Origin of the sequence: Natronomonas amylolytica (genome assembly GCF_037031205.1) — an archaeon.
Lineage (GTDB): Archaea > Halobacteriota > Halobacteria > Halobacteriales > Haloarculaceae > Natronomonas > Natronomonas amylolytica.
This window is the reverse complement of the sequence record NZ_JAYEZM010000006.1, coordinates 107725-162501: the sequence shown is the minus strand read 5'-3', so window position 1 is coordinate 162501 and position 54777 is coordinate 107725. Positions and strand designations below refer to the sequence as shown.

The following is a 54777-nucleotide window of genomic DNA, read 5'->3' as shown; positions in this document are numbered from 1 at the left end:
TCAACGAGGAGGCACCCACTGTCGAGGAGACATCCGTTGAAGATGAACCGTACTACCCCCTCCAGTGGGACAAGCAGGCTCTCGATATCCCGGACGCCCACGAAACGACGAAAGGTGAAGGCACCCGCGTCGCCATCATCGACACCGGGGTTGCAGCGGGTCACCCGGACCTCGAGGTGAACGAAGAACTGTCTCGAAACTTCACCGGAGACGGCTTCGGCGCCGCGAACGCGGCAGGCGGTTATCACGGAACGCACGTCGGTGGTATCGTTGCCGCACAGACTGACAATGATATGGGAGTCGCTGGAACTGCCCCCGAAACGGACCTCGTCGACTGTCGGGTGTTCTCTCCAGAATCACTCGCGTCGTTCGGCGATATTCTCGCGGCCGTGCTTTACAGCGCGGAGATAGGTGCCGACGCCGCCAACCTCTCTCTGGGCGCGTATCCGGTCGCTCGGAACGGCTACGGGGAGTTCTACGGCAAGGTACTCAACCGGACGATGACCTACGCCAACAAGGAGGGGACGTTGCTGGTCATCGCGGCAGGAAACGACAGCGCAGACCTCCAGCACGATGGCCGCGTCTGTCCCGAAGACGAGGAGGGCAACATCGAGGAGTGTTTCGCAGCGATCAGCCTCCCGAATGAGGGAGCACAGGCTCTCTCCGTGAGCGCGACCGGTCCAATCGGGTTCAGGTGGGGTGACGAAGGACTTGAGGCACCGCCCGAAAGTCCTGCGTTCTATACGAACTACGGAACGAACGCCGTCGACATCGGGGCGCCGGGCGGCGATGCGGATTTAGATGCCTCTGATAACGAAGTTCCGGGCTGGTACTATGACCTCGTCTTGAATACGATTGCCGTACCGGAGTACGAGCGAGATGATGACGATACCGTGACCGATTATCTGGGCGCTGCTTATACGTATGATTGGCTAGCAGGCACTTCGATGGCCGCCCCACAGGTCGCCGGTGCTGCGGCACTCGTCAAGAGCGTGAACCCGGACTACACCGCCAACCAAGTCGAATCCGCCCTCAAACGCGCCGCCGATGTTCCCGACGGCTACGACAAGGCGTACTACGGGTCCGGGTTCCTGAACATCGTCGACGCGCTCTGAAAGCCTTCCTGTCGGTTTTATCTTATTTTGGTGACCGTTCGATACGCTCCCGCCGCGATTAGCCCTGCCGCCACCAACCCAAGCCAGAAGACGCCGCCGAACAGCAGCGATTCGGGCTGGAACACGGCGAGCAGCAGCGCCAACAGTCCGACGACGGTCGCCGCCCGCAGCGAGAGAGCATCCAGCGCCGCCCTGAGAGCGACGAGGCCGGCGACGAGCAACAGCAGGCCACTGACGACGACGAGAACGCCGGTCGCCAGCGGCTCGTACGGCGGCACCGAGCGACCGGATAGTACGTACTCGAAGAGACCGACGACGGCGAGGGCGATGCCCACGACGACGGCGGCAACAGCGGCGAGGCGGTCGTCCATATCGACGGTCCGGCCAGCGGCCCCTAAGCGGTTGCGAACCGCGTCGGCAACCCGTCAGGCCTTTCTCCGGCCCCCGATAGGACGTAGACATGGACAGAAAGCGGGCGATGACGAGCGTCGACCTCGCCGCGCTGGTCGGCGAGTTGCGGGATTACACCGGCGCTGTCGTCGACAAGGCCTATCTCTACGGCGATGACAAGGTGCGGCTGAAGATGCGGGATTACGACCGCGGCCGCATCGAACTCATCATCGAGGTGGGCGACCCCAAGCGCGCACACGTCGCGACGTCGGAGCACGTTCCGGACGCGCCCGGGCGGCCGCCGAACTTCGCGATGATGATGCGGAACCGCATCGCCGGGGCGAACCTCGAGGGCGTCGAGCAGTACGGTTTCGACCGCATCCTCACCTTCCGCTTCGAGCGCGAGGACCAGACGACGCTCGTCGTTGCGGAACTGTTCGGCGACGGCAACGTCGCCGTGATGAACGAGGACCGCGAGGTCATCGACTGTCTCGACACGGTTCGCCTGCGTTCGCGGACCGTCGCGCCGGGTTCGCAGTACGGCTACCCCGACGAGCGGTTCAACCCGATGGAGGTCGATTACGACGCCTTCAGGGCGAAGATGGAGCAGTCAGACACCGACCTCGTGCGGACGCTAGCGACGCAGTTGAACTTCGGCGGACTCTACGGCGAGGAACTCTGTACCCGCGCGGGCGTCGAGAAGACGACGGACATCGAGGACGCAACTGAGGAACAGTACGAGGTGCTGTTCGGCGCCCTTGAGCGGCTTCGGGAGCCGATCTTGGAGGGCCGAACCGACCCCCGGCTCTACGAGGACGACGAGGGCGATGTCGTCGACGCGACGCCGCTCCCGCTCGAAGAACATCAGGCCGAGGGATTCAACGAGACGGTCTTCGAGAACTTCAACGGCGCCATCGACGAGTACTTCTACCGACTCGAACAGGAGGCCGAGGAAGTCACGGAGGAGCCCGGCAGCAATCGTCCCGATTTCGAGCAGGAAATCGAGAAGTACGAGCGCATCATCGAACAGCAGGAAGGCGCCATCGAGGAGTACGAACAGCAGGCCGAACGGGAACAACAGAAGGCCGAACTGCTCTACGGTAACTACGACCTCGTCGACGACATCTGCTCGACGGTCCAGAACGCCCGTGAGGAGGGCATCGGCTGGGAGGAGATCGAGGCGAAATTCGAGCAGGGCGCCGAGCAAGGCATCGAGGCCGCCGAAGCGGTCCGCGGGGTCAACGAAGCCGAAGGCACCGTCACCATCGAACTCGACGACACGGAGATAGAGGTCGACCCCACGATGGGCGTCGAGAAGAACGCCGACCGTCTTTATAAAGAATCGAAACGCGTTCGCGAGAAGATGGAGGGCGCCGAGGCCGCCATCGAGGACACTCGCGAAGACCTCGAGGAAGCCAAACGGCGCCGCGATGAGTGGGAAGCGAGCGACGAGGACGAAGACGAGGAAGACGAGGGCGAATGGGCCGAGAAGGATTACCTCTCGATGGGCTCGGTTCCGGTTCGCTACGACGAGAAGTGGTACGAGCGGTTCCGCTGGTTCCGCACGAGCGACGGCTTCCTCGTGTTGGGCGGCCGCAACGCCGACCAGAACGAGGAGTTGGTCAAGAAGTACATGGAGCCGTCGGACTGCTTCTTCCACGCGCAGGCCCACGGTGCGCCCGTGACGGTACTGAAGGCGACCGAACCGGACGAACCCGCCCGCGAAATCGACATTCCCGACTCCAGCAAGCAGGAAGCCGCGAAGTTCGCCGTCTCCTACTCGTCGGTCTGGAAGGACGGCAAGTTCGAGGGCGACGTCTACGAGGTCGACCCCGACCAGGTCTCGAAGACGCCCGAAAGCGGCGAGTACATCGAGAAGGGGAGTTTCGTCATCCGCGGCGACCGCGAGTACTATCGGGATGTGCCGGTCGGCGTGTCGGTCGGCATCAAATGCGAACCCGACACCCGGGTCATCGGCGGCCCGCCGTCGGCCATCGAACCGAAGGTCGAAACCTCGGTTCGTCTCGAACCGGGCCAGTACGCCCAGAACGACATCGCAAAGCGCCTCTACCGGACCTTCCGCGAGCGCTTCGAGGACACGAGTTTCGTCCGGAAAATCGCCAGTGCCGACAAGATTCAGGAGTTCTGCCCGCCCGGCGGCAGTACGATGGTCAACGAATAGGTGGGTCGGCCGACCGAATAGCAGGGCACTTACCGACCGACGCTGTGTTTCCGGTATGCGCATCGCCGACCGCCAGAGCGTCGAGGGGCGGGCCGAACGGATTACAGTCGTTCCCGAGAGCCTCGACGACCTGTGGCATCTCACCTATATACTGGAGCCCGGCGACCTCGTTTCGGGCGATACCACCCGCCGCATCCAGCGCGACGACGACAAGATGCGGGATACGGGCGGCCAGCGGGAGCCGATGTGGCTCCGCATCGAAGTTGAGAGCGTCGAGTTCGCCAAGTTCGCCAACCGCCTCCGGGTCGGCGGCGAAATCGTCGACTGCTCGCGGGAGGACCAGTTGGGCTTCCACCACACCTTCAACGTTGAGGAACACGACGAACTCGAAATCGAGAAGGTCTGGCAGGTCGACCAACTGGAGCGCCTGCAGGAGGCCGTCGAAGCCGCCGAACAGCCGGACGTTGCCATCGCCACCGTCGAGGAGGGCGAGGCCCACGTCCACACCGTCGCCCAGTACGGCGTCGAGGAACGCGCCACGGTCACCGGAACGACGGGCAAAGGCGAGTACGCCCGCGGCCGGGACGAACTCTTCGCGGAGTTGACCGAGGTGCTCAAGCGCCTCGACGCGCCCGCTATTATCCTCGCCGGTCCCGGGTTCACGAAACAGGACGCGCTGGATTACATCGAGGAAGAGACCCCAGAGGTCGCCGAGAAAATTCAGGTCGTCGACACCGCCGCCGTCGGTGACCGCGGCGTTCACGAGGTCCTCAAACGCGGTGCCGTCGACCGGATTCAGACGGAGACCCGCATCTCCGAGGAGGCCGAACTCATCGACGAACTGATGGAGCGCATCGGCGAGGGCGCCAAGGCCGCCTACGGCATCGAGGAAGTCGAGAAGGCCGCCGACTACGGCGCCGTCGAGACGCTGCTCATCCTCGACAAGCGCCTCCGTGAGGAACGCGCCGGTGAAGGCGACTGGGAGGTCGACGCCAACGACCTCATCGATACCGTCGAACGGCAGGGCGGCGACGTGACGGTCTTCTCCCACGAGTTCGACCCCGGCCAGCAACTGTCGAATCTGGGCGGCGTCGCGGCGCTATTGCGGTATCGGCTAGATTAACGACAGGCGTCATATCGTTTCAGCGGTCGATTGAGGCAGAGAGAGGCAGATATCTCATTTATACTACCGAGATCGAGTTGTTTTGATACATGTACTATAAATATATGTGAATTTAGGGGTTTCAAATATAAATATGTGTGAATAAATGCATATAGTGAAGTGTGTTGGCATAGTACAATCATCTCTAGGTGTGCAAGATGCAATCGCCTAACCCATTCGGCGAGCGAGGATCCGGTCTACGAACACGACGGCAGACACTGCGGGCGCTCAGCGGGGTGGTACTGACCTCAGGTATAATCGGAACGGCCGGAGCACGCGGCAATCCGACCGAAATCGACGAACCGGTTGTAATTGACGAACCTGGACATTACAAACTCGTTGACGATATCAACACCAGTGAGGACACAGCAATCATCAAGATCATAGCTGATGATATCACATTGGAGGGTAACGGACATAGAATCAGGTCGTATGGTCCTGGGATTAGCGCCGATAGTGTCTCTGATTTAACTATACAAAACCTGCATATCGGAGGTTTTGTTGGAATTAGGGCGACAAATACTGATTCCAGTCTGGTAGAGAACGTTGATGGTGGCGCCGACGCTCGGGGAATTTATTTCGAAGGGAATGAAAATACGTTCGTCGATATCCGTACCGGGAGCGCGCTCACTGACACGGGTTTTCTGGTTGTCGGGTCACATAACGAGGTTCGTGAGGCTGACACTTATAACACCATAGGTATTGAGGGCGACAATAATCACATACGCCGAAACACCGCTGGAGGATTCGGTATAACGGGGATCCGTGTTCAGGGCGACGGAAATCGCGTCCGAGAGAATTCGTTCAGAGGAGCGCCTGATGTCTGTATTGATCTATATGGTACCGACAACTTGGTCCAACGGAATACGGCCGAACTTGTTGCTGGAACAGGGATTGTTGTTCGCGATAATGCCAATAAAATCGTGAACAATGAAGCGCGTGGGGGCGGTTATGGCATTCGATTAAACGGGGACCACAACAAGGTCATCCGAAACGATGTCCGTGACAACAGGGAAGGCATCGAAAATAACGGTGAAAACAACCTCCTTCGTGCGAATCGCACGGATAGTCAGGGAGGGGCAAATAGACCTCCGCACGGCAATGGACGACGGTGATAAGACAGCCTGCTACGGCCAACTGCTACGACCGAGTCTACTCCGGTGAGTCTGGAACAAGTGTACTTTCTGGGCTGTATCCGTAACCCCGTTCTTCCACTGTTTTAGGCCCACCTACCTGAATAAAACCGATACCTACTGTTAATCGCGCTTCGAGAGGTCGACCGTCAGGCCATCCCGGGCCATCCGCACGTCGCCGTCGAAGTTCTCCTCGACGGCCTGAATCATCTCGTCGTGTTTGCCCTGCGTGTGGGGGTAGAGATGGGTCAGGTAGACGCGGCCGATGTCGTGGCCGGCGAGGACCTTCCCGAGTTTCGTCGGCGTGGGGTGGTTGTCGACGTCGACCTCGTCGGGGAACGAACAGTCGTGGAGCAGAACTGCCGAGTCGTCCGCGAGGTCCGCAATCGCGTCGTTGGCCTCGGTGTCAGCGGAGAAGGTGAAGACGGCGTCCTCCGTCTCGAAGCGGTAGGCGAGACAGTACATCGAGTGAATCGTCTCGGCGGCCTCGATATCGTAGCCGGCGACGGTGTGTTCGCCGGGTCCGATTTCTCGGAAGGATAGGTCGAACCGCCCCTCCATGTAGTCGTGGACCGAAAGAAGGTCCTCGACGAGTTCTTGGGTTCCCTCGGGACCGACGATTTCCAGTTCGGTTTCCCCAGCCAGCCACCGTGCCTTCAGCAGCGCCATCAGGTCCGAAACGTGGTCAAGGTGGTGGTGAGTCAGGAGGACGGTCCCGATGCCGTCGTAGCCCACGTCGGTCTCGGCGAGGTTGTGGAGGGCGCCGCTGCCGCAGTCGACGAGGAGTGGGTCGGCGGCGCCGTCTGGGTCTTCCAGCAGGAGGCCTGTCTGGACCCGGTTGCCGGTCGGCATCGCCGCACCCGTTCCGAGGAAGCTCACGCGCATGGTCGGAGTCTCACGGGCCGACGGCAAGTGCCCTGTGGTGCGTCCCGACAAAACCCACTTGCCCGTCCGGCCCAAGTGATTCGTAGATGGGGACCGAGGGAGCCGAGGCCGATTCGCGTCGGCTGTTGGAGAGCTACGACTTCGCCTACGACGCCGATGCCGTCGGTATCGACGACATCGAGGCGTTCGCCCGACTCGACCCCGCCGTCCAAGAGTGGTGGGTCGAACAGTTCGGCGCGTTCGTCCCCGACAACGGCGGCTTCTTCACGCCGCCCCAGAAGGGCGCGATTCCGCGCATCGACGACGGAACGAACACACTCGTTTGTGCGCCGACTGGCTCCGGCAAGACGCTGGCCTCCTTCACCGCGATTATCAACGACCTCTTCGACAGGGCCGAAGCCAACCAGGACGGCCTCGACAACAGCGTCTACTGCCTCTACATCTCGCCGCTCAAATCGCTGGCAAACGATATTCATCGCAACCTCGCGGAACCGCTGGACGGCATCACCGAGAAACTCGACGACCGCGGCGAATCGGTCGACATCCGCCATGCCATCCGCCACGGCGACACCAGCGATAGCGACCGCCAGAAGATGCTGCGTGAGACGCCGCACATCCTCAATACGACGCCGGAGACGCTGGCCATCCTCCTCAACAGCCCGAAATTCAAGGAGAAACTGGAGACCGTCGAATACGTCATCGTCGACGAAATCCACTCGCTGGCGGAGAACAAACGCGGCACGCACCTCTCGGTGTCGCTCGAACGGCTGGAACGGCTCTGTGAGACCTCGCCGACGCGCATCGGCTGTTCGGCGACGGTCGAACCGCTCGAGACGATGGGCGAGTTCCTCGTCGGCGGTACCTACGACGAGGAATCGGGCGAGTGGACGCCGCGGGAGTACGACATCGTCGACGCGCGGTTCGTCCGGGATTTCGATATCGAGTTGAGTTGCCCGACGGACGACCTCATCAATACGCCCCGAGACGTCGTCTCCGAACGGTTCTACGCGCAACTGGACGACCTCGTTTCGGAGCATACCAACACGCTCGTCTTCACGAACACGCGGTCGGGCGCCGAGCGCGTCCTCACCAACCTCCGGGAGCGCGGCGACTACGACGAATCCGACTCCGGGTGTCACCACGGGTCGATGTCGAAGGACGAACGCAAGCGCATCGAGGAGGGCCTCAAAAGCGGCGAGTTGGACGTGGTGACCACATCCACGTCACTCGAACTGGGCATCGACATGCCCCACGTCGATTTGGTGGTACAGGTCGGCTCGCCGAAATCCGTCGCCGCCATGCTCCAGCGCGTGGGGCGGGCCGGCCACCAACTCGGACAGACCGTCAAGGGCCGCGTCATCGCCCTGGACCGCGACGAACTCGTCGAGTGTGCGGTCATGCTCAAGAAGGCCGAGGAGGGCTTCGTCGACCGCGTGTTCGTCCCCGAGAACGCGCAGGACGTCGCCGCCCAGCAGGTCTACGGGATGGCCATCAACGGCCCGCTTCCGGAGGCCGAAATCCGAAGCGTCCTCCGGAGCGCCTACCCCTACCGCGCTTACGACGACGCCGAATACGAGTCGCTGTTCCGGTATCTGACGGCCGATTACGACGGCATGGCCGAGAAGAACGTCTACCCGAAGGTCTGGCGGGACGACAACGACCCGCCGGGCGGGGAGTACCACTACGACGAGTTCGCCCCCGGCACGCCGCTGGTGGGCAAGCGCGGCCGCCTCGCGCGAGTCATCTACATGACCAATATCGGCACGATTCCCGACTCGTTCAGTTGCGACGTCATCGTCCGGTCGGGCGACGAGTGGGTCGGCCAACTCGACGAGGAGTACCTCGACACCTTAGAGAAAGGCGACGTGTTCGTCCTCGGCGGGTCGAACTACGAATACAGCTATCGCCGCGGGTCGAACGTCTACGTCGACCGCACGAGCGCTCGCGCGACCGTTCCCTCGTGGTTCTCCGAGCGGTTGCCCCTCTCCTATGACCTCGGTCGTGAGATTCTGACGTTCCAGCGCGACCTGCTGGACAGGCTGGCGGACGGGGGGCCGCCTGCCGTCCGGCGGTGGCTTCGAGAGTTCCCGCTGGACGAGAACACCGTCCGCGCCATCACGCGGATGTTCGAGGCACAGGTCGACTACGCCGGCATCGAGAGCGTCTCGACGGACCAGCGATTGTCCATCGAAGTCGAACTTGACCGTGAGGAATACCGGCGCAACTACTACGTCCACGCCAACTACGGCCGGCGGTTCAACGACGGCCTCTCCCGCTTGCTGGCCTATCGCTGTGCCCAGCAGGCCAACACGAACGTCAAGGTGGCCGTCGCCGACCACGGCTTCACCCTCTCGATGCCGCTGAATCGGAAGGTCGACATCGACGGCATCATCGCCGACATCGACCCCGAAGACGTGCGTTCGAACCTCCGGGCCGCCCTCGACGGAACCGACCTGCTCAAGCGCTACTTCCGCATTAACGCCACTCGCTCGCTGATGATTCTCAAGCGGTACAAGGGCCACGAGAAGTCCGCCAGCCAACAGCAGGTCTCCAGCGAGATGCTGCTCGGATTCGCCGAGGGCAAGGAGGACTTCGCGGTCATGGAGGAGACCTACCGCGAGATTCTGGAGGACAAACTCGCGGTCGGCGCCGTCGAAACCTTCGTCGCGGGCGTCGATTCGGGGAACATCGACGTGGCCATCCAGCAGGTCGATACGCCGACGCCGCGAGCGTTCGGCCTCGCGACGCTGATGGCCAGCGACGTGGTGCTCGCCGAGGACGAATCCGCCGTTCTGCAGGAGTTCCACGACCGCGTGATGGAGGAAATCGACGGGGACGCAGGCGGTGCAAGCGCCGGAACGGACTAACGAAGCAGCGTGTTCAGCGCGTCGGGCACGACCAGCACGTCGCTTCCCGGGTCGACGGCGTCCTCGACTGAACCCCGAGCGTGCATCAGACACTCCTCGACCACGTCGGGCGCCTCGCTGTTCGTCACGTAGACGTCGTGATTCCGAAGTGCTCGCGCGACGACGAAGGCGCGCTGGGCGCCCGGTTCGTAGCCCGAACGCATCTCCTCGTAGAGCGCGTCGGCGCTGTCGGCACCGGAGAGCCACTTATAAAACCGCTTCTCGCCCGTCCCTTCGCCGGCACCCTCGGGGAGTTCGGCCGGGATGACGACGCGACCGCCATCTCCGAGCGGGTTGTTCGCGCCGAGAATCACGTACGTCGCCGCGCGGGTCGCCTGATAGAGGTTGGCGTCCTTCGGCGCGCCGACGCCAGCGACGACGGCGTCGTACTCGCCGTCAATGTCGACCGACAGCGCCCCTTGAGCACTCTCGGCGAGGTCCCGAACGACGAGTCGCGGCAGGCCCGCCGCCACGTCCAGTATTCCGGCAGGGCCGTGGGTGACGTTCAAACAGAAGTCGAGTCCGCACAGGTCGCCGGTCTCGTCGATGGCCTCGCGGAACGGGTTGTCCTCGATGCGGCCGAGTCGAACGCCACCCTTCGAGAGCATGTCGGGGCCGTGCGTGTAGCGAATCAGCGGTTCGCCGCCGGCGCCGATTGCGACTGTCTTGCCGCCACCCGAAAAACCGGCGTACTGGTGTGGTTCGACCATGCCCGTCGATAGCACGCGGTCGGCCATCGCGACACGGCGATTCAGCTCGATGGGCGTTCCGTCGATCTCGCCGACTTTGACGGTATCCTCGGGGTCGTGGTTCACCGCGAGGTCGGCGTGCTCGCCGAGCATCTCGTCGAGTTCGTCGTCGGTCATCGGCCGGTGGAGGCCCAGTCCGACGATGATGGTCACCTGTTCGCGATAGACGCCGACGCGCTGGAGTTCCGACAGCAGGACGTCGACGAGCGTGTCGTCCGGCGTCGCGCGGGTGATGTCCGTGACGACGATGGCGACGGTGTCGTCGGCGTCGATGAGTTCGGCGAGTTCCGGACCGTTCGGCTCTCGGAGCGCTTCCTCGGCGGCCGCTCTGACGTCGACGGCTTCGCCGCCCGACGGTTCGGCGACGGTTACCTCACACTCCGGGAGGTCGACCGACACCGTGCCGTCTCCGAATGGGACCTCGAATTCAGCCATCGAATCAACCCTTGATATTGCAGATGGGGTAGACGCGGGCGACCTTGTCACCGATACCGAGTTCGTCGCTGACCCGGACGACCTCGTCGACGTCCTTGTAGACGCCGGGGGCCTCCTCGGCGATTGTCGCGCCGCTTTGGGCCTTGACGTAGACCTCCTGTTCGCGCAGGTCGTCCTGCACGTCGCCGCCCCAGAACTCGTTTTTCGCCTGCGTTCGGCTCATCAATCGGCCGGCACCGTGGGCCGTCGAGCCGAAGGAGAGGTCCATCGACTCCTCACCGCCGCAGAGGACGTAGGAGCCAGCGCCCATGCTTCCGGGGATGATGACCGGCTGGCCGACGTCGCGGTAGGCCTTCGGGACCTCGTGGCGGCCGGCCGGGAACGCCCGCGTCGCGCCCTTGCGGTGGACGAACAGTTCCTTCTCCTCGCCGTCGACTTCGTGGACCTCCTTTTTGGCAATGTTGTGGGAGACGTCGTACAGCAGGTCCATGCCGAGGTCATCCCAGTCCTCGCCGAAGACGTCCTCGAAGACCATCCGAGTCTGGTGGGTGATGAGTTGGCGGTTGACCCACGCGAAGTTGATGGCCGCACACATCGCGTCGTAGTAGTCCTCCGCGAGCTGGGAGCCGGCGGGCGCGGCGGCGAGTTCCTTGTCGGGAAGTTTCGACAGCAGGCCACTGTGGGCCTGTTCGATATCGCGGAGGTAGTCGTTGCAGGTCTGGTGGCCGAGGCCGCGGGAGCCACAGTGGATGAGGACGACCACCTGCTCCTTGCGGAGGCCGTAGGCCTCGGCGATGTCCTCGTCGAAGACGTCGGTCACGCGCTGGACTTCGAGGAAGTGGTTGCCCGACCCCAGCGACCCGAGTTGGTTTCGCCCACGGTCCTTGGCCTTCTTCGAGACGGCGTCGGGGTCCGAATCGTGGCGGACGCCCTCGTCCTCACAGTGGGCGAGGTCGTCGGCGACGGCGTAGCCTTCCTCCAGCGCCCAGTCCATCCCCCGGTCGAGGACGGCCTCGATGGTGTCGGAATCGCCCTCGACGACGCCACCGCCGCCGAGGCCCGACGGGATGGCATCGAACAGCGCGTCGACGAGTTCCTCCTCCTTGCCCTGCACGTCGGCGTAGGCGAGGTTAGTTTTCACCATTCTCACCCCGCAATTTATATCATACCCCACTGCTCCGGGCGAGATACAGCCGTTTTCGGCGTCGATACCCGCGACGCCGCCGACGGGGAAGCCGTAGCCCTGATGAGCGTCGGGCATCGCGAGAGCGTACTTCTGGATGCCGGGCAGGTGGGTCGTGTTCTTGAGTTGTTCGAGCGATTTGTCGTCGGCGATTTCCTCCAAGAGCGCTTCGCTGGCGAGGACGCGGGCCGGGACACGCATGTTGCCGTCGGGCGGAATCTCCCAGACGTAGTCCCGGACCTTATGAAGGGTGATGTCACCGGCTTCGAAAGTAGTCATACCCGAGGGTTCTCTCCGCGCGGTCCAATAAGTTACGACCCGACGCGGGCCGCGAATCAGACGTCGAAGACCACGTAGGCGCGCCAGCCGGTCGGGGTCTCCTCCAATTCCATCTCGGAGTAAGTGACGGCCTTGATTTCGCGGGCGGAGACGGCGTCCAGCGGGATACCGTAGGCGTGGGCTTCGAGGACCCAATCCCCGTTCCCGTCGACCGTCGCTTCGTGGTGGGCCGGCAGGACGCCGCGTACGTCCCGCTCGTAGATGAGTTCGTCCAGATAATCGAACAGGAGCGCCTCTTTGGACTCGGCCCGCAGACCGATTGAAAAGCGTTCGGCGTCGACGGCCTCGGGGTCGGGGACCGACTCACAGTGGGCGGCAGTCAGGCCGGCTGCCACGTCGGCGAACACCGCATCGAGGGAGTCGCCGCTGGCTTCGACGGCGATGTCGGCGGTGTGTTCTTTGAGTATGAAGCTCATCGCTATCCTTCGTCCGAGCGGCCGGCCGTGTCGTCGAGGTCGGTCCCCTTGACGTCGTCGATGGTGCTGACGTTGCTGAGTTGCCGGAGTTGCTCCTCGTCGAGGGCGGCCAGTTCGTCGTCGTCCTCGCCGAAGGCGACGCCGCTCGTGACGATGGACCGGATGCCCTGTTCGACGGTGAGGTCGACGTCGACGACCCGTTCCCGGGAGACGTGGATGACGAACCCGCCCATGACGGGGTTCGGGGCCATCGGCATGAACAGCGTAATCATGTCGTCGTTGCCGGTGTCCTCGGCGACCACGTCTGGCGTTTCGGCGGTTTTGAACGCGACGACGTAGGAGTCCTTGCCGGGGTATTCGACCAGTTTGACGTCCTGAAAGCTGTCGGTATCCGAATCCAGGAGGAGTTCGCTCATCTCGTTGAAACTGGTGTAGACGGAGCCGATGCCCGGAACCGAGCCCATGAACGCGTCGAACTGCGAACTCATGCGGCCGCTGCCGGAGCCGTACTCGGCGATGGCGCCGATAGCGAGGACGAGAGCGACGAACACGGTGAGCGTCAAAACCAGGATGGCCGAGTCGCTGTTGGCGCCGAAGAACGCGGTCTGCTGGAGGGCGGCGACCAGCGGGCTGAGCGCGTCGGCGATAAAGCCCAGCACGAAGGAGATGACGAGCAGGGTGATGACGAGCGGCAGGAGGATGGCCAACCCCTTGATGAACGACCGCGTGAGGACGTCCTTCGGGTCGGGCCGCTCCGAGATGACCTCCTCTGCTGCCTCGATATCGGCCGGCGCGGACGGCATGCGAAGACGAACTCATCCCGTAATTGAAAGCCTTGTGGGCTTCGGGCGGTGGAGTTATATTCGCCCGATTCTAACCTCGTGGCAGTGAGTGTCACCGTCGATACACGCGTCATCGGGACGGGGGACGACGCTCTCGTAGACGACGCGTGGGAACTCAAAGAGCGAATCCGACGCAAGGAGGGCGTCCTCAAACAGCGCCACGGCTTTTTCACCGACGCCTACCGTCGCTCCCGCGTGTACGCCCTCGTCGAACCCCAGTACGACGGCGAGCGGTTGGTCGGCTTCGCCGCGACCCGACGCGACGGCTACATCCTCTTTCTGGCTGTCGACCCCGACTACCGTGGCGAGGGCTTCGGCCGACGCCTCGTCGCCGCCGTCGCTGACGACCACAGTTCGGTCACCTGTCACGCGCGGGCGACCAACGAGGGCGCCCTCCAGTTCTACGAACACCTCGGCTTCGAGATTCAGCGCCGAATCGACGACTACTACGAGGACAACGGCGACGCCTACTACCTCCGACTCGGCGACGGCGGTCTCGCCGAGAAACTCTCGAAGTTCATGCCCGGCAAGTAGTCGGGAACCGACCAGTCGGTGGAATGGCCGGCCGCCGGTCCGTCGACGGGTGTTTTCCGCATCAAACACGTAAACCGCCGAAGAAGCGCTCTCCGTCCCGATTAAATCGTTTTAATCCGGGCAAATTCGGCGAAACTCCGTGTTACGGTTTCCCCGATTTATGTACCTCACAGCCGTCGTGCCGATTGCAATGTCAGTCTCGAAGCCACTGGTGGCAATGTTGGCGGTACTGCTCGTCGCTGGAAGCGGTGCCGCTGTGACGGGTCTCGCACAGACGGACGCCGGCGCATCGTCGGCGTCCGTCTCCGACCTGGAGATGGATGCGGCGCTGGATAACGAGACGGTCACGGTAACCGTTACCGACGACGGCGCGGCCGTCGAGAACGCCACGGTCACCGTCGAGGGCGACGAGGAGGTGACCGTCACCACCGACGCGGACGGCACCGCGACGGTCAACCGTTCGACGCTCACAGAGGATGAGGGGTCCCTCGAGGAGCTCGAAGTCGAGTACGAATCCGACGGCGCGGAGGGCGAACTGGAGTACGTCGTCGAGGACGGCTCGCTGACCCTCGTCGAAGAGGAATACGAGTACGAGGTTGAGGAAGACGACGAGGAAGACGAGGCCGATGACGACGACAGCGAGGAAGAAGACGAACGCGAAGAGGCCGAAGAAGAGGAAGACGAGGAAGACGAAGATGACGATGATGACGAAGAATCCGAGGAAGAGGACGAAGAAGCAGATGACGACGATGAAGACGACGACGAAGCCGAAGAAGACGCCTGATTCCGCTTAGGCCTCCTGCTCCGCTGACCGAAAGCGGCCCTCTCCCCGGTTCATTTTTAATAGAGGCGATTCGTGACACCCACACTGTTTGCGGTTTGCAGTAGCTATCCACGTGAAGGAACCGCACCGTATCCACGTAGGGTAACGCTTTTTCGCCCGAGTGTCGAAAGCGGGCTATGGACGGCCGCACCCGCGACTACCTGAAGGGCCGGTTCGGCGACCACTACCGCCGGGTAGCGGTCCCAACGCCGCCCGCCGCCAACGAGCGCGAGTGGGGCTACATCACGTGGAGCGACGGTGGAACGACGATGGTCCGCCACCACTCACATCTCGATTTGGTGGGCGGGGGCGGCCTCGAGGACTTCCTCGCCGGCGAGCGCCCGCGCCACGTCTACTTCTCGGCCGGCCGATACGACGACCCCGGCGCCTCCAGCATGGGACAGAAGGGCTGGCGCGGGTCAGACCTCGTCTTCGACCTCGACGCCGACCACCTGCCGGGCGTCGACCCCGAGGAAGACAGCTACGCCGAGATGCTCTCGGTCTGCAAGGACGCGCTCCTCCGTCTGCTGGACCTGCTGGAGAACGACTTCGCCTTCGACGACATGACCGTCGTCTTCTCGGGCGGCCGGGGGTATCACGTCCACGTTCGGGACCCCGGCGTGCTGGAGTTGAGCCGGGCGGCCCGGCGGGAGATCGTCGACTACGTCCTCGGCGAGGACGTCGAGTTCGAGGACATCGTCTCGACGGAAGCCGTCGCCGGGAGTGCCGGCCGGAAATCACCGGCCCAGAAGCGCTCGCTGCCGGATGGTGGCTGGGCCGGCCGCACGAGTGAGCGATTGAACGAGTTCGTCGACGAACTCCTCGCGATGGAGGAAGCCGACGCCCTGGAGCGGTTGCAGGGCTTCGACGGCATCGGCGAGGGGAAGGCCCGGGCGGCGCTGAACGCCGCCGAAAACACCCGCGAGGAAATCGCACGCGGCAACGTCGACGTTCATCCGGCGGTTCACAGCATCGCCAAGCACCTCTTTCAGTCGGTGCTGGAAGACGGCACCGCGCCCATCGACGAACCGGTCACGACCGACATCAACCGCCTCATTCGGCTGCCGGGCAGCCTCCACGGTGGGAGTGGGCTCAAGGTCACGCACATCGACCGCGACGCTGTCGAGGAGTTCGACCCGCTCGTGGACGCCGTCCCCGAGACGTTCGTCGGCGAGGAGATAACCGTCTACGTCCGCGAGGAGGTGACCGTCGAACTGCAGGGGGAAAGCTTTAGGCTCACGGAGGGAGTTGCATCCGTCCCGGAGTACGTCGGCGTGTTCGCGATGGCTCGCGGCCACGCAACAAAGGCAGGAGAATGAATCTCGACGAACTACAGTCCGTACAGGCCCGAGAGCGGCAATCCAGCGACCTCCAGCACCTGCGTTCGTCGTTCTATCGGGAGGTCGGCGAGTTCATTCAGGAGCTGACACAGGAGCGCGCCAGCGTGGTCGACCGCGCCGACGACCCCTTCTCGTCGCCCGAAGTGCGACAACTGACCAACGACATCGAGACGGCCGAACAGACCGTCGAAGCCATCTACGAACGCCGCGTCGGCAAGGTCGTCAAGAAGGCCTCCATCGCCGCGGCGGGGATGCCCGTCGACGTCGACGGCCTCACCGACGAGGAGGAATCGCTTTTCGACGACCTCGTGGTTCGCATCGAGAACAACCGCGACAACGTCCTGTCGGTGCTCGATGGCGATGCGCCTTCCGTGTCCTGCTCGGTCGATTCGGCTGAGACGGAGACGGATACCGCTGGCGTCGATGCGCCCACGGATACGTCGCCCACTCCCGACACGGAGCCGTCACCGGAGATGGATACCGGCGCCGATTCGACGCCCGACACCGAGGGCGTCAGCGCCGCGGACCTGATGGGCAGCGGGCCCGAGGAACCTGCCGAGTCGACGGGGGCCTCTCCTGCGGCCTCGGAGGCGGACGGAGGCCCCGAACAGAGCGAGACGACTACCGACGGCGCTCCTGACCCGGATGCCGACGCGCTGACCGCGACCGACGCGACTCCCGACTCGGCGCCGCCCGAAGAACCGCCCGCGCCCGACCCGGAACCGGACGCGGCTTCGCGCACAGCGGTCCAGCCCGACGACGCCCCGCCCGGGGCAGGTACCGAGGCGACGGCCGCTACCGACGAACGGACGACCCCCGACTCGTCAACGACCGACGAGTCATCCGAGGAGAGCCGTGACATCCCAGGACTCCCCCGGACGACGGTCCGCATCACCGACGACATCGGCGAGGTCGTCGGCGCCGACAACCGGGATTACGACCTCGGCTCCGAGGACGTCGTCACGCTGCCGGAACCCAACGCCGACGTCCTGGTCGACAAGGGCGCCGCCGAGCGTCTCGACTGACGCCGCTTTCGCCGTTCGTTCCTACCTGTCGACCTCGCCCATAATCGTGTCCAGACTGCCGATAGTGGCGATGAGGTCGGGGACGTACTCGCCTTCGGCCATCTCCGGGAGCGCCTGCAGGTTCGAAAAGGAGGGCCCACGAATCTTGAAGCGGGCGGGCTTTTCGGTGCCGTCGGCGCGGATGTAGATGCCGAGTTCGCCCTTTGCGGCTTCGATGGCGCGATAGATTTCGGTGTCGGGGTCTGGCTTGAGCGTCCGCGGGACGTTGGCCTGAACCGTTCGGTCCTCGGCGGGCCACGCCTCCAGCAGGTCGACACACTGGGCGACGATTTTCGCGGATTCGGCTATTTCACCGAGGCGGACGGCCACGCGGGCGAAGTTGTCACAGCCGTCGTCGGTCACGACGTCCCAGTCGAGTTCGTCGTAGTAGCCGTAGGGGTCGTCCCGCCGGAGGTCGTAATCGACGCCGGACCCGCGGGCGACGGGGCCGGTACAGCCGTAGGCCTTCGCGCGGCCGGGCGGCAACTCGCCGACGCCGACCGTCCGGACCTGAAACAGTTCGTTGCTGGTCAGGAGGTTCCGGTACTCGGTGAGTTTCTCGGGGAGGCCGTCGACGAACTCCCGAATCGTCTCGAAGAACTCCTCGCGAGGGGTCGGGAGGTCCCACGCGACGCCGCCGAGACGGAAGTAGTTGAACATCAGTCGCTGGCCGGTGAGGTCCTCGAGGATGTCCTGTGTGAGTTCGCGGTCGCGGATGGCGTACTGGAAGGCGGCGGTGAACTCCCCGAGGACGTCCAGCGCATAGGTTCCGACCGCGAGGAAATGCGAGAGGATGCGGCTGAGTTCCGCGGCCATCGTCCGGATGACCTGTGCGTACTCGGGGACCTCGATGTCGGCGAGCGACTCGGCGGTCCGGGCGTAAGCCCACTCGTTGAGGATGCCGCCACCGCCCCAGTCCCAGCGGTCTGGGTAGGGCATTATCTGGTGGCGGTAGGTCCCCTGCTGGCACATCTGCTCCTCACAGCGGTGGATGTAGCCGATGTCGGGGTCGACGTTCGCCACCGTCTCGCCGTCCAGTGTCACCGCGAGATGGAGAACGCCGTGGGTGGCCGGGTGGTGCGGGCCGACGTTGACGAGCATGGTGTCGCCTCCGGTGTGATGTTCCTGCAGGGGGTTTTCGTGACGGCGATAGGGGACGGCCTGCGGCTTCTCGGGGTCGTAATCCTTCGAGAGCGGGTGGCCCTGCCACGTCTCCGGCAGAAATATCCGCCGGAGGTCGGGATGGTCGTCGTACTCGATGCCGACGAGGTCGTAGGCTTCCCGCTCGTGCCATTCGGCGGTTCGGTAGACGTCGGCGGCCGACTGGCTTTCGCGGGCGTCGCGAGGCGTCGGCACCACGACGCTCAGTTCGTCCGTGGGGTCGTCGTACTTCCGGAGATGGTAGATGGTCTCGTAGCGGTCGTCGTAGACCTGTGCCGTCACGCAGGCACAGTGGTCGTAGTCGAGTTCGTTGCGAGCGGTCCGGAGCGCGGCGGCCACCTCGTCGGCGCGAACGACGACGGCAGGGGCGTTCAGATGCGTCTCGGTGGTGACGGCGTACTGCTGTAAGGGAGCAGGAACGTCGTCACTACCTGGGTGTTCCCTCCCAACTGTCTCCATCGACATACTTCACCGAACGGGCCGAATCGGGGCGTCAATACAGCCTAACTCGCTAGGATATTTTAATACGGAACCACATCGCCCCACCGTGAAATCCCTCCGCTGTACGCTCCGGTTCGAGGAGGCAGCGATGCATCCGGTCCATCGTCGACTGACGACTGACGACGCACTGGTTTCGGATCAGCTCTTGCACAGCCACCGCGCATCCGACGGCCCGGACACGCTGTTGTTCTACGTCGAAGGCGACCACGAGGCGTTCGTCGACGCGCTCGAAGCGACGGAGCGTATCGTCGATTATCGGGTCACGCAGCTGGGTGACGACGCCTGTTACGCCTACGTCCGCGAGGACTCGACGGAGTTCGACGCTCGACTGGAGGACGCCTTCGAACGCCCCGGACTGCTGGTCGTTCCGCCCGTGGAGTTCCGCAGCGACGGCACCGCACGGCTCACCGCCGTCGGCGAACCCGACGCGTTACAGGCCGCGCTCGAAAACGTGCCTGCGGAGGCCAAAATCGACGTCGACCGTATCGGCGACTACAACGACCCGCCGTCGACCGCCGACGCCACGCTCACTGACCGACAGCGCGAGGCCGCCGCTGCGGCCTTCGAGTTGGGGTACTACGACGTGCCGCGTGAGGGCTCGGTCCAGGAGGTTGCCGAACGATTGGACTGTGCCCCGGGAACGGCCTCGGAACACCTTCGGAAGGTCGAACAGCAGGCCGTTGCGGCACTGCTAGAGCGGGCGCCGTAACGTCGCAAAAGGACCGCTGGGTTAGAGTTCGCCTTCTTCGGCGAGTGCTTCTAGCGCCTCGCGGGCGGCGGCGACGGCCTTCTCCTTTTTCGCGGGGTAGGCTTCGACCTTCCCGCGGAACATGAGGCCGGAGCCGAGTTCGACGTCGCCGTTGAACGCGGCTTGTTTGTCCAGTTGGATGAAGAACGCGCAGTTGTCGTCGATGCGCTGGTCGAGTTCGTCCATGAGGACGTCGATGTCCTCGAACTCGGCGAGTTTCGTGAGGGCGTGCCGCATCTCGTCGGCGCGTTCGAGGCGCGCCGAGAGGACGAGAATCCGGTCGCCGTGGTGCCCCTCGCTTTCCTCGCGTTCGATGTCGACGTCGTCGGGGAGAAACGTCCGCAGCGCCGCCTCCACCCGTTTTTCGTCCTCCGTCGAGTAGCAGAACGTCCGGAGGTCGACGTAGTGGAACGGGACGGCGCTCATCTGTTCACTCGTCGTCGGCGTCTTCTTCGTCGGATTCTTCCTCTCCGGCTTCCAGCGAGTCCTCGGGGATGCCGGCTTCCTGTCCCTCCTCGAACTGGACGATGTAGGTGTTGTCGCCGAACATCGTCTCGGAGACCTGCGTGACCTCACCGGTTTCGCCGTCGAACTCGCTGTGTTCGTCGTGCAGAACGACGTTATCGCCTTTCTCGAATGCCATACCTTCGCTTTTCGCCGATGCGGAAAAAGCCCGTCGTTTCGCCGTGCGAACGCTTTTTGCCACGACGGGCCGAAGTAACTGGTATGGATATCTTACGCAACACGTCACAGGACCGCCCGCCGACTGTCCCTCCACAGGAAGGGCGATGACAGTCGTCGACGGCCTGTGGTATCTCGCCGACGAGGCCACCCAGCGCGCCGAACAGGCCTACCACCGCACCACCGATGCACACGGCGGCGGCCGCCTCGAACGCACTTACCGCAAGCGCGTCTCCCGTGGCCGATTCCGGACCCTCGCCGAACGCATCCAGCGCTGTGGCGCGCCCTACGGCGCCCACACGCTGGTCTATCGCCCCTCTGGGGAACTGCTGGTCGTCCGCCACGAGGGCGTAAACATGTGGGTGTTGCCCGGCGGCGGCGTCGACGGCTCCGAGTCCTTCCGGGAGGCCGCCGAGCGCGAACTCGCCGAGGAAGCCGGCATCGACGCCAGTTACGAGGGGCTGGCGATGCTCAACCGCGTCGAGATCAGCTGTGGCGCCCACGATACGTGGGGTGTTCTCCCCGTCTTCTGTGCGGTGGCGGAGACGACGACGCCCAGCGTCGAGGACCCCGACGACGAGATCAGCAAAGCCCGGTGGTTCGAACCGGAGGACCTTCCGGAGGACACCCGCGACCGGGAGGACCTCATCGATGCCGTCCGTGCGGTTGCCTGATACGGTTTATTGTAACAGTTTACCGGTCATCGCCGACACGGGGGCGATGACCGGTAAAAGACTACAATAATCCGTATAACCGGCGGAAACAGCTCTCTTCTCACCACTCGACGCCGTCGCGCTCGTCGGCGTCCATCCGGCGGAGCGCCGCCCGCGCGTTCGAGGCCTCGTAGCCGAACAGGACCGTCTCGGCGTACTCCTCGGCGACGTCGGCGGCGTGAATCAGGTCGTCGATGTCGACGTCGACCGCGTAGAGTTCGATGCTGAGGGGGGTGTCGAGTCGGTCGACGAAGCCGCTGGCGATGGTTTCCAGCCAGTAGGTCGTCCCGTAGTGGGTGTCGTACAGCGGGACGACGAACTCGTCGACGAGCGGTTCGATGGCCTCGAGGTCAATGCCGGCCCGCTCGTAGAGGTGGCCCTCGTAGGGGTCCGGATACAGCGTCATGTACGTCTTCCCGGGGATGCGGTCGGCGGCTTCCGCTACGAAGTCGGTGATGACCTCGGCGCGCCACTCGTAGCGGTCCTCGATGTCCGTCTCCTCGGGGGGTGGGCCCTCCCCGTCGGCGTGGCGGGACTCGACCCACTCCTCGAACCGCTCGTTACAGCGGTCACAGTAGCAGTATTCGGGGCGAGGAAAGCCCACATCGTCGAGGCGGATATCGGGGTTGACTTCGGCACAGTCCTCGATAATCTCCAGTAGACCCTCCCGATAGCCGTCGTGGGTCGGGCAGATGTAGGCCCAATCGAAGTAGGTTCGGTCCCGGTTGGCCTTCTGGCCGTCGGGATTGACGGGGACGAGTTCGGGGTTTTCCTCGCCGGCCGCGTTGTCACCGAAGCAGGATATCATGCTCACCGCTTCGTCGATGGGTTCGGCCGACCGCCCCGAGACGTCCTTGACCTCGTAGAAGGCGCGGTCGAAATCCGGCCACCGGGCCTCCTCCTCGTTTCGCGTGACGACGCCGTACATATCGGGACTCGGCGCTCGGCGTGGGTAAGTCGTTCGGAAAAGGTAGTCGGGAGGCGATACTCCGTGGGTCTCCCCACCGTGGCGTTACCGCTTTTTGACGTAGAGCAGGGCGGCCGCGGCGACGAGGACCAAAGCGAGTACTTTCTTCGACATACAGGGAGAGATTCGGCTCCCCGGAGCATAGTCTTTCCGCCGTCGCTACGCGACGCTGATGTGGGCCGCGATGGCCTCCCGGATGATGGTGTCACAGTAGGCACAGCGGACGCCCTCCTCGAGGACCTCGAAGCGGGACTCGACGGGCTCGTTTTCGGTCGTGATGCAGTTGGCGTTCGGACACGAGAGGACGCCGCTGACCTCGTCGGGCCGGGAGACGCGGTGTTTCTCGATGACGTCGAAGTCCCGGACGATGTTGATGGTCGCCGCGGGCGCGATGAGCGAGAGGACGTCGACCTCGTTTTGGCTCAGCTCGCGGCCCTCGACCTTGACGATGTCCTTGCGGCCGAGGCGGTCCGAGGGAACGTTCATCCCGACGCTTACCTCCTCGCCGGAGGAGCCGTCGATGCCGAGGATGGCGAGGACGTTGAGCGCCTGCCCGCCGGTGATGTGGTCGATGACGGTACCGTTCTCGATTTTGGAGACGCGGAGTTCGGTTTCGGTCATAGTATCTGGTCCAGAAGCGCCATGCGGACGGGAACGCCGTTGTGTGCCTGTTCGAAGTAGGTCGCGTGGTCGGTCGCATCGACGTCCGGCGCAATCTCGTCGACCCGCGGCAGTGGGTGCATCACCGTGAGGTCGTCCTTGGCGTCCTCCAGCATCTCGGCGTCGATGCGGTACTGGCCGGCGACCTGCCGATACTCGTTTTCGTCGGGGAACCGCTCGCGCTGGATGCGCGTGACGTAGAGCACGTCGAGGGCCTCCAGCACGTCCTCGATTTCCGTATGCTCGCGCACCTGTGCGCCCGATTCGTGGAGGTCGAATCGGACGCTTCGTGGAAGTCGTAGGCTCTCGGGGCTGATGAAGTGCTGGCTCACGTCGAAGTTCGTCAGCGCGTGGGCCAGCGAGTGGACCGTCCGGCCGTACTTCAGGTCGCCCATGATGCCGATGGTGAGGTCCTCGAAGCCCGCGTTTTCCCGAATCGTATAGAGGTCCAGCATGGTCTGGGTCGGATGCTGGCCGGCGCCGTCGCCGGCGTTGATGACGGGCACGTCGACGAACTCGCTGGCCAGTTTGGCCGCTCCCTCGGAGGGGTGCCGCAACACGATTCCGTCCGTGTAGCCCTCGATGACGCGGACGGTATCCGCGAGACTCTCGCCTTTCTTCACCGACGAGGACTCGACGCTGCCCATGTCGACGGTGCCGCCGCCCAGTCGCTTCATCGCGGTATCGAAGGACATCTTCGTCCGCGTGCTGGGCTCGAAGAAACACAGGCCGAGCAGCGTCCCGTCCTGCGCATCGGCGACCGCGCCGGGGTCGTCGGCGATCTCGGCGGCACGGTCCAACACCGCCTCGATATCATCACGCGATAACTGTTTCGCGCTGATGAGGTGGTCGTGACGCATTAGAGGAACACCCGGTTCGAACGCTCTTGAATCCCCCGACCATCGGCGCGTTCGGCCACGCATACCGTGTTGCAGGCTGACGTTGGCCATTAGCACGCCAAATACCCCGAAAGCTTAATCGGTTGGCTCCCGGACTGGAACCCATGAGCGAGCGGCTTCGGACCGGAATCGGCGTCCTCGACCGGAAGCTCAACGGGGGGATTCCGTCCGGAAGCATCGTCGCGCTCACCGCACAGCCCGCGAGCCAAGCGGAACTGTTCCTCTACGAACTGACCGCGACCCGCGGGACGCTCTACATCTCCTTGGACCGCAACGGCGATTCGGTCGCCAACAGCATCGACTCCTCCAAGACCCAGACCGGCGACCCGACCGTCCGAGACGTGACCGGTGACGCACCGCTCGATAACGCCGCCAAACTCGTTTCGGCGCTTCCCGAAAACTCCAACCTCATCATCGACCCCGCAGACGTCCTCGAACGACAGGAGGCGACCCGCTATCGGAACTTCCTGAACGAACTCCAGAACCACATCTACAACACCGAGAGCCTCGCCATCCTCCACTGTCTCGACGGCCACGACGTCCCGCCGCTTCGGGACACCACCGAACACATGGCCGACCTCGTCTTCCAGTTGCAGACGAGTTGGAAGGGCGACCGCATCGAGAACCACCTCGCGGTGCCCAAGTTCCGCGGTGGCGAGGCGCTGTCGGACATCATCAAACTCGAACTCGCCGACGAGGTCGACATCGACACGAGCCGGGATATCGCGTAGCCACTTTTTGCACGCTCGGGCGCCTTCGGCGCCCTCGTCCGGTGAACCGCCTCGGGGGCGACCTTCGGACGCCCCACTCGGCGGATGCTCACAGCCGACTATTTATAAGCGAAGCCGGGACCAGACCGCCCATGCTCTAAGAAATCGCCGATGACCCGACGAGGCGGGAGTACGGTGAAGGGTCATCACTGGGACGCACCGTCTGTTCGCTACTTCGCCAACGGTCAAGTACCCAGCCCACTGAACACGGGTATGGAACTCTTCGGAACCGCCGGCATCCGGGGGGACGTACGATCGTACGTGACCCCGTCGCTCGCACTCGCTGTCGGGCAGGCGGCCGCCGCGGACGGCGACGAGTTCGTGGTCGGCCGAGACGGCCGCGAGACCGGCTCGGCGCTCGTCGCCGCCGTCGAAGCCGGACTGGAAAGCGGCGGCGCCGACGTGACCCGACTCGGTCAGGTCCCGACGCCGGCGCTGGCCTACGCCTCGCAGGGGCGACGAGGCATCATGGTCACCGCCAGCCACAACCCGCCGACGGACAACGGCCTGAAACTGTTCGCCGACGGCACCGAGTACGACCTGGATGCCGAGACGGCAATCGAGTCACGGGTCGACAGCGGATCGAACCTCGCCGACTGGGACGACTGGGGGGATGCGTCACGGTCGGACGTTCTCGACGATTACCGTTCGGCAGTCGTTAGCTACGTCCGCCAAACCGTCGGCGAGGCCGAAGGCGTCAGCGTCGCCGTCGACTGCGGCAACGGCATGGCGAGCCTCGCGGCCCCGCAGGTACTCCGTGAACTCGGCGCCGACGTCGTCGCGCTCAACGCCAACGTGGATGGCCACTTCCCTGGTCGGGAGTCGAAACCCACGCCGGAGAGCCTCGAAGACCTGCGCGCGTTCGTCGCCGACGGCGATTTCGACCTCGGTATCGGCCACGACGGCGACGCCGACCGACTCGTCGTCGTCGATGCCGACGGCGAGGTCGTCCACGAGGATACGGTGCTAGCCATCGTCGCCGGCTTCTACGTCCGAGCGAGCGATGCCGACGACCCGATCGTCGTCACGACCCCGAACGCCTCCGCACGTATCGACGACCACGTCGAATCCGCCGGTGGTCGCGTCGACCGAGTCCGACTCGGTGCGCTCCACGAAGGTATCGTGGCCGCTCGCGAGGACGGAAGCGACGATACCACGGTCGTTTTCGCCGCGGAGCCGTGGAAGCACGTCCACACGCAGTTCGGCACCTGGATCGACGGCGTCGCCAGCGCCGCGCTGGTCTCGGCACTCGTGGCGAGCGATGGTCTCGATTCGCTTCGCGAGCCGATTACGGAGCGGCCCTACCGGAAGGTCAGCGTCGATTGTCCAGACCGGCAGAAATCCGGAACGATGTCGCTGCTGGAAACCCGGCTCCCCGACGCGTTCCCCGAGGCCAGCGTCGACACCGAGTACGGCGTTCGACTCACCTTCGATGACGCGTCGTGGACGCTCGTCCGGCCTAGCGGCACGGAACCGTATATCCGCGTCTATGCGGAAAGCGACGATGTGGACGCGCTCGTGGATGATGTCGTCGAGATCGTCGAAGCGGCCATCGCCGACGCGGCCGACGGCGTGTAGGGTAGGCTATTTGCTTCCGGCGGTCGACGCACCGCTATGGACGATAGGGAACTCCTAGCGACGGCTCGCGAGGCCGTCGACGACTCGTATGCGCCGTACTCGGAGTACCGGGTCGGCGCGGCTATCGAGACCGAAGACGGCACGGTGTATACCGGCTGTAACATCGAGAACGCCAACTACTCAAACAGCGTCCACGCCGAGGAACTGGCGCTCTCGAAGGCCATCGAGGCCGGCCATCGCTCGTTCGTTCGCATCGCGGTCAGCAGCAGCAAGCGGGACGGAATCACGCCCTGTGGGATGTGTCGCCAGTCGCTGCGGGAGTTCTGCGACGACGACCTGCGAGTCATCTGTGAGAACGAATCGGACCCGGAGGGCGAACCGGTCGTCTACACGCTCGGCGAACTCATCCCGAACACTATCTCCCCGGAGACGCTGGAATGACGGGCGACAGCGAGGACCCCAACGACGAGGTACAGTACCACATCGAACTGGCCGACGGCGATGTCGACGGCCCCGTCCTTCTGCCGGGAGACCCCGACCGCATCAAGGTCATCGCCGACTACTGGGACGGCTACGAGGAGCAGGCTCGCCACCGCGAATACCGGACGCTCGGGGGGAGTTACGACGGCGAGCCGGTCTCGGTCACGTCGACCGGAATCGGTTCGCCGTCGACGGCCATCGCTGTCGAGGAACTCGCTCGGGTCGGCGCCGAGACCTTCATCCGGGTTGGCTCTTGTGGCGCGATTCAGGAGGAGGTCGATATCGGCGACCTCGTCATCACGACGAGTGCCGTTCGGCAGGAGGGAACCAGCGACGAGTACGTCCGCGAGGATTACCCGGCGGCCGCCCACGACGAGGTCGTGACCGCGCTGGTGACCGCAGCCGAACGCCTCGGCTACGACTACCACCTCGGCGTCACCTGCTCGACGGATTCCTTCTATGCTGGCCAGTCCCGGCCCGGATTCGAGGAGTTCCGGGCAGCCGGCGCCGAAGACCGCATCGAGGCTTTACAGGAAGCCGGCGTACTCAACTTCGAGATGGAGGCCAGCGCCATCTTGACGCTGGCCAACATCTACGGCCTCCGCGCCGGGGCGGTCTGTACGGCCTACGCCAACCGCGTTACGGGCGAATTCCGGACGGAAGGCGAGGGGAAGGCCGCCGAAACCGCATCGCTTGCGGCGGCTATCCTCGCGAAGATGGACCGCGAGAAGGCCGAAGCCGGCGTCGACCACTGGCACGCCGGGCTGTCGATATCGGAGGAGTAGGTCAGAACTCGTATTCCCCGACGCCATCGGGGTAATCGCGGTCCTCGTTTCCTTCGCCGTCGGTCGGCCGTCGTGTTTCAGCCGCGCAGTCGGTACAGAGGCCGGTCTCGCGGTCGTAGTGGTCCTCACACACCAACCTCCCACAGCGGTCACACTGGTCCTCGATGGTTGCGGCCTCGCATATCTCACAGAGCCCCGAGACGCTCATACCGGGTCTTGGTCGGGAATCCGCATAAACCCTGAACTTACTTTCGGGGAGACCTAACGACGGGTGTGGACCAGGACCGGCTCGTCTTCGGATTGACGCTACTGTTCGCCGCCATGACAGCGCTCGTTGCCGCCCTCGGCGTGGCCCTCCGAGAGCCGGCGCTCGTCGTCGTCCTTCTTCCGATGGTCGTTCTGACCTACGTCTTCTGGTACCGGTCGTCGGGCAAACTCCGGGAGCGCATCGTTCAGGCAGGAGCCGGGTCACGACGGCGAGGAAACGCCGAAACCGGTGGGTTCGGGGCGGGGCCACGCGAGGGCTTCGAGAGCGCCCGCGGCCAGCGCGCCCGCGAGGCGTGGGAGCGACGCCAGCAGGAGCGGGCCGGTGGTAGCGCGGCCAGCGGTGGCCGTCGTCGCGGCCGTGCCGGCACGCAGCCGTCGCCGTCACTCAGCAAAGCCGAAGCGTATCGGCGCCTCGGCGTCGAACCGGGAGCAGACGAGGCCGCGGTCACACGCGCCTATCGCGAGAAGGTAAAGGAAGTTCACCCGGACCGCGGCGGCGACGAGGAGACGTTCAAGGAGGTCACCGAGGCCTACGAGACGCTGACGGAGTAGTCCCTATTCGGTCTCGTCGAGGTATTTCAGGACACCGGCGACGTCACGCTGGACGGTCGGACTCTGCCATTCCCCGTCGAGGTCGGCGACGATTGCGGCGACGTCGTCGCCGTGGTCTCGCCGTTTCTCCCGGACGAGATCGACCCATTCGGGGAGCAGCGCCTCGTATCGGTCGAGTTCGGCGACGGCGTCCTCGCCGCCCGGACCGACGTGGCCGTAGAGGTTCTTCTCGGGGTCGTAGGCCCGCAGGCGGGCGACCGTCTCGAGGTTCGCTTCGAGGTCGAAGCCCGGCGGTGGCGTGGTCGGCCGCATCTCGCCAGCGAGGTGCATTCCAGCGGCGTCGATGGAGAACATGGCTTCGGTTTTCGGGTCGAAGGTGGCGAAGTGGTGCGGAGCGTGGCCCGGCGCGTCGATGAATTCGAGTTTCCGGTCGCCGATATCGACCAACTCGCCGCCGGAGACCGAGCGACACCGCTCGTCGTCGAGGAGTTTCGGGTCGCTGTAGGCGTTCTCGGTGCCCATCGCGCGGTCGACGCTTCGCGTGAGGCGGGCGAGTTGGTCGGGGTCCGTTAGGTACGGAAGGCCGCGCTCGTGGACGTAGAACTCGGCGTTCGGGAGTTCTTCGGCGAGGTGGCCGGCCCCGCCGGCGTGGTCGAGGTGGACGTGCGTGACGAGGACGTGTTTGACCTCGTTCCGGTCGATGCCGATGCTGTCGAGGGCGTCGTATATCTTCTCGGGAGAACTCGGCGACCCGGTGTCGACGATGGTCGGTTTCGGCGCGTCGACGACGTAGAGGGTGAGCGCGCCGGGCGTCCCCATCAGATGTGGGTCGACGGTGTAGATGTCGCCAAGGGCGTGAGAGACCACCATGCCCCGCGATACGATTGGGTGGGTTTTGATACCTGCGGCGTCCCGACTGTGGGTATGCAACCGCTGGCCGCCGATATCGACGGCACGCTCACACGGTCGGACAAGTCCATCGACCCGCGGGTCTTCGACGCCATCCGCGCGTGGGAGGCGCCGGTCGTCATCGCCACCGGGAAGTCCTTCCCGTATCCGGTCGGCCTCTGTGAGTTCCTCGGCGTGCCGCTGAACGTTATCGCCGAAAACGGCGGCGCGGTCTACATCGAGGACGCCGACGAGGTGGTGTATAACGGTGACCCCGAGGGGACGAAGGCCGTCGTCGCCGAGTACGTCGAAGCGGGCCACTCGCTGGGCTGGGGCGAGGTCGATATGGTCAACCGCTGGCGGGAGACGGAGGTCGCCATCGCCCGCGACCAGCCGCTGGAGCCGCTGGAGCGCATCGCCGCCGAACACGGGATGGACGTCGTCGACACCGGCTACGCGTATCACGTCAAAGCCCCGGAGGTCGACAAGGCGACGGGGCTGGAGACCGCGGCGCGATTGCTGGACCTCTATCCGGAGGAGTTCGCCGCCGTCGGCGATTCGGAGAACGACGCCGAGATGTTCGAGGTGACGGGCCGGTCGTTCGCGGTGGCCAACGCCGACGAGACGGCGAAAGCGGCGGCCGACGAGACGACCGAAGCGAGTTTCGCCGACGGGTTTCTGGAGGCGCTGGAACGGCTCAGCCGCGAGCCATAGGACGGTACGAACGGCTGACCAGCGCCCGAGAGCGGCGGGACACTTTTGAGCCAAAAACAGCACACAGTAGCCGATATACGGCTATTTTGGCCGCTTCTACGGGGAAGGCTTTTATCGGCGTGGTTGTTACCCACACACAGAATGAGCGCCGACCGAGCCGCGCTCCGCCAAGCCCTCGAGGAGGGCGAACGGGAGGGTGGCAGCGTCGAGTTCAAAGAACGGCTCACGCGTGGCACGCACCTTTCTGACGGACGCCTCGAATCGCTCGTCGCCCAGTTGCGACACCGGGTCCTCTCGGGAGACGGCGAGGCGACATACGTCGTCGGCGTCACCGACGACGGCGGCATCGCCGGCATCTCCCCGGAGGCGTTCTCCGAGTCGATGGACGTCCTTTCGCTGCTCGCCGAGGAGGCGGGCGCACACATCGAGGACGTCGAGACGTGGGGCGTCAGTTCGGACGGGACGGCCGCCAAACGGGGTGTCGGTCCCATCGACACCGAGGACGACGAGAACGGCCTCGTCGGCGTTGCGACCCTCAAGGAGGGCGCCGTCCTCGACGTCGACGACGACCACATCGTCGTCGGGACCGCGGGCCACGTCGACCACGGCAAGTCCACCCTCGTCGGGTCGCTGGTGACCGGCGACCCCGACGACGGACAGGGCGGGACCCGGAGCTTTCTCGACGTCCAGCCCCACGAGATGGAGCGGGGCCTCTCGGCGGACCTCTCTTATGGCGTCTACGGCTTCGACGACGAGGGGGCGGTCCGGATGGACAATCCCCACCGGAAGTCCGACCGTGCGCGCGTCGTCGAGGAGGCCGACCGAATCGTCTCCTTCGTCGACACCGTCGGCCACGAGCCGTGGCTCCGGACGACGATTCGCGGCCTCGTCGGCCAGAAACTCGATTACGGCCTGCTCGTGGTGGCGGCCGACGACGGCCCGACGAAGACGACCCGCGAGCATCTCGGCATCCTGCTGGCGACCGAACTCCCGACCATCGTCGCCATCACGAAGGCCGACACGGTGAGCGACGAGCGGGTCGCGGAGGTCGAACGCGAAGTCGAGCGCCTGCTCCGGAACGCCGATAAGACGCCGCTGCCGGTCGAACGCCACGGCGTCGAGGCGGCCATCGACGAGATAAACGAACAGGTCGTCCCTGTGCTGACCACCAGTGCCGTGACGATGGAGGGCCTGCCCGTCCTCGACGAACTCTTCGAGCGCCTGCCGAAGACGAGCGCGACGGAGGGCGATTTCTCGATGTACATCGACCGCACCTACAGCGTGACCGGCGTCGGCCCCGTCGCCTCCGGGACGATTCGCTCCGGTAGCGTCGAGGCTGGCGACGAACTGCTCGTCGGACCGCTGGCCGACGGCACGTTTCAGGAGGTCGAGGTCCGCTCCATCGAGATGCACTACCACCGGGTCGACGAGGCCTCGGCGGGCCGCATCGTCGGCATCGCCTTAAAAGGCATCAACGAGGCCGACCTCGACCGCGGAATGGTGTTGCTCCCCCGCGATGCCGAACCGGACCCGGTCCGGGAGTTCGGGGCCGAGGTGATGGTGCTGAACCACCCGACGCGCATCGACGACGGCTACGAACCGGTCGTCCACCTCGAAACCATAAGCGAGACGGTCTCCATCCACCCCGAGGGCGGCCAACTCCTGCCGGGGGATTCCGGCACCGCCACGGTCCGGTTCAAGTTCCACCCATACCTCGTCGAGGAGGGCCAGCGGTTCGTCTTCCGCGAGGGCCGCTCGAAGGGCGTCGGCACGGTCACGGACGTCACCCCCGCCGAATAAAGCTCTGAAACGGCTCGATTGCTACGGTTGACCGACTCGGTTCCCTCACGGGCGCGGTTCTATTTATAAATCAGGGACGGGGTCGTCTGAGAGCAGCGTCGGGAACTCCGAGAGCGTCGAGAGGGTGTAATCCGGCTCCGGCTCGGCGGGTTCGTCGCTGTCGGGCACCCACACCGACCGGAGGCCGGCCGCGCGGGCGCCGGCGACGTCCGATTGCAGGGAGTTGCCGACGTGGAGCGTCCGGTCGGGACTCGCGGAAAGTTCCGACAGCGCCGTCTCGAAGGGCTCGGGGTTCGGCTTGGCCGGCGCGTCGTAGCCGGCGTAGACGACCGTATCGAAGGCGTCCTCAAGCCCGATGCCGGCGAGTTTCTGGGTTTGCATCTCGGGGGCGCCGTTGGTAACGACGCCGACGGGCAGGCCATCGACGGCGGACAGCGCCTCGTCGACGCCCGGCAGCGGTTCGACGTTGGCGTGGTCGCGCTCGGCCGCGAACGCCTGCGCGACGGCGCGGCCAGTCTCGGGGTCTCGGCCCTTCGACTCGGCGATGGCCGCGAAACAGCGTTCGCGGAGGTCGGTCATCGAATCGCTGTCGTCGACGAACTCGGGATACCGGCCGTGGTACTCCGAGAGGGTGATAAAGGGGTCGTGGCCGGTCCGCTCGAAGGCCGCGTCGAGGATCTCCGCGCCCGACCGGCGGTACCGACAGAGCGTATCGTCGATGTCGAAGAGGACCGCGTCGAGTTGCACACCCGGTCTGGGGACTCCACCGGCAAAACCGCTACGGGGTCGAAATCGCCTTTGTGTCGGAGCCCGAACGGTCGCCTATGAGCCACCGAACCATCACCGTCACCGACATGGCCTGTACCGGCTGTGAGGAGAACGTCACGGACGCGCTCGAAAGCATCGACGGCGTCTCGACGGTCGAGGCCGACCACGAAACCGACACCGTCGAAGTCGAGGCCGACGACGGCGTCTCCGATGACGACCTCGCGGCGGCCATCGAGGACGCCGGCTACGAGGTCGCCGGCTGAGATACGGGGTCGAGACGCCTGAGAACCCCACACAGGGGAGCGGTCCGCTTAATCCGCTGGGGTTCCAAACGGGGACAATGAGTCAGGGGCCAGCCACGAGCACGGGCATGGACGCCTTTTCGCACCTCCACCCGGACGTGCGTGCGGCCCTCTCGAAGCGTGGTTTCTCGACGCCGACCGAGCCACAGCGAAAGGCGATTCCCGCGCTGTCATCCGGCGAGCACGGGCTGGTCATCGCGCCGACCGGCTCCGGCAAGACGGAGACGGCGATGTTGCCGGTGTTTTCGGCCATCTGCGAGCGCGAACATCGCCACGGCCTGCAGGCCCTCTATGTCACGCCGCTCCGCGCGCTCAACCGCGACATGCGTGAGCGCCTCGACTGGTGGGGCGACGTGCTCGATATCGACATCGACGTTCGCCACGGCGACACGACGGACTACCAGCGGAGCAAGCAGGCCGAGAACCCGCCTGACGTGCTCGTGACGACGCCCGAGACGCTGCAGGCGATGTTCACCGGCGAGAAACTCCGACGGGCGCTGGCGGACGTCGAGCACGTCGTCGTCGACGAGGTCCACGAACTCGCCGCCTCGAAACGCGGCGCGCAGTTGACCATCGGCCTCGAACACCTCCGGGAACACGCCGGCCCGTTCCAGCGCATCGGCCTCTCGGCGACGGTCGGCGACCCCGAGGAGGTCGGCCGCTTTCTGACGGGGGACCGCGGCTGTTCCATCGTCGAGGTATCGGCGGGGTCGAACATCGACGTCGACGTCCGAGAGCCCGAAATCCGCCCCGAGGACCGGACGGCGGCAAGCGAGTTGATGACCGAGGCGTCGGTCGCCAGCCACGTCCGGGTCATCGACGAACTCGTCTCCGAGCACGACTCGACGCTCGTCTTCGTCAACACCCGGCAGACTGCGGAGGGTCTCGGCTCCCGGCTGAAGGCCTACGGGACGGACATCGGCATCCACCACGGCTCGCTGTCGAAATCAGCGCGTATCGAGGTCGAAGACCGGTTCAAGGCCGGCGAAATCGAGGCGCTGATGTGTACCTCCTCGATGGAACTCGGCATCGACGTGGGCAGCATCGACCACGTCGTCCAGTATTCGAGTCCCCGAGAGGTCCGCCGACTGCTCCAGCGGGTCGGCCGTGCCGGCCACCGCCGCGACGAGGTGTCGTCGGGGACGGTCATCACGACGCGGCCGGACGACACCTTCGAGGCGCTGGCTATCGTCGACCGCGCCGAACGCGGCGACGTCGAGGACGCGGGCATCCACCACGCCAGCCTCGACACCGTCGCCAACCAGATTCCGGGCCTGCTGATGGGCTTCGGCGAACTGTCGGCGGCGCGGGCCTACGATATCGTGACGCGGGCCTACCCGTTCCGGAACCTCCCCGAGGAGGACTTCAAGGCCGTCGTCCGCGAACTCTCGGAGAACCGCATCCTGTGGCTCGAGGAAAGCGAGGACCGACTGGAGAAATCCGGCGGGACGTGGCAGTACTTCTACGCCAATCTCTCGATGATTCCCGACGAGGCCAACTACACGGTCAAGGACATGGCCTCGGGCGACCCGGTCGGCACGTTGGCCGAGCGGTTCGTCGTCACCTTCGCCCAACCCGGCGAGACGTTCATCCAGGGCGGCGAGATGTGGCGCATCACCGAAATCGACGACGAGGAAGAGGAGGTGCTGGTGACGCCCATCGAGGACCCCACCGGTGAGGTGCCGTCGTGGGTCGGCCAGGAGATTCCGGTCCCCTACGATGTCGCCCAGCACGTCGGCCGGACGCGAGCGGAGGCCCGCCAGCGATTTGATGACGGCGCAAGCCGGGAGATGGTCGCACGAGGGTTGGCCGACCGGTTCCCCACGAACGAATACACCGCGAGTCAGGCCTTAGTGCCGGTCGAAAAACACGACGACGCGATGCCCTCGGACGACCGCATCGTCGTCGAGGGCTACGGCCGCGAAATCGTCGTCAATGCCGCATTCGGACACACCATCAACGAGACGCTCGGCCGTCTGCTCTCGGCGCTCATCGGCCAGCGAACCGGCTCGTCGGTCGCGATGGAGGCCGACCCCTACCGCATCGAACTCGAAGTCCCGGGCGGGACGACCATCGGAGACGTCGTCGAGGTCTTGGAGGACACCGACCCCGACCACGTCGGCCACCTCATCGAATTGAGCCTCAAGAACAGCGACTCGCTCAAGTTTACCTTGGCGCAGGTCGCCGCGAAGTTCGGCGCGCTGAAACGCTGGAAGGGGAAAGGCTCCAGCCAGAACCGCTTCGGCAAGGACCGCCTCTTGAAGGCGCTGGAGGACACGCCGATTTACGACGAGGCCATCCGGGTCGTCCTCCACGAGCAACTCGATGCCGACGGCGCCAGCGACGTGCTCCGGCGGCTACAGGACGGCGAACTCAGCCTCGAAACGGTCGGCAACCGGACGCCGCTGGGGCGTGCTGGCCGGTCGTCGGGTCGGGAACTGCTCTCGCCGGAGAACGCCGACGCCTCGGTCATCGAGACGGTCAAAGAGCGGATTCAGGAGGACCGCGTCCTGCTGGCGTGTCTCCACTGCAACGACTGGGACCGCCGCCAGCAGGTCCACCGCGTCGACGACCAACCCGAGTGTCCCGAGTGCGGGTCGACCCGCATCGCCGCGCTGAACCCGTGGGCCGACGAGGTGCTGGAGTCGGTCCGGAGCAAGGACAAGGACGACGAACAGCGAAAGCAGACCGAACGCGCTTATAAATCCGCGAGCCTCGTCCAGAGCCACGGCAAGGAGGCCGTCATCGCGCTGGCGGCACGGGGCGTCGGTCCGCGAAACGCCGCCTACATCATCAACAACCACCGCGAAAACGAGGAGGACTTCTACCGAGACATCCTCCAGCGGGAGCGACAGTACGCGAAGACGAAGTCCTTCTGGGACTGACGGCGCGTCGGGGTGTGGCCGTTCAGCAGATGCTGTAGGTGACGTAGAACTCGCCGTCCTCGGCTATCGAGACGAACGCGTCCCCGTAACACTTGTTCGTCCTGACAGTCGCCGATTCCTGCTGGCCGTCGCGTTCGGCAGCGATGACGAATTCCTCGACGCCATCCGGGTCGGCATCCTCGAGGTTGTAGACATCGATGTCGCTTCCGGGTGCCACGTCGTGGGTGTCTTCGTACACCGTTTCCCCGGATTCGCGGGTTACGGTGAGGGTGATAGTCTGGGTTTCGTCCGACCGGTTCTCGATACCGACGTCGAGGTCGGGGTCCGGTTCGTTTATCGCGTCCTCGTGGGACGGCGGGTCGTCGTTCGGCGTCCCCGACGGTGAGGGTGGAGCGTCGTCTGTCGGACTCTCCGTGCCGCCGGGAGTTGAGCCGTCGAGACAGCCGGCAAGCCCGGCGATGCCGGTGCCACAGACGGCGAGGAACCGTCGTCGGTTCATAGCCGAGAGGACCGCCGGGACGGATAAGTGCCTTCAGAAGGCGCAAACGAGCGTTTGACCTACTACTGCTCGCGAATGCTCTCCATCGCCGCCTCGAAGTGTTCGCGGCGAATCCTCACCTCGGCCGCTCGGTCGGCGGCTTCTGCCGGCCCGAGTTCGGCGGCGTGTTCCCGAATCGCCCGCATCGAGGCCTCCCGGACGAGCGCCTCCAGTTGGGCACCGGAGAAGCCCTCAGTCTCTGCGGCCACCGCATCGAGGTCGACGTCGTCGGCGAAGGGCTTGCCCCGGCCGTGGACCGCGAGAATCTCGCGGCGGGCTTCTCGGTCCGGGTTCGGCACCTCGACGTGGGTTTCGAGGCGGCCGGGCCGAAGGAGCGCGGGGTCCAGCACGTCCCGGCGGTTCGTCGCCGCTATCACGACGATGTTCGGGTTGTCGGTCAGGCCGTCGAGTTCGGTCAGGAGTTGGGAGACGACGCGTTCGCTGGCCTCGCTGGAGTCGCCGCGGACGCCGGCGACGGCGTCGATTTCGTCGAAGAAGACGATGGCCGGCGCGGCCTGTCGCGCCCGGTCGAAGACCTCCCGGACGGCCTTCTCGGATTCGCCGACGTACTTGTCGAGCAGTTCGGGGCCGGCGACGCTGACGAAGTTCACGTCGCTTTCGCCGGCCAGCGCCCGCGCCAGCAGGGTCTTGCCGGTGCCCGGCGGCCCGTGGAGGAGGATACCGGAGGGCGGGTCGGTGTTGGTCTCCTCGAAGAGTGCGCCGTAGGAGAGCGGCCACTCGACGGCCTCGGTGAGGACCTGTTTGGCCTCGTCAAGGCCGCCGACGTCGTCGAAGGTGGCGTGTGGGGTCTCGGCGACGTGTTCGCGCATCGCCGAGGGGTCGACGGCGGCGAGGGCGGCCTCGAAGTCCTCGCGAGTGACGACCAACTCCTCGCGGTCGTCGCGGGCCCGGAGCGCGCGCATGGCGGCTTCGGTCGCCAGCGAGTGCACGTCGGCACCGACGAAGCCGTGGGTGCGGGCGGCGAGTCTGTCGAGGTCGACGTCCTCGGCCAGCGGCATCCCGCGGACGTGGACGTCGAGGATTTCGCGACGACCCGCCTCGTCGGGCGCGCCGATTTCGATTTCGCGGTCGAAGCGGCCGCCGCGGCGGAGCGCGGGGTCGATGGCGTCGACCCGGTTGGTCGCGCCGATGACGATGACTTGCCCGCGGGATTCGAGGCCGTCCATCAGCGTCAGCAGTTGGGCGACGACTCGGTTCTCCATGTCGGCGTCCTCGTCGCGGGTGCCCGCGATGGAGTCCAGTTCGTCGATGAAGACGACCGCGGGTTCGTTCTCGACGGCCCGCTCGAAGGTCTCCCGCAACTGCTCCTCGCTTTCGCCTTTATATTTCGAGACGATTTCCGGGCCGTCGATGACCTCGAAGTGGGCGTCGACTTCGTTGGCGACGGCCTTGGCGATGAGCGTCTTGCCGGTCCCGGGCGGGCCGTAGAGCAGGACGCCGGAGGGTGGGTCGATGCCGAGTTTCCGGAACAGGTCGGGCTCCGAGAGCGGGAGTTCGATCATCTCCCGGACCTGTTCGAGTTCCTCGTCGAGGCCGCCGATGTCCTCGTAGGTGGCGTCGGTCGTCGCGTCGGAAGCGCCAGCGTCGCCGCGTTGCGGCTCGGCTGTGTCGTCCCCCTTGCCTTTCGCGGGTCGGGTTGGGCTACTCGTTCCCCCCGACGATTCACGCACGCGAACGGTCGTCCGGTCGGTGACGCGGACGGTTCCCTCGGGGCTGGTTTCGACGACGGTCGCCCTGACGCCCGGCCGTTCGAGTCGGAGGCTCTCGCCGGCCCGGAGCGGGCGGTCGCGGAGGTCGCTGGTGACCGCCTCGAGAAGGTCGTCGTCGACGCTGACCGGTAACTCGACGAGGACGCGGTCGGCGTCGTCGACCGAGACGGGCCGGACGGTGACGGTATCACCGATGTTGGCGCCGGCGTTGGCGCGGGTGTCGGCGTCGATGCGGATGGTCCCGTCGCCGCCGCTGGCCGGCCACACCTTCGCGACGGTCGGTCGGTCGCCCTCGATGACGACGGTGTCGCCGCTGAGGACGCCGAGGCTCCGGCGGGCCGACTCGGGCAGGCGCGCGACGCCGCGGCCGGCGTCCCGCTTTTCGGCACCCTTGACGGTGAGGGTGACCCGGTTTTCCATGCCGGATGTCGGGCCGCCGGCGGCTTTACGGTTCCGCCGTCACCGAACCCTGGCCGGTTCGGAGAAACGAATATACGTTCAGGCAAGAGAGTACCACGCATGGTCGCGACCACAGAGCGGGACGGAGCGACGTGGTACGAGTGTGAGAAATGCGGACTGCTCTTCGACGACCGCGAGGACGCCAAACAGCACGAGGCCAACTGCGATTCGGAGGAACCGAGCTATATTCAGTAGCAACGCCTCGAACGGCCATCTCGGAAGGGGATAGCCGCTTATAAGCGCTCGCGGTGTTCCTCGACCAGTCGCTCGGCCTCCTCTCGGTTCTGCGTTGCCTGCCAGCGGACCTGCTCGCCGTCGCCGTAGCCGAGCGCCTCTTTTAAATCGTCCCGGAGCGGGCCGTGGTCGACGGCGATGACGTTGCCGTTGCCGTCTCCGAGTTCGTAGATGCCGTAGCGGTCGGGGACCGTCCCGACGGTCGACCGGTTCAGCGGCTCCCAGCCCTTTTTAAGTGGCATCGTCAGTCCTCGCCGTCGGCGTCGTTTTCGGCGCTGTCGTCAGCCTCCTCCGGTGAAACCAGTTCGTAGGATGCCTCGGCGCGTTCGTCCTCCGAGAAGACGAACACGCGGCCGCGAGCGGTCTCGGGGTCGGCCGTAATCTCGGTGCGGTAGCCGTGGTTCTCGGCGTCGACGCCGGGGAACAGCGACGCCTCCTCGCCGCGTTCGACGATGACGCGGCCGACGCCCGTCGATTCGAGGATGTCGTCGTGGGTCCGTCGGTCGTTGACGTAGACCATCACGCCCTCCTGTTCGTCGGGCGAGGTGACGAGGACGTGGACCTCCTTGCCGGGGCCGCAGACGACCGATCCCTCCTTTTTGGTCGGTACGCCGTGATAGAAGACCGTCCGCTCGTCGAGATACTCGACCTCGATGCCCTCGGGTTCGAGCGAGATGCCGAGCGTCTCGGGGGCGATGTCGCTTCGCTGGGTCATTGGCAGCCCTAGCGCGGGCGACGGCAAAAGATGGACGGTTCGACGGTGCGAGGACAGTCACCAGTGTCGTCGGAACAGGGTCGATAAAAAAGCAGTGACAGCCGCCGTTCGACCGATGGGCGTCACCTTACACGGTTACGACCGCCTGCATCAGTCGTCGGCTTCGATGGGCCGCTGTACGTCGACGACTGGGTCCATCTCGTGGGCGAGATGCATCAGGTTCCAGACTGGCGAGCGCTTCGCGCCCTCGGCGAGGGTTTCGGCGTCTTCCTCCGAGAGGTCGTCCCCGCTGACCGCTATCTCGACGCGGATGTCTTCGAAGGTGTTCTCTGAGTTCTCGACGTCGTCGATCATGAGGACCACGCGCGGGTCGAAGTCGAGGCGGACGTTCGTTTCGAGGTCCTCCAGCTCGATATCGTTCGCCAAGGCGGTGACGCCGACGGCGACGTTCAGACAGCCGCTGAGTGCGGCCAGCGCCACCTCGATGGGCTCCATGCGGTCCGTCGGGTCGACGAAGCCGGACGCCTCCTCCATCTCCCGCCATGCGCCCATCGGGAGGGTGTACTCCCGGGTATCCCGTTCGATTTCCTCGCCACCGAGGGTGTACTCGTTGATTCTCGCGAGGCTGTGGAAGACCCGCCCCTCGTAGGGGGCGCGAGCCCCGAGTTCCATCTGTATCTCCTCGGGGTTGGCCGTCGCGTGCTCGACGAACTCGTGGAACGCCTCTATATCGAGTCCTTGCTTTACCGTCTCCGATTCGTGTGTTGCTGCCATGGGTTCCTCCTGGTCCTGTAATCCACGGCAACGCCGCTACGCGTGCAGCCGGTGCTGTCCGCTGGGTATCGTCATCCGTGGATTACCGGATATCTCCCGTTAAACATCATTAATGTTTGTTATAAATTGCTGCCTCATGCTCGTACTTGTTTGCCACATACGGCCCACACTCGGTCCGACCCCGCGTCGGCGTCGGTTCGACCCGTCGTCAGTTCTACGGCGTGGGTCGGAAGCGCCTTTGTCGGTCGGCGAGTGGAGCCACCCATGCCTGACCTCACGGCCCACCACGTCGGCCTGACCGTCTCGGAGTTGGACCGCGCCGTCGAGTTCTATCGTGACGTCCTCGGCCTCGACGTCGTCTCGCGCTTCGAGGTCGCCGGGGAGGCGTTTTCGACGGCGGTCGCCGTCGACGACGCGGCCGGACGCTTCGCACACCTCGACGCTGGGGGCGTCCGCCTCGAACTCGTCGAATACGACCCCGAAGGCGACGCCACCACGTCCACACTCAACCAGCCCGGTGCCTGCCACGTCGGGTTCGCCGTCGAGGACGTCGATGCCGTCGTCGCGGGCCTTCCCGACGACGTCGAGACGGTAAGCGAGCCACGGACCACCGCGAGCGGGACCCGGTTGGTCTTCCTCAGGGACCCCGACGGGAACCGCATCGAACTGCTCGAAGAATGACCCTCGCTTGCGCTAATCGCCACCGATTTGTAGGCGCCACGGTGAGGGTAGCCTGATGGAAGGTCGCGCAGTCGCCCCGGCGGCGGGCACCGTACTGAACGCGCTGGCGAACGGTTACGGCTCCGCGTTCGCCATCGACGCCTACACCGAGGCGACCGTCGAACTCGACGAGACGGGAACCGTGACCGGCGAGGTCGCCGAGGCGCCCGACGCCGATACCGCCCTCATCGAACGCTGTGTCGAGCGGTGCGTCGAACGCTTCGGCGACGGACAGGGCGGCCACGTCCACACCGAAAGCGAGATTCCGATGGCCGCCGGCCTCAAAAGCTCCAGCGCCGCAGCCAACGCGACCGTGCTGGCGACGCTGGAGGCACTCGGGGCGGGCGACGAACTCGACCGAGAGGAGGCCTGCCGCATCGGTGTCGAGGCCGCCCGCGACGCCGGCGTCACGATTACCGGCGCCTTCGACGATGCCTCGGCCTCGATGCTCGGTGGCGTCACCGTGACCGACAACACCGAGGACGAACTCCTCCGACGCGACGAACCCGACTGGGATGTGCTCGTCTACACGCCCGACGAACGGGCGTTTTCGGTGGACGCCGATGTCTCCCGATGCGAGCGCATCGCCCCGATGGCCGACGTGGTCTACGAGTTGGCGATGGACGGCGACTACGAGCGCGCGATGGGGGTCAACGGCTTCGCTTTCTGTGCCGCCTTGGGCTTCCCGAGCGAGCCCATCGTCGAGGCGCTTCCCGACGCGGCCGCCTCGCTTTCGGGCACCGGACCGAGCTACACCGCCGTCGGCGACCGCGAGACGCTGCAGCGACTCGAAGACATCTGGAACGAACGAGACGGACATACATGGCTGACAACGACACAAACGACCGGAGCGACGACGAAATGAGCGACAACAGCGAGTTCCGCGGCGACCCCGCGGAGATGGACCTCGACGAACTCCGCGAGGAGATACGGACCATCGACCGCGAGATCGTCGAGTTGATCGCCCAGCGAACCTACGTCGCCGACAGCATCGCCGAGGTCAAACGCCAGCAGGGGCTGCCGACGACCGACGAATCCCAGGAGGAGGCCGTCATGGAACGGGCCGGCGAGAACGCCGAGCAGTTCGACGTCGACGCGAACCTCGTGAAGGCGATTTTCCGACTTCTCATCGAGTTGAACAAAGTGGAGCAACGTGAGTCTCGGTAACATACAACATAGTTTTGTGCAGTCCTTTCTTTCACGTTAAATTGGCCTGACTAGCCGCTCGGTCGAGTCTGCGGACTAATCAATCTGTTTTCAGGTGTTTCCGTACGCATTCGTGCGTACATCTATACGCGAGACTGTGGTAACGTGACTCATGCGAGAGTTCACACTTCGAGCTGATGAGACTGGCACGCTCGAACTCGTCTGTGAGCGGAACGACAAAGAGGCCCCCGAACCCAATGTTCGCTCATTCGCTGAACGTGACGAGTTCGGATTGCTCGTTGATGATCTGACGCCAGGAGAACAGGTACTGCTGTTTGTTCCCGATACCACCTCTGAGGAGTAATGCTGAAAGATACGATCAACCCCCTGTCGGCAGGAAGGATGCACTACGTCTCCGTCACAACGCTCACTAACTGATTTACACCGACCGATCCGTAGACATCCTCCATCGACCGATTCGCATCTCTCTGTTCAGGGAAACCCGCCGTAGATTGACGACCCGTGTCCTACTTCGGTGATTTGTACGACTCTCTCGCTTCGGTCGAATCGGACGATAGCTCGATAGTCACCGACTCACAACGACGCACATGATTTCAGTCCAAAACAACGGTTTGGCGATTCTGGCGTCGCTTCGTTCCTCCCACGAGGAGCCGTATCTGCCAGCGAAACAAATTTAGTAAGACAAACGTAACACAAACGTATGTCTGGAGCAGCCACAGAAGAGAACGGCGACGACGAGATCGTCACGGTGAACTTCAAAGTCACCCAGTCGTTTCTCGACGAGATAGACGGCACGTGGCAGGGACGCGGCTTCAACAGTCGGAGCGAGTTCATCCGGTATACGCTGCGCGACGCAATCGAGTTCCCGACGTTTGACCGCGACGAACTCGTTGCCCTCCTCGAAGCGGAAGAGGATATCCGCCAGGGGCGAACCATGAGTGCCGAAGAGGCGCGCGAGCAGTTCGGCACGGACGGCGATGAGTGACGGCGACTGGACATGGGAACTGACACCGAAAGCACAGGACGACCTCGCTGCGCTCGACCCGCACGAACAAGACCGTATTCTCGACAAACTCGACGAAATCGTCGATTCGCCGTGGCGTGACCCACCCGATTACGGCGAACCACTTCAGAACAGTCCACGGAAGAAAGTGCGCGTTGGAGGATTCCGTCTCGCCGTGACGTTCCGTCAGAACGAACGACGCATCGTGGTTGCTCGAATCAAGCGCCGTGGTGGTGCATACACCGCCGACGATGACTGAGTATACTCCAAAGAAAGCGGCAATCTATACAGAATCTGTAACGTTAGTCCGAGACCTGAACAAGGTAGAGCAAATAGAGAGCCGGTAAACCGCAGGGCGCGCGGTGATGGTGGTTCTTGCAGAAAGCCATTTAAATAGGCCATAAGTCAACGAAATAGGAATCCAACAGAACCGCGTGATCAAATTCTAACCAGTTACTCAACACCGTTTCCATCCGTCTACTAGATGCTCGAATAGTACGCTATCTCCACTGCTCTTCCAACTGTTCTCAGTATTCTGCGTTTATTCTGGATGCTGTTGCAGCCAGTGTCGTCTTGGCGCTACCGCAGTCTGGACAACGAGCAAATTCGTACATGCCCCACCGATTCGCCACATCAGCGTCGAAGGAGTTCCTGCATTCGTGGCAGATAAGCGAAACGTTCACTCTTCCACACGGAGACATGTGCCACTGCGAGTTTTATTTGGCTCAATCAACGTATGTATGTTGTTAGGTATCATACCACAAGTAATTATGCTCGTCCACCGTATCTTTGAGCGGTAGAGCTGCCACGCGTTGTGAAATAGACGGTGGACGAACCACGATAATGAAGTCAGTCGAGTAGACGAAGACGGAATCATCGGGAGGAGACTGAAGCGACCACCATGTCATCGAACCATCCAAAAGCAGTCACAGAGCGGTCACCACAGGAGCGCCGACTCGACGAGAAGGAGGCACGCAGAGACCAGTCCCGGACCCAGCAAGCACGGAGCAACCACGATACGCCAGATACGGACGGAGAGACAGTTCAGCTGAAGGTATTCCGGTACGACCCGGAGGTCGAAGGGAAGAAAGACCCTCGATTCGACGACTTCCACGTCCCGTTCTCTCGGGGGATGACCGTTCTCGATGCACTGATTCACGCCCGCGACCACTACGATTCGAGTTTGACGTTCCGACACTCCTGTCGGCAGGCCATCTGTGGGAGTGATGCACTGTTCATCAATGGGCGACAGCGGCTCGGCTGTAAAACCCAGATTTCCGACCTCGATACTCCCGTTCGGGTCGAACCACTTCCGCATCAGGATGTCGTGAAAGACCTTGTGGTGGATATGGAGGACTTCTACGAGCAAATGGAGAGCGTCGAACCGTACTTCCAGCCGGACGAGCTCCCGCGCGATGACCTCGAAGAGCAGCGGCAGTCACGGGAAAACCGCGAGAAAATCAAGAAGAGTACGCGGTGTATCTGGTGTGCAAGCTGTGTCTCGTCCTGCAACATTGCTGCAGGGGATAACAAGTATCTGGGGCCAGCAGCGATCGTGAAGGGGTATCGGTTCTACATGGACGAACGAGAAGGCGAGGAAATCGCTGAACGCCGACTCAATATTTTGGAGCAAGAACACGGCGTCTGGCGGTGCCAAACCCAGTTCTCGTGTACGACCGTCTGTCCGAAGGACATCCCGATTACCGAGGAGATTCAGGCGATGAAACGGGAGGCAGTCAAAGAAAACCTGAAGTTCTGGTGACTGTGGCTCTGTCTCGCAGTCTCATCATTGGCGAGTAAATTTTTGGTTAACGTGCTTGTCAGTCGTCGTCAACCAGTTTTGTCCGGACGTAGTATGGGCCCTCCCAGTTTTGGACCCACTCTGGGGCCGCAGGGTGGGATTGCAATTGGTTCGCTTCGTAGGATTCGTCCGGAAAGACAGTCCCCTCCTCGTCGGTTCCGTCTTCCCAGGCCACTACAAACGTTACTGCGTCCCGGTTTTCAGCGGGGCTCAGTTGTTTGTCTGCCCCATCGTCTAGATGGTACGGTGCATCGACCCATGTTTGCGGATTAAACGTGACGGCGATTTCTGATTTTGTGGTTGGCATGATCGTCGTTGTTCCAGTATGTAATCTAATGTATGCGTGGAAGGCCGAAGAAGAGCGGGGTGAGTCTCACTTGTTGAGACGCGATGAGGCCCTCTGTTTCATACACGATTTCGTCTGAACGAGAGGGTTTGTCGGACCTCCTGCCAACCGTCCCATGCCGCCCACTCGACCCAGAGAGACGGTCGCCTCGCCGGGAATCTTCCCGCTTAATCTCGCTGGAGGCGATGTTCGCGCTCGATATCCTGCAGCTGTGGAATCAGTTCTGAATCTCCTGCGACGTGGATGATGTAGCGAGGAACGTTCCGTGTGGTTCGGGCCATGAACGGTTCGCCCCAGAAACTCAACAGCGCGTCCGTCTGCTCGTGTTCCGTCCCGCGGAGAATGAAGGAGACGTTGTCATCGAGATCGCGCCAAACAGGTTCTTGTACCGTTTCTGCACCCGTACACTCCTGTACTTTCGGTTTGACCTGCGTATTCCAGCGCTCCCGTTCGCTCTCGTCGAGGACGAATTGAATCGAGGTGACCTCTGGATTTTCGATCGGTGGTCGAAGCAGTGCATCGAACAGGTCCTGGGGGATGAACATGAGCAGACAGACGTTGAACCAAATCATATCCCCGCGGGCCCCCTGGCCGAACTGCGTACTTCGTGCTCTGAGTTCCCCCGGGCCGATGAGTTCGAGGTCGGGAGTATCCATACCGGCGCGAATCTCTTCGACGGTGCGTTCGGTTTGCGCAACGGACTCAGAGAGGTGCTCGGTTTCGGATTCCCGTCTGAGATGGCTGATAAACAGGAACGCCATGAGAACGAGGGTAATCTGGAGAAGTACGGCCTCGTCCACGATGTGCAGGAAATGGAGGACGAGCGCGAGAACCGCCGCTAGAATGCCCGCGACAGCCTCCCATTCGACTTGCTTGATTTGCCATCTCATATCGAATGTATCCCCGGAAGAGAATTCTGTCTATAGCCTCATTACTCTGTGCAGGCACATAGCGGAATCCGCAGTTGACTACCGTTGGTTCAAACGAGGAGTGCCAGACGACCGCTTACAAAATCACGATTACTCAACTTCGGTTAGTATTGAATTCGATTCCGCTTTCGAGCGTCAGTCCTCTGCAGGCGCTCCCTTCGAAGGGCGACCGTCGATATCGTCGACGGACGCGTCCCCGTCGGGTATATCGTCGACGGCCTCTTGAATCTCGTCCGTTCGGGGCCGGCGGTCGACGCGCTCGTTGACCGTTTCGAGTCGGTCGATAACCTCGTCGATGTCGTCGCTGAGCGTCTCCTCGACGTTCTCGGCGACTTTATCGGTCATCCATTTGGGGTCGAAGCGTGCCATCTTCCAGGCGACGTGAATCACGTAGGAGATGAGCACGCCGAGGCCGAACGCGATACCGATGTCGTTTCGGACGACGATGATGAGAAGGACGGAGACGAAGATAGTGACTCCGTAGGCGAGGTCAGTCAGGTAGTCGACGCGACGTGGTTTCATTGGTGTGTTCCGTTCATGATATGGGTTAGGGTCGCTACTCGACGAGCGAACCGCTATGGGTGCGGCGTTTCGAAAAATCGGAAATTCAGCTACCGATGCCGTGAGGCGGCGGTAGTCGGTTATGCGCGAACGACGTTCGTCGCGCGGGGGCCCTTGGGGGCGTCCTCGATTTCGAATTCGATTTCGGTGCCTTCGGTAAGGTCCTCGCCGCCAACGTCCTCCATGTGGAAGAAAACGTCCTCGTCGGAGTCCTCAGTCTCGATAAAGCCGTAACCGCCCGTGTCGTTGAAGAAATCAACAGTACCGTTTGCCATTACGAATATATAGAGGCCGACGGCACGGTTAAGGGTTTGCATATGCGTACTGAATCCCTACGATAGCGCATACGTATAACTCGAAGCGAGGTTCTCGTTGGCGAGTGACCACATTCTGTCGGTTCGATGGTGATATTGTGATGATGAGGTCGGAAGGATAGAACGAGCCTGCCGTTCCGGAAGTTTCGCATAACGGTATCGTGTCCGGCCGCGGAAACGCCGGCACGTGGGGTGTTCCGTGACTCCGTTTCAAAGATTGGAGAGGAGCACGTCGAAGTCCGCGTCGTCGAAGTCGTCGGTGAGTTCGTCGATGTCGGCTTCGACCGCCTCGATTTCCTCCAGCAGCGCCTCGTACTCGTCGTTGGACCGGAGTTCGGTGCGGGGGTGTTCGGATTCGAGGGCGGCGCGCTTGGAGACGAGGGCGAAATGTCGCTGGAAGGCGTCCTCGTACTCCGAGAGCGCGTCGAGTCGCTCGACTGCGTCGGTGAGTTCCTCCCGCGGAACCGGCTTCGAGAGGTAGGTGTCGAACGGCATATCGAGGATGTCGAACTCTGGGTCGACGGCGGTCACCATCGCCACACGGCAATCGAGGTCGCGATTCCGAATCTCGTCGAGGACCTCGTCGCCGGAGATGTCGGGCATCCGCCGGTCCAGAAGGACGATATCCGTCTCGGGACCCACCATTTCGAGGGCCTCCCGTCCGCCGTATGCGGTTTCGACGTCCCAGTCCTGCTCCAGCCACGCCGCATACAGATCCGCGAGCGCGGCCTCATCGTCGACGATGAGCACGTTCGTCCCTCTAGACATGTGTTGGTAGTTACCACGCCGGGTTCTTAGTTCTATCTCACGGATGGGGCGGGGATAGCCACGCCTCGTGGCCGACTGTCGACGGTTCGAGTTATCGGCGCGCCTCGAACCATTCGGCGGCGAAGTCGACGAGTTCGCGCTGGTCGAGGAGTTTCACGTCGCCGGCACCGACGGTCCCGACGGCGACGCCGACCTCGGACTCGAAGGCCGCGCCGGCGTCCTCGAAGTCCGCCGTCTCCGTCACGATGTCCGCGTATTCGACCACGACGCGCTCGCCGTCCTCGACGACGGGCGCCCGGTGGCAGACCCGCCCTTTCTCGAAGTCCGCGCGATACTCGGCGAGATGCAGCGACGTGTTGACGCTGTGGCCGACGCCCAAAAGAAGGACGCGGCCCGCACGGTCGTAGACCTCCGCCAGCGGCGACCCCTCGCCGAGGCCGTTATCGTAACTGTGGTCGGCGACGACCGCCTCGGCGTCGGCGCCCCACGCCGCAAAGGAGTATTCGGGGTGGCGGCTCCGGACCGCATCCGGATACGTCCGGAAGCATTCCGGGACGGCACCGACGCCCCGGGACGGCGTTGCCGCCGGTCGGAACGGCGGCATGCGCTCCGGCATCTCCTCGACCCACGCGTCGGGTACCGGCGGATTCGACCAGTTCGCCGAGTCGCTGAACTGGGGGCTGTGAGTCGGGACGACGAGCGTTCCCTTCTCGGTGACGGCCCGCTGGAGCCCCTCGACGACGGCCTGCTGTTGGCCGGCGACCCAACCCAGCGCGCTCATCGACGAATGAACGATAAGTGTCTCGCCGGGGTCGACCCCGAGGGCCCGCAGGTCGGCGGCGATGTCGTCGGCAGTCACAGGGGTTTCCACCCGTTCGATTACGGCCTGCTCGGTCATGCCTCGGGCCACGGCGGCGGGGGTTGAGTATCTTCTCCGGACGTGTTGAGGTGTGTCATAGGGGCGACTGACACGGTGTGTCTGAACGGGAGACCGACGCGACCGACGCGGACGCGTTCGGCGTCGTCGACCGGTTATTCGGAATAGGTCTCCGCGAGTCCGTCCAGCGCTTCGTGGTGTGTGGTCGAATGCGGTGCGGTCAGCGGCGAGACGCTGACCCGTCCCTCGACGACGGCCCGACGGTCGCTGCCGAGCGGGTCGGGGATGTCGCCTTCGGCCATCCGCTCCCAGATGCGGTCGTGAATCGTGACCGTCTCCCCCTCGCGTTCGGCGTCCATCTGGTAGACGTGGGAGGGCCGGGTAATCTCCATGTCGGCGCGGCCTGATTCCGACGGCAACGGCGCGTTGACGTTGAGATAGTCCGCGTCCTCGAAGACGCCGACGTCGGGAGCGTGGTCGAGCAGGTACCGGACGGCACGGGAGGCTTCCGCGAAGTCAGCGGGGTCGGCCTCGAAATCGTCGAACGAGATGTCGCCGACCGGGAAGTAGACCGAGGCGGCGATGGCGGGTATCCCGAAGAAGGCCGCCTCGACGGCCGCCGAGACGGTGCCGGACCGCCCGAGGACGTACTCGCCGAGGTTCGCGCCGGCGTTGGCGCCGGCAACGACGACGTCGGGGTCGAGTTCCAGCGCGCCGATGCCCGCGATGACGCAGTCGGTCGGCGTCCCCTCGACGGCGTAGCCGAGTTCGTGGTCGCGGAGCGCGACGTGCTTTGAGTGTTGGCGCCCGACGGCACTCTGGTCGGTCGCCGGGGCAAGCACGGTCACGTCGGCGACGGCATCGAGTTCCTCGTAGAGGGCCCGAATCCCGGGCGCGTCGATGCCGTCGTCGTTCGTGAGAAGGACGTCCATACCGTCCGTGGGGACGGCCCTCGCAAAAGTTCATCGCCCTCGTCGCTCGATGGTGTCCGTTCGACGGCCACCACCGCACGGACGGCGATTGGGGTTTTTGTTCACACGACGTGCATGTACCGTATGGTCGGTCAGATTTCTCCGCCGGGGTGGCTGACGGAGGTGGTCGCTGCGTACGAACAGGTGTTCTCGGAACTGTTCTGGTTCGTCGTGGGGTTCGCGGTCGTCTACTTCATCAGTCAGATATTCATCGTTCCGGTCGTGCTCCGGGTCATCAGGTCGCGTAATCGAAACAACCCAACGATAGAGACGGCGACGAAGACGTACCTTCGGGTGATTCTCATCGGGCTCGCGACGCTGACGGGCATCATCGCTGCCGGCTACGGCCGGATACTCTCGGAGTCGGCGGTCATCATCGCGGCCATCACGTTCGCCCTCGGTATCGCCGGCCAGCAGGTGTTCGGGTCGCTTATCAGTGGGATGTTCCTCGTCGCGGACCCCGACTTCAACGTCGGCGACTGGATAGAGTGGCCGGGCGGTGAGGGCACCATCGAAGAAGTCGATTTTCGCGTCACCCGGGTCCGAACGCCGAACAACGAAAGCATCTCGGTTCCGAACACCGAACTCACGAAGAACGCGATCAACCGTCCCTACGGTCGGGACAGATATCGGATTACGGAACAGGTGTACGTCGCTTATTACGAGGACACCGAGCGGGCCCTGATGGAACTGCAACAGGTCGCCGTCGACCACGAGGCGGTCCTGGGTGACCCCGCTCCGAACGCACGTATCGTCGACCTCGGGGAGAACGCGATTACGGTACAAGCGGAGTTCTGGATCGAGAACCCGAGAAACACGGATATCCGTATCGTTCGCTCCGATTTTCGCCGGTTGGTGAAGCGTCGGTTCGACGAGGAAGGTATCACGCTCGCTCCGCCGTCCGCGCAGTTGCTCTCGGGAGAACTCGCCGTGACGGACGACCGACCGTAGTCCCACTTCGACGGCCAGCTGAGATATCGAGAACCGGTGTCGTCCATCGTCACTAAAACTATGTAAGTGGACCCGAACCGTGTTATCAGACCGTCGCACCGGTTCGTGGGGGACACGGCGGCGATGGGTGTACTACGATTATCGATGGCTACTGGAATCGAATTCGGCGTCTTCACCGTCGCCCCGATCTGTGTACTCGGCGCCGTTATCGTCTACAGTTCGGTCGTAGCCTACGAACTCGCTGACGCGCGTCCGGTTCTCCTGGTCGCGTTGCTGTCGATGATGCTGCTCCACCAACTGACGGAAGTCGTCCAGTTCGGTTCGGGGACGTACTATCGGACCACCTCACCCTCGGCGGAGATGTTCGAATCGAGTGCGAACCTACTGGCGAGCGTCGCGTCGTATTTCGTCCTGCAGCAGATATCGACACTCCGGGCGACGAGAGCCGAACTGGAGGCATCGAACGCGGCGCTCGAAGAGCGCTCTTCGATGGTGAGCGTTCTCAACCGCGTCCTTCGGCACAACGTCCGCAACGACATCAACATCATCGCCGGCCAAGCGGCCTACATTCGACAGCAGATATCCGATGACCGGTTCGAGCAGGAACTGAAGACCATCGAGGAGACGGCATGGGGACTGGTCGGTATCTCGAACCGCACACAGCGTATCAGACAGCTATCGGTCGAAGACCCAACGAACACGACCACCTTCGAGGTGCGCGAGTGTCTGGAAACGGCGGTCGAAATCGCCGAAGGCACAGTTCCGGACGCGAACGTCACACTCACCGGCGCCGACGACGGTACCGCGACGATTACCGGGCCGTCATCGCTCCCGACAGCGATAGCCGACGTCATCGAGGAGATACTCACGGCCGGCAGCGACCCGGTCACCGTCGATATCACCGTAACGGCGGACGACACCCCGGACGAGGCGGGGCGTACGCACGTGACCATCGTCATAGACGACGACGGGGACGGACTTCCGGAGTTGGATATCCGGGCGATAGAAAACGAGGAGGAGACGCCGATGGAACACGCCGAGGGACTGTCGCTGTGGTGTCTCGAGTGGGCCGTCGAGCGGGCCGGAGGCGACCTCGACCCCGACCCCGACGACGGAACCCTCGAAATCCGGCTTCCGCAGGCCGATTGACTCCTGCCGTCTATCGGCCCGCGTTCAGGCCAGTCGGTCGACGACCGTCTCTGCGTCGACGACGAGGTTGTAGGCCTCCTCGTCGTCGTTCCACAGCACCAACACGTTCTCGAAGCGGAGCAGCGAGCCGTACGGTGCCCGCGCGAGCGATTCGTTGAGCGCCGATTTGCGGGTCAGAACGGCGTAGTGGTCGACCGCCTCGGAGCCGTCGCTGATTTTGAACAGCGGGTTGCCCTCCTCGGCGAGGTTCGGCGAGAGTTTGAGCGCGTCGAGGTCGATGCGCTCGGTGACGTGGGCCTCCATGTCGGCCATCTTCGCGACCTGCTCGGGGGCAGGCGTGTACTCGATGGCCCGCTTGCCGTCCGTCCGCAAGAGGAGATAGGCGAACTGGACGTCGGTGTTGAGGTAGGTGCCGTCGCCGCTCGCGACGAGGCCGCGCCGGTCACCGTCGGCACCGCCGTCGACGGCCGCCCGGTCGAGGCGACTCTGGAAGGCCGGCGGTTCGATGTCGGGCTCACGCCTGAAGGTCCAACCGCGGTCTTCGGGTTCCTCGTCGGGCCAGAGCCGAACCGTCGGCGCATAGACGGTGGCCTCGGGACGTCGGTCGACGAGGTCGCGTTCGATTTCACGGAGACGCGTGGCGGTCCGCTCCTCGGCCGGTGCGATGGCCACGAGCGTCCCGTCGTCGGCCAGCACGTCGAGATAGCGGTCGGCGACCGCAACCGGGTCGTCCAGTTCCGAGAGGACGTTCGCGAAGACGATGAGGTCGTATTCGGCGTCGGCGTCAGGTTCGAACGCCTCGGCGGTGGTCCGATGAATCGTCGGGCGGAAACTCGGATGGGTTTCCTCCAGCATGTGTTCGAGGACGTCCGCGGCAGCGCTCGGTTCGACGGCGTCGTAGTCGACGAGGACGCCCTCCGGGAGGAAGTCGTGCAGTCCGAGCACGGGACCACCGGTGCCGGCACCGACTTCGAGGACGCGCAGGTCGTGGTCCAGCAGGCCGTCCCGCGCGAGTTCGGCGAGGGCGTACTGGATGACGGCGTAGTAATCCGGTAGGTGGTAGATGCCGTAGGCCAGCGCGGTCTCTCGGTCGTAGTCGACGGTGCTATCCGCGAAGTAGGCCTCCTTCAGGTCGTCGATGCGCTCGCGGAGGGCGTCGCCGCTGTCGCCGTCGGGCCATCCGGGGCCGTATTCTTCGACCAACAGGTCCTCGAAGCGGCGCGCGTAGGTCTCGGGAAAGCGTTCGACGCCGCGGAAGTCGACCTCTATCGGTCCCTCCTCGATGGGGACGAACGTGCCGTCCTCGCGTTCGCGGATGCCCAACTCGAAGGCGTGTTCGCGGAGCGTCTCGCGGACGACCGCCGGGTGGGGTTGGCCCTCGACGTACTCGTATATCTCCTCGGGGTCGATGGGGCGGACCTCTCGGAGGTACCGGGCGTTGTCGATGATGGCCTCGGTGTCGGTCATCGGTCTTCTCCGGCCTCCTCGTAGCGGTCGACGAACGTTTCGCGGTCGGCGTCGGCGAGTTCGCGGGCGGCCTCGGCGACGGCCTCACGGCCCGCGAAGCGTTCCTGAATCTCGGCGTAGACCTCCGGTGTGCCGTCGACCATCTGTTCGACCAACTCCTCCAGCGGCGCCGACAGCGTCGTGTGAAACCGCGGGTCGACGTCGTCGGCCGCAAGCGCGTAGGCGAGGACGGCGGTGTGGGCCTTCGCCTGTACCGTCTCCATCGCCCGGTCGTGTTCGGCGGGCGTCGTCTCGAAGACCTCGTTGCCGGCGGCCGAGAGACTGTCCCGAATCGTCTCGATTGTCGGCCCATCGCGGTCGACGACGACGGGGACGTTCCCGGGCGCGTTCGAGGCGGAAAACAGCGGATGGAAACTCGCCCGCTCTCGGCCTTCGGCGTGGTCGGCCAGCGCGGCGACCGAATCCCGCATCTCGCCGGAGACGTCGACGACGGCCTCGGTCGCCTTCTCGGCGTGGTCGGCGATGGCCTCGGGAACCGCCGTCATGGGGACGGCGATACAGACGACCTCGAAGCGCTCGTCGGTGTCCAGCGGGACCGTCGTGGCGTCGTCGTGTTCGGCGGCCGCATTCCGGGCCACGGTGTGGTCCCTGTCCGCGAACGCGACGCTGTCGGCGCCGCTGTGGCGGGCGAACCACCGGCCCATCTCCCCGGCCCCGACGACGAGCAGTTGCATGCCAACGGGTAACCGCGGCCGACTCAAAAGGGGTTCGGGATACGCGCTCCGTCGCCGGGCCTGCGGCCGGCTATTCGGGCGTTTCGGAACGGCCAACGGGCACGACTCTGCGGCGTCGAGAGGATGGCGGCTCAGGAGTAGTCGTCGTCACAAGGGGCTCGGAGCGGGGGTAGGAGCCTCATCATAGCCGCCGGCAGACCGTAGGACGTGCCGGCTTTTGTACCTTATCAGTGCCCCGGCCGGGCGGTGCGAATCCGCTACTCGACGAGTTCGAACGCGTTCGTTCCGCAGGTACAGTTCGAGTTACCGAGAGCGCGTATCTCGCCGCCGGCCCGAATCTCGACGGGGCGAACCGTCTCACAGTCCGCGCAGACGGCGATACTACACCGGGGTTCGTCGCTGCTCGACATATGCGGATGACGGCGCCCCTCGGTCTAAGAGGTGTGTTACCAATCGACGAATGAACTGCCCAGAACATATAAAAAGCGTCGGACGGCGAAGGGGCGGTCCGCTCAGACCCGGAGCGATTTCTCGTAGTCAGTCAGGTTCTCGTAGCCGTCCTCGGTGACGACGACGAGGTCCTCGATGCGGACGCCGCCGACCTCGGGGTCGTAGAGGCCCGGCTCGATTGTGATGATGTGGCCGGCTTCGAGCTCGTTGTCCTGTTCGGAGACGCGCGGGAACTCGTGGATGTCGAGGCCGACGCCGTGGCCGGTCGTGTGGATGAAGCCCGTTTCGGTCGTCTCGTCGGCCCTGAGCGTCGGCAGGCCGGCGTCTTCGTAGACGTCACAGACCGCGCCATGGACTTCGCTGCCCGTGACGCCCGCCTCGATGGCATCGAGGGCGGCCTCCTGTGCCTCCAGCGTCAGGTCGTACCACTCCGCGATGGTCTCGGAGGGTTCGCCCACGCAGAATGTACGGGTCATATCGGCGTAGTAACCCGTCTCCTTCG

At 64.2% G+C, this 54777-nt stretch carries 61 protein-coding genes (2 of these 61 cut by a window edge); 30 read left to right on the top strand and 31 right to left on the bottom strand.

Annotation, left to right across the window (positions count from 1 at the left end; genetic code table 11):
- Positions 1 to 1115, top strand: partial view of a S8 family serine peptidase gene (locus U5914_RS10785; protein WP_336135770.1) — the 3' portion only. The gene continues 196 nt to the left of window position 1, outside the view; only the last 1115 of its 1311 coding nucleotides appear in the window; its start codon lies beyond the left edge, outside the window; its stop codon occupies positions 1113 to 1115.
- 17 nt (positions 1116 to 1132) lie between these two features.
- On the opposite strand, the gene U5914_RS10780 is transcribed toward U5914_RS10785, so the two are convergent.
- The gene (locus U5914_RS10780; protein ID WP_336135769.1) at positions 1133 to 1486 is read right to left on the bottom strand and encodes a hypothetical protein; all 354 of its coding nucleotides are present in this window, start codon (positions 1484 to 1486) and stop codon (positions 1133 to 1135) included.
- Between the two features lie 89 nt (positions 1487 to 1575).
- On the opposite strand from U5914_RS10780, the gene rqcH reads away from it, so the two are divergent.
- From rqcH to U5914_RS10765, 3 genes are all read left to right on the top strand, one after another.
- Positions 1576 to 3687: a ribosome rescue protein RqcH gene (gene rqcH, locus U5914_RS10775; protein ID WP_336135768.1), complete on the top strand. Its 2112-nt coding sequence runs from the start codon at positions 1576 to 1578 to the stop codon at positions 3685 to 3687.
- Positions 3688 to 3742: 55 nt separating this feature from the next.
- The gene (locus U5914_RS10770) at positions 3743 to 4810 is read left to right on the top strand and encodes an mRNA surveillance protein pelota (protein WP_336135767.1); all 1068 of its coding nucleotides are present in this window, start codon (positions 3743 to 3745) and stop codon (positions 4808 to 4810) included.
- 275 nt (positions 4811 to 5085) lie between these two features.
- A complete protein-coding gene (locus tag U5914_RS10765; RefSeq protein ID WP_336135766.1) occupies positions 5086 to 5964 on the top strand; it encodes a NosD domain-containing protein in 879 nt (292 codons plus the stop codon).
- Between the two features lie 141 nt (positions 5965 to 6105).
- Here U5914_RS10765 and U5914_RS10760 read toward each other — a convergent pair whose 3' ends face one another.
- Positions 6106 to 6867, bottom strand: coding sequence for an MBL fold metallo-hydrolase (locus U5914_RS10760; RefSeq protein WP_336135765.1), 762 nt, complete (start codon positions 6865 to 6867; stop codon positions 6106 to 6108).
- 86 nt (positions 6868 to 6953) lie between these two features.
- On the opposite strand from U5914_RS10760, the gene U5914_RS10755 reads away from it, so the two are divergent.
- Entirely contained in the window at positions 6954 to 9734 is a 2781-nt protein-coding gene (locus tag U5914_RS10755) for an ATP-dependent helicase (RefSeq protein ID WP_336135764.1), read from the top strand.
- Here the strand turns inward: U5914_RS10755 and U5914_RS10750 are convergent.
- From U5914_RS10750 to U5914_RS10735, 4 genes are read right to left on the bottom strand one after another with little or no spacing between them, the layout of a single operon-like run.
- Complete coding sequence (locus U5914_RS10750; RefSeq protein WP_336135763.1) at positions 9731 to 10957, bottom strand: lactate racemase domain-containing protein; 1227 nt, start codon at positions 10955 to 10957, stop codon at positions 9731 to 9733. The genes U5914_RS10755 and U5914_RS10750 overlap by 4 nt on opposite strands.
- A gap of 4 nt (positions 10958 to 10961) precedes the next feature.
- Complete coding sequence (locus tag U5914_RS10745; RefSeq protein ID WP_336135762.1) at positions 10962 to 12419, bottom strand: RtcB family protein; 1458 nt, start codon at positions 12417 to 12419, stop codon at positions 10962 to 10964.
- Positions 12420 to 12475: 56 nt separating this feature from the next.
- Positions 12476 to 12895, bottom strand: coding sequence for an archease (locus U5914_RS10740; RefSeq protein ID WP_336135761.1), 420 nt, complete (start codon positions 12893 to 12895; stop codon positions 12476 to 12478).
- A gap of 2 nt (positions 12896 to 12897) precedes the next feature.
- The gene (locus tag U5914_RS10735; protein WP_336135760.1) at positions 12898 to 13698 is read right to left on the bottom strand and encodes a DUF502 domain-containing protein; all 801 of its coding nucleotides are present in this window, start codon (positions 13696 to 13698) and stop codon (positions 12898 to 12900) included.
- Positions 13699 to 13782: 84 nt separating this feature from the next.
- On the opposite strand from U5914_RS10735, the gene U5914_RS10730 reads away from it, so the two are divergent.
- From U5914_RS10730 to U5914_RS10715, 4 genes are all read left to right on the top strand, one after another.
- Entirely contained in the window at positions 13783 to 14271 is a 489-nt protein-coding gene (locus U5914_RS10730; RefSeq protein ID WP_336135759.1) for a GNAT family N-acetyltransferase, read from the top strand.
- A gap of 190 nt (positions 14272 to 14461) precedes the next feature.
- Entirely contained in the window at positions 14462 to 15055 is a 594-nt protein-coding gene (locus U5914_RS10725) for a hypothetical protein (protein ID WP_336135758.1), read from the top strand.
- Positions 15056 to 15231: 176 nt separating this feature from the next.
- Positions 15232 to 16413, top strand: coding sequence for a DNA primase small subunit PriS (priS, locus tag U5914_RS10720; protein ID WP_336135757.1), 1182 nt, complete (start codon positions 15232 to 15234; stop codon positions 16411 to 16413).
- Complete coding sequence (locus tag U5914_RS10715; protein WP_336135756.1) at positions 16410 to 17459, top strand: DNA replication complex subunit Gins51; 1050 nt, start codon at positions 16410 to 16412, stop codon at positions 17457 to 17459. The genes priS and U5914_RS10715 overlap by 4 nt, the downstream gene beginning before the upstream one ends.
- A 21-nt stretch (positions 17460 to 17480) precedes the next feature.
- Here the strand turns inward: U5914_RS10715 and U5914_RS10710 are convergent, their stop codons facing one another.
- Entirely contained in the window at positions 17481 to 19124 is a 1644-nt protein-coding gene (locus tag U5914_RS10710) for an NADH-quinone oxidoreductase subunit D (RefSeq protein ID WP_418766761.1), read from the bottom strand.
- An 82-nt stretch (positions 19125 to 19206) separates the two neighbouring features.
- Here U5914_RS10710 and U5914_RS10705 point away from each other — a divergent pair, with 82 nt between their 5' ends.
- On the top strand, positions 19207 to 19869 hold the full coding sequence (locus U5914_RS10705) for a helix-turn-helix domain-containing protein (RefSeq protein WP_336135754.1): 663 nt from the start codon (positions 19207 to 19209) through the stop codon (positions 19867 to 19869).
- 21 nt (positions 19870 to 19890) lie between these two features.
- Here the strand turns inward: U5914_RS10705 and U5914_RS10700 are convergent, their stop codons facing one another.
- The gene (locus tag U5914_RS10700) at positions 19891 to 20334 is read right to left on the bottom strand and encodes an RNA-binding protein (protein WP_336135753.1); all 444 of its coding nucleotides are present in this window, start codon (positions 20332 to 20334) and stop codon (positions 19891 to 19893) included.
- A gap of 4 nt (positions 20335 to 20338) precedes the next feature.
- Positions 20339 to 20551, bottom strand: coding sequence for a DUF1918 domain-containing protein (locus U5914_RS10695; protein WP_336135752.1), 213 nt, complete (start codon positions 20549 to 20551; stop codon positions 20339 to 20341).
- Between the two features lie 145 nt (positions 20552 to 20696).
- Here U5914_RS10695 and U5914_RS10690 point away from each other — a divergent pair, with 145 nt between their 5' ends.
- Entirely contained in the window at positions 20697 to 21263 is a 567-nt protein-coding gene (locus U5914_RS10690) for an NUDIX domain-containing protein (protein ID WP_336135751.1), read from the top strand.
- Positions 21264 to 21363: 100 nt separating this feature from the next.
- Here the strand turns inward: U5914_RS10690 and U5914_RS10685 are convergent, their stop codons facing one another.
- The 3 genes from U5914_RS10685 to pyrB form a co-directional block, all read right to left on the bottom strand.
- On the bottom strand, positions 21364 to 22230 hold the full coding sequence (locus U5914_RS10685) for an alpha-amylase family protein (RefSeq protein ID WP_336135750.1): 867 nt from the start codon (positions 22228 to 22230) through the stop codon (positions 21364 to 21366).
- Positions 22231 to 22428: 198 nt separating this feature from the next.
- A complete protein-coding gene (gene pyrI / locus U5914_RS10680; protein ID WP_336135749.1) occupies positions 22429 to 22890 on the bottom strand; it encodes an aspartate carbamoyltransferase regulatory subunit in 462 nt (153 codons plus the stop codon).
- Positions 22887 to 23789 carry an aspartate carbamoyltransferase gene (gene pyrB / locus U5914_RS10675; RefSeq protein ID WP_336135748.1) on the bottom strand — a complete coding sequence of 301 codons (903 nt, stop codon included), beginning with the start codon at positions 23787 to 23789 and terminating at the stop codon, positions 22887 to 22889. Before pyrB ends, pyrI begins: the two co-directional genes overlap by 4 nt.
- 143 nt (positions 23790 to 23932) lie before the next feature.
- On the opposite strand from pyrB, the gene U5914_RS10670 reads away from it, so the two are divergent.
- From U5914_RS10670 to U5914_RS10655, 4 genes are all read left to right on the top strand, one after another.
- Positions 23933 to 24559, top strand: coding sequence for an RAD55 family ATPase (locus U5914_RS10670; RefSeq protein ID WP_336135747.1), 627 nt, complete (start codon positions 23933 to 23935; stop codon positions 24557 to 24559).
- Between the two features lie 252 nt (positions 24560 to 24811).
- Positions 24812 to 26176: a phosphohexomutase domain-containing protein gene (locus U5914_RS10665; RefSeq protein WP_336135746.1), complete on the top strand. Its 1365-nt coding sequence runs from the start codon at positions 24812 to 24814 to the stop codon at positions 26174 to 26176.
- A gap of 36 nt (positions 26177 to 26212) precedes the next feature.
- Positions 26213 to 26617 carry a cytidine deaminase gene (gene cdd / locus U5914_RS10660; RefSeq protein ID WP_336135745.1) on the top strand — a complete coding sequence of 135 codons (405 nt, stop codon included), beginning with the start codon at positions 26213 to 26215 and terminating at the stop codon, positions 26615 to 26617.
- Positions 26614 to 27441, top strand: a complete 828-nt coding sequence (locus U5914_RS10655; protein ID WP_336135744.1) for a nucleoside phosphorylase — start codon at positions 26614 to 26616, stop codon at positions 27439 to 27441. The genes cdd and U5914_RS10655 overlap by 4 nt, the downstream gene beginning before the upstream one ends.
- Before the next feature lies 1 nt (position 27442).
- Here the strand turns inward: U5914_RS10655 and U5914_RS10650 are convergent, their stop codons facing one another.
- Positions 27443 to 27649, bottom strand: a complete 207-nt coding sequence (locus tag U5914_RS10650; protein WP_336135743.1) for a hypothetical protein — start codon at positions 27647 to 27649, stop codon at positions 27443 to 27445.
- 65 nt (positions 27650 to 27714) lie between these two features.
- Between U5914_RS10650 and U5914_RS10645 the strand changes: the two genes are divergently transcribed.
- Positions 27715 to 28260 carry a J domain-containing protein gene (locus U5914_RS10645; protein WP_336135742.1) on the top strand — a complete coding sequence of 182 codons (546 nt, stop codon included), beginning with the start codon at positions 27715 to 27717 and terminating at the stop codon, positions 28258 to 28260.
- A gap of 3 nt (positions 28261 to 28263) precedes the next feature.
- Here U5914_RS10645 and U5914_RS10640 read toward each other — a convergent pair whose 3' ends face one another.
- A complete protein-coding gene (locus U5914_RS10640) occupies positions 28264 to 29130 on the bottom strand; it encodes an MBL fold metallo-hydrolase (RefSeq protein WP_336135741.1) in 867 nt (288 codons plus the stop codon).
- Positions 29131 to 29184: 54 nt separating this feature from the next.
- On the opposite strand from U5914_RS10640, the gene U5914_RS10635 reads away from it, so the two are divergent.
- The gene (locus U5914_RS10635) at positions 29185 to 29862 is read left to right on the top strand and encodes a phosphoglycolate phosphatase (RefSeq protein ID WP_336135740.1); all 678 of its coding nucleotides are present in this window, start codon (positions 29185 to 29187) and stop codon (positions 29860 to 29862) included.
- Between the two features lie 141 nt (positions 29863 to 30003).
- Positions 30004 to 31662 (top strand): GTPBP1 family GTP-binding protein, encoded by a 1659-nt coding sequence (locus U5914_RS10630; RefSeq protein ID WP_336135739.1) that lies wholly within the window; start codon positions 30004 to 30006, stop codon positions 31660 to 31662.
- Between the two features lie 63 nt (positions 31663 to 31725).
- Here U5914_RS10630 and U5914_RS10625 read toward each other — a convergent pair whose 3' ends face one another.
- Positions 31726 to 32409 (bottom strand): HAD family hydrolase, encoded by a 684-nt coding sequence (locus U5914_RS10625; protein WP_336135738.1) that lies wholly within the window; start codon positions 32407 to 32409, stop codon positions 31726 to 31728.
- A gap of 77 nt (positions 32410 to 32486) precedes the next feature.
- On the opposite strand from U5914_RS10625, the gene U5914_RS10620 reads away from it, so the two are divergent.
- Both U5914_RS10620 and U5914_RS10615 read left to right on the top strand, forming a co-directional pair.
- Entirely contained in the window at positions 32487 to 32693 is a 207-nt protein-coding gene (locus tag U5914_RS10620; protein WP_336135737.1) for a heavy-metal-associated domain-containing protein, read from the top strand.
- 77 nt (positions 32694 to 32770) lie between these two features.
- Entirely contained in the window at positions 32771 to 35617 is a 2847-nt protein-coding gene (locus U5914_RS10615) for a DEAD/DEAH box helicase (RefSeq protein ID WP_336135736.1), read from the top strand.
- Between the two features lie 22 nt (positions 35618 to 35639).
- On the opposite strand, the gene U5914_RS10610 is transcribed toward U5914_RS10615, so the two are convergent.
- Together U5914_RS10610 and U5914_RS10605 are read right to left on the bottom strand one after the other, a co-directional pair.
- Entirely contained in the window at positions 35640 to 36116 is a 477-nt protein-coding gene (locus U5914_RS10610; protein ID WP_336135735.1) for a hypothetical protein, read from the bottom strand.
- Between the two features lie 62 nt (positions 36117 to 36178).
- Complete coding sequence (locus U5914_RS10605) at positions 36179 to 38305, bottom strand: AAA family ATPase (RefSeq protein ID WP_336135734.1); 2127 nt, start codon at positions 38303 to 38305, stop codon at positions 36179 to 36181.
- Between the two features lie 99 nt (positions 38306 to 38404).
- Between U5914_RS10605 and U5914_RS10600 the strand changes: the two genes are divergently transcribed.
- Positions 38405 to 38539, top strand: a complete 135-nt coding sequence (locus U5914_RS10600; protein ID WP_332312157.1) for a DUF7128 family protein — start codon at positions 38405 to 38407, stop codon at positions 38537 to 38539.
- Between the two features lie 38 nt (positions 38540 to 38577).
- Here U5914_RS10600 and U5914_RS10595 read toward each other — a convergent pair whose 3' ends face one another.
- From U5914_RS10595 to U5914_RS10585, 3 genes are all read right to left on the bottom strand, one after another.
- A complete protein-coding gene (locus tag U5914_RS10595; protein ID WP_336135733.1) occupies positions 38578 to 38820 on the bottom strand; it encodes a DUF7508 domain-containing protein in 243 nt (80 codons plus the stop codon).
- A 2-nt stretch (positions 38821 to 38822) separates the two neighbouring features.
- Positions 38823 to 39293: a DUF5796 family protein gene (locus U5914_RS10590; protein ID WP_336135732.1), complete on the bottom strand. Its 471-nt coding sequence runs from the start codon at positions 39291 to 39293 to the stop codon at positions 38823 to 38825.
- A 150-nt stretch (positions 39294 to 39443) separates the two neighbouring features.
- The gene (locus tag U5914_RS10585) at positions 39444 to 40067 is read right to left on the bottom strand and encodes an OsmC family protein (RefSeq protein WP_336135731.1); all 624 of its coding nucleotides are present in this window, start codon (positions 40065 to 40067) and stop codon (positions 39444 to 39446) included.
- Between the two features lie 264 nt (positions 40068 to 40331).
- Here U5914_RS10585 and U5914_RS10580 point away from each other — a divergent pair, with 264 nt between their 5' ends.
- The 7 genes from U5914_RS10580 to U5914_RS10550 all read left to right on the top strand — a co-directional run bounded on the left by U5914_RS10580 (position 40332) and on the right by U5914_RS10550 (position 44719).
- The gene (locus tag U5914_RS10580; RefSeq protein WP_336135730.1) at positions 40332 to 40748 is read left to right on the top strand and encodes a VOC family protein; all 417 of its coding nucleotides are present in this window, start codon (positions 40332 to 40334) and stop codon (positions 40746 to 40748) included.
- 55 nt (positions 40749 to 40803) lie between these two features.
- Positions 40804 to 41652: a shikimate kinase gene (locus tag U5914_RS10575; protein ID WP_336135729.1), complete on the top strand. Its 849-nt coding sequence runs from the start codon at positions 40804 to 40806 to the stop codon at positions 41650 to 41652.
- Positions 41649 to 41954 (top strand): chorismate mutase, encoded by a 306-nt coding sequence (locus U5914_RS10570; RefSeq protein ID WP_418766760.1) that lies wholly within the window; start codon positions 41649 to 41651, stop codon positions 41952 to 41954. Before U5914_RS10575 ends, U5914_RS10570 begins: the two co-directional genes overlap by 4 nt.
- Positions 41955 to 42105: 151 nt before the next feature.
- A complete protein-coding gene (locus U5914_RS10565) occupies positions 42106 to 42297 on the top strand; it encodes a hypothetical protein (protein WP_336135728.1) in 192 nt (63 codons plus the stop codon).
- Between the two features lie 357 nt (positions 42298 to 42654).
- Entirely contained in the window at positions 42655 to 42939 is a 285-nt protein-coding gene (locus tag U5914_RS10560; RefSeq protein WP_336135727.1) for a ribbon-helix-helix domain-containing protein, read from the top strand.
- Positions 42932 to 43216: a type II toxin-antitoxin system RelE family toxin gene (locus U5914_RS10555; RefSeq protein WP_336135726.1), complete on the top strand. Its 285-nt coding sequence runs from the start codon at positions 42932 to 42934 to the stop codon at positions 43214 to 43216. The genes U5914_RS10560 and U5914_RS10555 overlap by 8 nt, the downstream gene beginning before the upstream one ends.
- 642 nt (positions 43217 to 43858) lie before the next feature.
- Positions 43859 to 44719: a succinate dehydrogenase/fumarate reductase iron-sulfur subunit gene (locus U5914_RS10550; RefSeq protein ID WP_336135725.1), complete on the top strand. Its 861-nt coding sequence runs from the start codon at positions 43859 to 43861 to the stop codon at positions 44717 to 44719.
- Between the two features lie 58 nt (positions 44720 to 44777).
- Here the strand turns inward: U5914_RS10550 and U5914_RS10545 are convergent, their stop codons facing one another.
- The 7 genes from U5914_RS10545 to surE all read right to left on the bottom strand — a co-directional run bounded on the left by U5914_RS10545 (position 44778) and on the right by surE (position 49485).
- Positions 44778 to 45065, bottom strand: a complete 288-nt coding sequence (locus tag U5914_RS10545) for a hypothetical protein (RefSeq protein WP_336135724.1) — start codon at positions 45063 to 45065, stop codon at positions 44778 to 44780.
- 206 nt (positions 45066 to 45271) lie between these two features.
- Positions 45272 to 45994 carry a hypothetical protein gene (locus tag U5914_RS10540; protein WP_336135723.1) on the bottom strand — a complete coding sequence of 241 codons (723 nt, stop codon included), beginning with the start codon at positions 45992 to 45994 and terminating at the stop codon, positions 45272 to 45274.
- Between the two features lie 174 nt (positions 45995 to 46168).
- Entirely contained in the window at positions 46169 to 46555 is a 387-nt protein-coding gene (locus tag U5914_RS10535) for a hypothetical protein (protein WP_336135722.1), read from the bottom strand.
- A 119-nt stretch (positions 46556 to 46674) separates the two neighbouring features.
- On the bottom strand, positions 46675 to 46869 hold the full coding sequence (locus U5914_RS10530) for a cold-shock protein (protein WP_178288691.1): 195 nt from the start codon (positions 46867 to 46869) through the stop codon (positions 46675 to 46677).
- A 249-nt stretch (positions 46870 to 47118) separates the two neighbouring features.
- Positions 47119 to 47676: a HalX domain-containing protein gene (locus tag U5914_RS10525; protein ID WP_336135721.1), complete on the bottom strand. Its 558-nt coding sequence runs from the start codon at positions 47674 to 47676 to the stop codon at positions 47119 to 47121.
- A 91-nt stretch (positions 47677 to 47767) separates the two neighbouring features.
- Positions 47768 to 48574, bottom strand: a complete 807-nt coding sequence (locus U5914_RS10520) for an AAC(3) family N-acetyltransferase (RefSeq protein WP_336135720.1) — start codon at positions 48572 to 48574, stop codon at positions 47768 to 47770.
- Between the two features lie 134 nt (positions 48575 to 48708).
- The gene (surE, locus tag U5914_RS10515; protein ID WP_336135719.1) at positions 48709 to 49485 is read right to left on the bottom strand and encodes a 5'/3'-nucleotidase SurE; all 777 of its coding nucleotides are present in this window, start codon (positions 49483 to 49485) and stop codon (positions 48709 to 48711) included.
- Positions 49486 to 49608: 123 nt separating this feature from the next.
- Here surE and U5914_RS10510 point away from each other — a divergent pair, with 123 nt between their 5' ends.
- Both U5914_RS10510 and U5914_RS10505 read left to right on the top strand, forming a co-directional pair.
- Positions 49609 to 50475, top strand: coding sequence for a mechanosensitive ion channel family protein (locus tag U5914_RS10510; RefSeq protein WP_336135718.1), 867 nt, complete (start codon positions 49609 to 49611; stop codon positions 50473 to 50475).
- A 144-nt stretch (positions 50476 to 50619) separates the two neighbouring features.
- Positions 50620 to 51624, top strand: a complete 1005-nt coding sequence (locus tag U5914_RS10505) for a histidine kinase (RefSeq protein WP_336135717.1) — start codon at positions 50620 to 50622, stop codon at positions 51622 to 51624.
- Between the two features lie 24 nt (positions 51625 to 51648).
- On the opposite strand, the gene U5914_RS10500 is transcribed toward U5914_RS10505, so the two are convergent.
- The 4 genes from U5914_RS10500 to U5914_RS10485 form a co-directional block, all read right to left on the bottom strand.
- On the bottom strand, positions 51649 to 53091 hold the full coding sequence (locus U5914_RS10500; RefSeq protein WP_336135716.1) for a small ribosomal subunit Rsm22 family protein: 1443 nt from the start codon (positions 53089 to 53091) through the stop codon (positions 51649 to 51651).
- The gene (locus U5914_RS10495; RefSeq protein WP_336135715.1) at positions 53088 to 53825 is read right to left on the bottom strand and encodes an NAD(P)-binding domain-containing protein; all 738 of its coding nucleotides are present in this window, start codon (positions 53823 to 53825) and stop codon (positions 53088 to 53090) included. Before U5914_RS10495 ends, U5914_RS10500 begins: the two co-directional genes overlap by 4 nt.
- Positions 53826 to 54082: 257 nt before the next feature.
- On the bottom strand, positions 54083 to 54235 hold the full coding sequence (locus U5914_RS10490; RefSeq protein ID WP_336135714.1) for a hypothetical protein: 153 nt from the start codon (positions 54233 to 54235) through the stop codon (positions 54083 to 54085).
- Between the two features lie 102 nt (positions 54236 to 54337).
- Positions 54338 to 54777 carry the end of a M24 family metallopeptidase gene (locus tag U5914_RS10485; RefSeq protein ID WP_336135817.1) on the bottom strand. Its footprint extends 730 nt past the window's final position, so only the last 440 of its 1170 coding nucleotides appear in the window; the start codon falls outside the window, past its right edge; the stop codon is at positions 54338 to 54340.

Excerpts from the sequence above, each read along its gene's own strand:
- U5914_RS10780 (WP_336135769.1), bottom strand. The coding sequence starts at position 1,486 with ATGGACGACCGCCTCGCCGCTGTTGCCGCCGTCGTCGTGGGCATCGCC.
- rqcH (WP_336135768.1), top strand. The coding sequence starts at position 1,576 with ATGGACAGAAAGCGGGCGATGACGAGCGTCGACCTCGCCGCGCTGGTC.
- U5914_RS10770 (WP_336135767.1), top strand. The coding sequence starts at position 3,743 with ATGCGCATCGCCGACCGCCAGAGCGTCGAGGGGCGGGCCGAACGGATT.
- U5914_RS10760 (WP_336135765.1), bottom strand. The coding sequence starts at position 6,867 with ATGCGCGTGAGCTTCCTCGGAACGGGTGCGGCGATGCCGACCGGCAAC.
- U5914_RS10755 (WP_336135764.1), top strand. The coding sequence starts at position 6,954 with ATGGGGACCGAGGGAGCCGAGGCCGATTCGCGTCGGCTGTTGGAGAGC.
- U5914_RS10750 (WP_336135763.1), bottom strand. The coding sequence starts at position 10,957 with ATGGCTGAATTCGAGGTCCCATTCGGAGACGGCACGGTGTCGGTCGAC.
- U5914_RS10745 (WP_336135762.1), bottom strand. The coding sequence starts at position 12,419 with ATGACTACTTTCGAAGCCGGTGACATCACCCTTCATAAGGTCCGGGAC.
- U5914_RS10740 (WP_336135761.1), bottom strand. The coding sequence starts at position 12,895 with ATGAGCTTCATACTCAAAGAACACACCGCCGACATCGCCGTCGAAGCC.
- U5914_RS10735 (WP_336135760.1), bottom strand. The coding sequence starts at position 13,698 with ATGCCGTCCGCGCCGGCCGATATCGAGGCAGCAGAGGAGGTCATCTCG.
- U5914_RS10725 (WP_336135758.1), top strand. The coding sequence starts at position 14,462 with ATGTCAGTCTCGAAGCCACTGGTGGCAATGTTGGCGGTACTGCTCGTC.
- priS (WP_336135757.1), top strand. The coding sequence starts at position 15,232 with ATGGACGGCCGCACCCGCGACTACCTGAAGGGCCGGTTCGGCGACCAC.
- U5914_RS10715 (WP_336135756.1), top strand. The coding sequence starts at position 16,410 with ATGAATCTCGACGAACTACAGTCCGTACAGGCCCGAGAGCGGCAATCC.
- U5914_RS10710 (WP_418766761.1), bottom strand. The coding sequence starts at position 19,124 with ATGTCGATGGAGACAGTTGGGAGGGAACACCCAGGTAGTGACGACGTT.
- U5914_RS10700 (WP_336135753.1), bottom strand. The coding sequence starts at position 20,334 with ATGAGCGCCGTCCCGTTCCACTACGTCGACCTCCGGACGTTCTGCTAC.
- U5914_RS10695 (WP_336135752.1), bottom strand. The coding sequence starts at position 20,551 with ATGGCATTCGAGAAAGGCGATAACGTCGTTCTGCACGACGAACACAGC.
- U5914_RS10690 (WP_336135751.1), top strand. The coding sequence starts at position 20,697 with ATGACAGTCGTCGACGGCCTGTGGTATCTCGCCGACGAGGCCACCCAG.
- U5914_RS10685 (WP_336135750.1), bottom strand. The coding sequence starts at position 22,230 with ATGTACGGCGTCGTCACGCGAAACGAGGAGGAGGCCCGGTGGCCGGAT.
- pyrI (WP_336135749.1), bottom strand. The coding sequence starts at position 22,890 with ATGACCGAAACCGAACTCCGCGTCTCCAAAATCGAGAACGGTACCGTC.
- pyrB (WP_336135748.1), bottom strand. The coding sequence starts at position 23,789 with ATGCGTCACGACCACCTCATCAGCGCGAAACAGTTATCGCGTGATGAT.
- U5914_RS10670 (WP_336135747.1), top strand. The coding sequence starts at position 23,933 with ATGAGCGAGCGGCTTCGGACCGGAATCGGCGTCCTCGACCGGAAGCTC.
- U5914_RS10665 (WP_336135746.1), top strand. The coding sequence starts at position 24,812 with ATGGAACTCTTCGGAACCGCCGGCATCCGGGGGGACGTACGATCGTAC.
- cdd (WP_336135745.1), top strand. The coding sequence starts at position 26,213 with ATGGACGATAGGGAACTCCTAGCGACGGCTCGCGAGGCCGTCGACGAC.
- U5914_RS10655 (WP_336135744.1), top strand. The coding sequence starts at position 26,614 with ATGACGGGCGACAGCGAGGACCCCAACGACGAGGTACAGTACCACATC.
- U5914_RS10650 (WP_336135743.1), bottom strand. The coding sequence starts at position 27,649 with ATGAGCGTCTCGGGGCTCTGTGAGATATGCGAGGCCGCAACCATCGAG.
- U5914_RS10640 (WP_336135741.1), bottom strand. The coding sequence starts at position 29,130 with ATGGTGGTCTCTCACGCCCTTGGCGACATCTACACCGTCGACCCACAT.
- U5914_RS10635 (WP_336135740.1), top strand. The coding sequence starts at position 29,185 with ATGCAACCGCTGGCCGCCGATATCGACGGCACGCTCACACGGTCGGAC.
- U5914_RS10630 (WP_336135739.1), top strand. The coding sequence starts at position 30,004 with ATGAGCGCCGACCGAGCCGCGCTCCGCCAAGCCCTCGAGGAGGGCGAA.
- U5914_RS10620 (WP_336135737.1), top strand. The coding sequence starts at position 32,487 with ATGAGCCACCGAACCATCACCGTCACCGACATGGCCTGTACCGGCTGT.
- U5914_RS10615 (WP_336135736.1), top strand. The coding sequence starts at position 32,771 with ATGAGTCAGGGGCCAGCCACGAGCACGGGCATGGACGCCTTTTCGCAC.
- U5914_RS10610 (WP_336135735.1), bottom strand. The coding sequence starts at position 36,116 with ATGAACCGACGACGGTTCCTCGCCGTCTGTGGCACCGGCATCGCCGGG.
- U5914_RS10605 (WP_336135734.1), bottom strand. The coding sequence starts at position 38,305 with ATGGAAAACCGGGTCACCCTCACCGTCAAGGGTGCCGAAAAGCGGGAC.
- U5914_RS10600 (WP_332312157.1), top strand. The coding sequence starts at position 38,405 with ATGGTCGCGACCACAGAGCGGGACGGAGCGACGTGGTACGAGTGTGAG.
- U5914_RS10595 (WP_336135733.1), bottom strand. The coding sequence starts at position 38,820 with ATGCCACTTAAAAAGGGCTGGGAGCCGCTGAACCGGTCGACCGTCGGG.
- U5914_RS10590 (WP_336135732.1), bottom strand. The coding sequence starts at position 39,293 with ATGACCCAGCGAAGCGACATCGCCCCCGAGACGCTCGGCATCTCGCTC.
- U5914_RS10585 (WP_336135731.1), bottom strand. The coding sequence starts at position 40,067 with ATGGCAGCAACACACGAATCGGAGACGGTAAAGCAAGGACTCGATATA.
- U5914_RS10580 (WP_336135730.1), top strand. The coding sequence starts at position 40,332 with ATGCCTGACCTCACGGCCCACCACGTCGGCCTGACCGTCTCGGAGTTG.
- U5914_RS10575 (WP_336135729.1), top strand. The coding sequence starts at position 40,804 with ATGGAAGGTCGCGCAGTCGCCCCGGCGGCGGGCACCGTACTGAACGCG.
- U5914_RS10570 (WP_418766760.1), top strand. The coding sequence starts at position 41,649 with ATGAGCGACAACAGCGAGTTCCGCGGCGACCCCGCGGAGATGGACCTC.
- U5914_RS10565 (WP_336135728.1), top strand. The coding sequence starts at position 42,106 with ATGCGAGAGTTCACACTTCGAGCTGATGAGACTGGCACGCTCGAACTC.
- U5914_RS10560 (WP_336135727.1), top strand. The coding sequence starts at position 42,655 with ATGTCTGGAGCAGCCACAGAAGAGAACGGCGACGACGAGATCGTCACG.
- U5914_RS10555 (WP_336135726.1), top strand. The coding sequence starts at position 42,932 with ATGAGTGACGGCGACTGGACATGGGAACTGACACCGAAAGCACAGGAC.
- U5914_RS10550 (WP_336135725.1), top strand. The coding sequence starts at position 43,859 with ATGTCATCGAACCATCCAAAAGCAGTCACAGAGCGGTCACCACAGGAG.
- U5914_RS10545 (WP_336135724.1), bottom strand. The coding sequence starts at position 45,065 with ATGCCAACCACAAAATCAGAAATCGCCGTCACGTTTAATCCGCAAACA.
- U5914_RS10540 (WP_336135723.1), bottom strand. The coding sequence starts at position 45,994 with ATGAGATGGCAAATCAAGCAAGTCGAATGGGAGGCTGTCGCGGGCATT.
- U5914_RS10535 (WP_336135722.1), bottom strand. The coding sequence starts at position 46,555 with ATGAAACCACGTCGCGTCGACTACCTGACTGACCTCGCCTACGGAGTC.
- U5914_RS10530 (WP_178288691.1), bottom strand. The coding sequence starts at position 46,869 with ATGGCAAACGGTACTGTTGATTTCTTCAACGACACGGGCGGTTACGGC.
- U5914_RS10525 (WP_336135721.1), bottom strand. The coding sequence starts at position 47,676 with ATGTCTAGAGGGACGAACGTGCTCATCGTCGACGATGAGGCCGCGCTC.
- U5914_RS10520 (WP_336135720.1), bottom strand. The coding sequence starts at position 48,574 with ATGACCGAGCAGGCCGTAATCGAACGGGTGGAAACCCCTGTGACTGCC.
- surE (WP_336135719.1), bottom strand. The coding sequence starts at position 49,485 with ATGGACGTCCTTCTCACGAACGACGACGGCATCGACGCGCCCGGGATT.
- U5914_RS10510 (WP_336135718.1), top strand. The coding sequence starts at position 49,609 with ATGGTCGGTCAGATTTCTCCGCCGGGGTGGCTGACGGAGGTGGTCGCT.
- U5914_RS10505 (WP_336135717.1), top strand. The coding sequence starts at position 50,620 with ATGGCTACTGGAATCGAATTCGGCGTCTTCACCGTCGCCCCGATCTGT.
- U5914_RS10500 (WP_336135716.1), bottom strand. The coding sequence starts at position 53,091 with ATGACCGACACCGAGGCCATCATCGACAACGCCCGGTACCTCCGAGAG.
- U5914_RS10495 (WP_336135715.1), bottom strand. The coding sequence starts at position 53,825 with ATGCAACTGCTCGTCGTCGGGGCCGGGGAGATGGGCCGGTGGTTCGCC.
- U5914_RS10490 (WP_336135714.1), bottom strand. The coding sequence starts at position 54,235 with ATGTCGAGCAGCGACGAACCCCGGTGTAGTATCGCCGTCTGCGCGGAC.